General features: G+C 64.8%; 49 protein-coding genes and 2 pseudogenes (1 of these 51 running past the window's edge). 20 read left to right on the top strand and 31 right to left on the bottom strand.

Features of this window, described 5'->3' with window-relative positions:
• A pseudogene (gene urtA, locus QCM77_RS11770) lies at positions 1-328 on the bottom strand (urea ABC transporter substrate-binding protein); it reaches 930 nt to the left of the window's first position.
• Between the two features lie 165 nt (positions 329-493).
• Here urtA and QCM77_RS11765 point away from each other — a divergent pair.
• Together QCM77_RS11765 and QCM77_RS11760 are read left to right on the top strand one after the other, a co-directional pair.
• Positions 494-3,865: a hybrid sensor histidine kinase/response regulator gene (locus QCM77_RS11765; RefSeq protein WP_279683732.1), complete on the top strand. Its 3,372-nt coding sequence runs from the start codon at positions 494-496 to the stop codon at positions 3,863-3,865.
• Entirely contained in the window at positions 3,849-4,778 is a 930-nt protein-coding gene (locus QCM77_RS11760; RefSeq protein ID WP_279683731.1) for a response regulator, read from the top strand. Before QCM77_RS11765 ends, QCM77_RS11760 begins: the two co-directional genes overlap by 17 nt.
• 224 nt (positions 4,779-5,002) lie before the next feature.
• Here the strand turns inward: QCM77_RS11760 and QCM77_RS11755 are convergent, their stop codons facing one another.
• Both QCM77_RS11755 and QCM77_RS11750 read right to left on the bottom strand, forming a co-directional pair.
• On the bottom strand, positions 5,003-6,505 hold the full coding sequence (locus tag QCM77_RS11755) for a flavin-containing monooxygenase (RefSeq protein ID WP_279683730.1): 1,503 nt from the start codon (positions 6,503-6,505) through the stop codon (positions 5,003-5,005).
• A gap of 124 nt (positions 6,506-6,629) precedes the next feature.
• On the bottom strand, positions 6,630-7,388 hold the full coding sequence (locus tag QCM77_RS11750) for a S1 family peptidase (RefSeq protein ID WP_279665253.1): 759 nt from the start codon (positions 7,386-7,388) through the stop codon (positions 6,630-6,632).
• A 111-nt stretch (positions 7,389-7,499) separates the two neighbouring features.
• Between QCM77_RS11750 and QCM77_RS11745 the strand changes: the two genes are divergently transcribed.
• On the top strand, positions 7,500-8,135 hold the full coding sequence (locus tag QCM77_RS11745; protein WP_279683729.1) for an HAD-IA family hydrolase: 636 nt from the start codon (positions 7,500-7,502) through the stop codon (positions 8,133-8,135).
• Positions 8,136-8,264: 129 nt separating this feature from the next.
• Here QCM77_RS11745 and mtnA read toward each other — a convergent pair whose 3' ends face one another.
• The 3 genes from mtnA to QCM77_RS11730 form a co-directional block, all read right to left on the bottom strand.
• Positions 8,265-9,371, bottom strand: a complete 1,107-nt coding sequence (gene mtnA / locus QCM77_RS11740; RefSeq protein WP_279683728.1) for an S-methyl-5-thioribose-1-phosphate isomerase — start codon at positions 9,369-9,371, stop codon at positions 8,265-8,267.
• 18 nt (positions 9,372-9,389) lie between these two features.
• Positions 9,390-10,265 (bottom strand): S-methyl-5'-thioadenosine phosphorylase, encoded by an 876-nt coding sequence (locus QCM77_RS11735; protein ID WP_279683727.1) that lies wholly within the window; start codon positions 10,263-10,265, stop codon positions 9,390-9,392.
• A gap of 123 nt (positions 10,266-10,388) precedes the next feature.
• Positions 10,389-10,661, bottom strand: coding sequence for a phosphopantetheine-binding protein (locus QCM77_RS11730; RefSeq protein ID WP_279683726.1), 273 nt, complete (start codon positions 10,659-10,661; stop codon positions 10,389-10,391).
• 355 nt (positions 10,662-11,016) lie between these two features.
• Here QCM77_RS11730 and QCM77_RS11725 point away from each other — a divergent pair, with 355 nt between their 5' ends.
• From QCM77_RS11725 to QCM77_RS11710, 4 genes are all read left to right on the top strand, one after another.
• Positions 11,017-12,234 (top strand): acyl-CoA dehydrogenase family protein, encoded by a 1,218-nt coding sequence (locus QCM77_RS11725; RefSeq protein ID WP_279665261.1) that lies wholly within the window; start codon positions 11,017-11,019, stop codon positions 12,232-12,234.
• 94 nt (positions 12,235-12,328) lie between these two features.
• Positions 12,329-13,309, top strand: coding sequence for an amino acid--[acyl-carrier-protein] ligase (locus QCM77_RS11720; RefSeq protein ID WP_279683724.1), 981 nt, complete (start codon positions 12,329-12,331; stop codon positions 13,307-13,309).
• A 37-nt stretch (positions 13,310-13,346) separates the two neighbouring features.
• On the top strand, positions 13,347-14,222 hold the full coding sequence (locus QCM77_RS11715) for an acyl-CoA acyltransferase (protein WP_279683723.1): 876 nt from the start codon (positions 13,347-13,349) through the stop codon (positions 14,220-14,222).
• 193 nt (positions 14,223-14,415) lie between these two features.
• The gene (locus QCM77_RS11710; protein ID WP_279683721.1) at positions 14,416-17,283 is read left to right on the top strand and encodes a PAS-domain containing protein; all 2,868 of its coding nucleotides are present in this window, start codon (positions 14,416-14,418) and stop codon (positions 17,281-17,283) included.
• A gap of 7 nt (positions 17,284-17,290) precedes the next feature.
• Here the strand turns inward: QCM77_RS11710 and QCM77_RS11705 are convergent, their stop codons facing one another.
• A complete protein-coding gene (locus QCM77_RS11705; protein ID WP_279683719.1) occupies positions 17,291-18,985 on the bottom strand; it encodes an EAL domain-containing protein in 1,695 nt (564 codons plus the stop codon).
• A gap of 222 nt (positions 18,986-19,207) precedes the next feature.
• Between QCM77_RS11705 and QCM77_RS11700 the strand changes: the two genes are divergently transcribed.
• Entirely contained in the window at positions 19,208-19,468 is a 261-nt protein-coding gene (locus tag QCM77_RS11700; RefSeq protein WP_279665270.1) for a hypothetical protein, read from the top strand.
• A gap of 6 nt (positions 19,469-19,474) precedes the next feature.
• Here the strand turns inward: QCM77_RS11700 and QCM77_RS11695 are convergent, their stop codons facing one another.
• The 3 genes from QCM77_RS11695 to mtgA form a co-directional block, all read right to left on the bottom strand.
• Positions 19,475-20,116 carry a hypothetical protein gene (locus QCM77_RS11695; protein WP_279665271.1) on the bottom strand — a complete coding sequence of 214 codons (642 nt, stop codon included), beginning with the start codon at positions 20,114-20,116 and terminating at the stop codon, positions 19,475-19,477.
• A 142-nt stretch (positions 20,117-20,258) separates the two neighbouring features.
• Positions 20,259-20,441, bottom strand: a complete 183-nt coding sequence (gene rpmF / locus QCM77_RS11690; protein ID WP_007598106.1) for a 50S ribosomal protein L32 — start codon at positions 20,439-20,441, stop codon at positions 20,259-20,261.
• A 169-nt stretch (positions 20,442-20,610) separates the two neighbouring features.
• The gene (mtgA, locus tag QCM77_RS11685) at positions 20,611-21,285 is read right to left on the bottom strand and encodes a monofunctional biosynthetic peptidoglycan transglycosylase (RefSeq protein WP_279665296.1); all 675 of its coding nucleotides are present in this window, start codon (positions 21,283-21,285) and stop codon (positions 20,611-20,613) included.
• 160 nt (positions 21,286-21,445) lie between these two features.
• On the opposite strand from mtgA, the gene QCM77_RS11680 reads away from it, so the two are divergent.
• Positions 21,446-22,369, top strand: a complete 924-nt coding sequence (locus tag QCM77_RS11680) for a polyprenyl synthetase family protein (protein WP_279665297.1) — start codon at positions 21,446-21,448, stop codon at positions 22,367-22,369.
• 9 nt (positions 22,370-22,378) lie between these two features.
• On the top strand, positions 22,379-23,068 hold the full coding sequence (locus QCM77_RS11675; protein WP_279665298.1) for a DUF1345 domain-containing protein: 690 nt from the start codon (positions 22,379-22,381) through the stop codon (positions 23,066-23,068).
• A 61-nt stretch (positions 23,069-23,129) separates the two neighbouring features.
• Here the strand turns inward: QCM77_RS11675 and QCM77_RS11670 are convergent, their stop codons facing one another.
• Together QCM77_RS11670 and QCM77_RS11665 are read right to left on the bottom strand one after the other, a co-directional pair.
• The gene (locus QCM77_RS11670) at positions 23,130-24,950 is read right to left on the bottom strand and encodes a caspase family protein (protein ID WP_279683717.1); all 1,821 of its coding nucleotides are present in this window, start codon (positions 24,948-24,950) and stop codon (positions 23,130-23,132) included.
• Between the two features lie 180 nt (positions 24,951-25,130).
• Positions 25,131-25,559, bottom strand: coding sequence for a GFA family protein (locus QCM77_RS11665; RefSeq protein WP_279683715.1), 429 nt, complete (start codon positions 25,557-25,559; stop codon positions 25,131-25,133).
• A 93-nt stretch (positions 25,560-25,652) separates the two neighbouring features.
• Here QCM77_RS11665 and QCM77_RS11660 point away from each other — a divergent pair, with 93 nt between their 5' ends.
• From QCM77_RS11660 to QCM77_RS11650, 3 genes are all read left to right on the top strand, one after another.
• Entirely contained in the window at positions 25,653-26,027 is a 375-nt protein-coding gene (locus QCM77_RS11660) for a nuclear transport factor 2 family protein (RefSeq protein WP_279683713.1), read from the top strand.
• Between the two features lie 98 nt (positions 26,028-26,125).
• Positions 26,126-26,995 (top strand): class A beta-lactamase, encoded by an 870-nt coding sequence (gene bla, locus QCM77_RS11655; RefSeq protein WP_279665306.1) that lies wholly within the window; start codon positions 26,126-26,128, stop codon positions 26,993-26,995.
• Positions 26,996-27,044: 49 nt separating this feature from the next.
• The gene (locus QCM77_RS11650) at positions 27,045-28,652 is read left to right on the top strand and encodes a Na+/H+ antiporter (RefSeq protein WP_279683825.1); all 1,608 of its coding nucleotides are present in this window, start codon (positions 27,045-27,047) and stop codon (positions 28,650-28,652) included.
• A 158-nt stretch (positions 28,653-28,810) separates the two neighbouring features.
• On the opposite strand, the gene QCM77_RS11645 is transcribed toward QCM77_RS11650, so the two are convergent.
• The 6 genes from QCM77_RS11645 to QCM77_RS11620 all read right to left on the bottom strand — a co-directional run bounded on the left by QCM77_RS11645 (position 28,811) and on the right by QCM77_RS11620 (position 33,822).
• Positions 28,811-29,632, bottom strand: coding sequence for an N-acetylmuramoyl-L-alanine amidase (locus tag QCM77_RS11645; protein ID WP_279683711.1), 822 nt, complete (start codon positions 29,630-29,632; stop codon positions 28,811-28,813).
• Between the two features lie 3 nt (positions 29,633-29,635).
• Positions 29,636-29,773 carry a hypothetical protein gene (locus QCM77_RS11640; RefSeq protein WP_279683710.1) on the bottom strand — a complete coding sequence of 46 codons (138 nt, stop codon included), beginning with the start codon at positions 29,771-29,773 and terminating at the stop codon, positions 29,636-29,638.
• Positions 29,774-29,917: 144 nt separating this feature from the next.
• Entirely contained in the window at positions 29,918-30,814 is an 897-nt protein-coding gene (locus QCM77_RS11635) for a TauD/TfdA dioxygenase family protein (protein ID WP_279683708.1), read from the bottom strand.
• 227 nt (positions 30,815-31,041) lie between these two features.
• On the bottom strand, positions 31,042-32,325 hold the full coding sequence (gene ispG, locus QCM77_RS11630) for a flavodoxin-dependent (E)-4-hydroxy-3-methylbut-2-enyl-diphosphate synthase (RefSeq protein WP_279683706.1): 1,284 nt from the start codon (positions 32,323-32,325) through the stop codon (positions 31,042-31,044).
• 12 nt (positions 32,326-32,337) lie between these two features.
• The gene (locus QCM77_RS11625; protein WP_279683704.1) at positions 32,338-33,291 is read right to left on the bottom strand and encodes a DMT family transporter; all 954 of its coding nucleotides are present in this window, start codon (positions 33,289-33,291) and stop codon (positions 32,338-32,340) included.
• A 36-nt stretch (positions 33,292-33,327) separates the two neighbouring features.
• Entirely contained in the window at positions 33,328-33,822 is a 495-nt protein-coding gene (locus QCM77_RS11620) for a Fur family transcriptional regulator (protein WP_279683703.1), read from the bottom strand.
• Positions 33,823-33,971: 149 nt separating this feature from the next.
• Here QCM77_RS11620 and QCM77_RS11615 point away from each other — a divergent pair, with 149 nt between their 5' ends.
• The 3 genes from QCM77_RS11615 to QCM77_RS11605 are packed head-to-tail and all read left to right on the top strand — an operon-like array spanning position 33,972 to position 37,195.
• The gene (locus QCM77_RS11615; RefSeq protein WP_279683702.1) at positions 33,972-34,454 is read left to right on the top strand and encodes a MarR family winged helix-turn-helix transcriptional regulator; all 483 of its coding nucleotides are present in this window, start codon (positions 33,972-33,974) and stop codon (positions 34,452-34,454) included.
• The gene (locus QCM77_RS11610; protein WP_279683701.1) at positions 34,447-35,610 is read left to right on the top strand and encodes an HlyD family secretion protein; all 1,164 of its coding nucleotides are present in this window, start codon (positions 34,447-34,449) and stop codon (positions 35,608-35,610) included. Before QCM77_RS11615 ends, QCM77_RS11610 begins: the two co-directional genes overlap by 8 nt.
• Positions 35,611-35,638: 28 nt before the next feature.
• A complete protein-coding gene (locus tag QCM77_RS11605; RefSeq protein WP_279683699.1) occupies positions 35,639-37,195 on the top strand; it encodes an MDR family MFS transporter in 1,557 nt (518 codons plus the stop codon).
• 167 nt (positions 37,196-37,362) lie between these two features.
• Here QCM77_RS11605 and QCM77_RS11600 read toward each other — a convergent pair whose 3' ends face one another.
• The 6 genes from QCM77_RS11600 to pcaF all read right to left on the bottom strand — a co-directional run bounded on the left by QCM77_RS11600 (position 37,363) and on the right by pcaF (position 44,096).
• The gene (locus QCM77_RS11600) at positions 37,363-38,454 is read right to left on the bottom strand and encodes a phosphotransferase (RefSeq protein WP_279683823.1); all 1,092 of its coding nucleotides are present in this window, start codon (positions 38,452-38,454) and stop codon (positions 37,363-37,365) included.
• 45 nt (positions 38,455-38,499) lie between these two features.
• Positions 38,500-40,191, bottom strand: a complete 1,692-nt coding sequence (locus QCM77_RS11595) for a methyl-accepting chemotaxis protein (protein ID WP_279683698.1) — start codon at positions 40,189-40,191, stop codon at positions 38,500-38,502.
• A 241-nt stretch (positions 40,192-40,432) separates the two neighbouring features.
• Positions 40,433-41,023 (bottom strand): protocatechuate 3,4-dioxygenase subunit alpha, encoded by a 591-nt coding sequence (gene pcaG / locus QCM77_RS11590; protein ID WP_279683696.1) that lies wholly within the window; start codon positions 41,021-41,023, stop codon positions 40,433-40,435.
• On the bottom strand, positions 41,024-41,725 hold the full coding sequence (gene pcaH, locus QCM77_RS11585) for a protocatechuate 3,4-dioxygenase subunit beta (protein ID WP_279665329.1): 702 nt from the start codon (positions 41,723-41,725) through the stop codon (positions 41,024-41,026).
• 128 nt (positions 41,726-41,853) lie between these two features.
• Complete coding sequence (locus tag QCM77_RS11580) at positions 41,854-42,747, bottom strand: dioxygenase family protein (protein WP_279683695.1); 894 nt, start codon at positions 42,745-42,747, stop codon at positions 41,854-41,856.
• 140 nt (positions 42,748-42,887) lie between these two features.
• Positions 42,888-44,096 (bottom strand): 3-oxoadipyl-CoA thiolase, encoded by a 1,209-nt coding sequence (gene pcaF / locus QCM77_RS11575; protein ID WP_279683694.1) that lies wholly within the window; start codon positions 44,094-44,096, stop codon positions 42,888-42,890.
• Between the two features lie 216 nt (positions 44,097-44,312).
• On the opposite strand from pcaF, the gene mutS reads away from it, so the two are divergent.
• A complete protein-coding gene (gene mutS, locus QCM77_RS11570; RefSeq protein WP_279683692.1) occupies positions 44,313-47,051 on the top strand; it encodes a DNA mismatch repair protein MutS in 2,739 nt (912 codons plus the stop codon).
• A 95-nt stretch (positions 47,052-47,146) separates the two neighbouring features.
• On the opposite strand, the gene QCM77_RS11565 is transcribed toward mutS, so the two are convergent.
• The 5 genes and pseudogenes from QCM77_RS11565 to QCM77_RS11545 all read right to left on the bottom strand — a co-directional run bounded on the left by QCM77_RS11565 (position 47,147) and on the right by QCM77_RS11545 (position 51,282).
• Entirely contained in the window at positions 47,147-47,947 is an 801-nt protein-coding gene (locus QCM77_RS11565; RefSeq protein ID WP_279683691.1) for a hypothetical protein, read from the bottom strand.
• A 55-nt stretch (positions 47,948-48,002) separates the two neighbouring features.
• Positions 48,003-48,512, bottom strand: coding sequence for an OsmC family protein (locus tag QCM77_RS11560; RefSeq protein WP_279666350.1), 510 nt, complete (start codon positions 48,510-48,512; stop codon positions 48,003-48,005).
• Between the two features lie 54 nt (positions 48,513-48,566).
• On the bottom strand, positions 48,567-49,352 hold the full coding sequence (locus QCM77_RS11555; protein WP_279683690.1) for an ABC transporter ATP-binding protein: 786 nt from the start codon (positions 49,350-49,352) through the stop codon (positions 48,567-48,569).
• 3 nt (positions 49,353-49,355) lie between these two features.
• Complete coding sequence (locus tag QCM77_RS11550; protein ID WP_279683688.1) at positions 49,356-50,201, bottom strand: ABC transporter permease; 846 nt, start codon at positions 50,199-50,201, stop codon at positions 49,356-49,358.
• A 110-nt stretch (positions 50,202-50,311) separates the two neighbouring features.
• Positions 50,312-51,282: pseudogene (locus tag QCM77_RS11545) on the bottom strand (aliphatic sulfonate ABC transporter substrate-binding protein).
• 188 nt (positions 51,283-51,470) lie between these two features.
• Here QCM77_RS11545 and QCM77_RS11540 point away from each other — a divergent pair.
• Positions 51,471-54,260 (top strand): [protein-PII] uridylyltransferase, encoded by a 2,790-nt coding sequence (locus tag QCM77_RS11540; RefSeq protein WP_279683676.1) that lies wholly within the window; start codon positions 51,471-51,473, stop codon positions 54,258-54,260.
• Between the two features lie 231 nt (positions 54,261-54,491).
• On the opposite strand, the gene QCM77_RS11535 is transcribed toward QCM77_RS11540, so the two are convergent.
• Positions 54,492-55,022, bottom strand: coding sequence for a methylated-DNA--[protein]-cysteine S-methyltransferase (locus QCM77_RS11535; RefSeq protein WP_279666344.1), 531 nt, complete (start codon positions 55,020-55,022; stop codon positions 54,492-54,494).
• 95 nt (positions 55,023-55,117) lie between these two features.
• Between QCM77_RS11535 and QCM77_RS11530 the strand changes: the two genes are divergently transcribed.
• Both QCM77_RS11530 and QCM77_RS11525 read left to right on the top strand, forming a co-directional pair.
• Positions 55,118-55,474, top strand: coding sequence for a DUF1304 domain-containing protein (locus tag QCM77_RS11530; RefSeq protein ID WP_462804314.1), 357 nt, complete (start codon positions 55,118-55,120; stop codon positions 55,472-55,474).
• Between the two features lie 148 nt (positions 55,475-55,622).
• Positions 55,623-56,864 carry an ABC transporter substrate-binding protein gene (locus QCM77_RS11525; RefSeq protein WP_279683674.1) on the top strand — a complete coding sequence of 414 codons (1,242 nt, stop codon included), beginning with the start codon at positions 55,623-55,625 and terminating at the stop codon, positions 56,862-56,864.
• A gap of 193 nt (positions 56,865-57,057) precedes the next feature.
• On the opposite strand, the gene QCM77_RS11520 is transcribed toward QCM77_RS11525, so the two are convergent.
• A partial coding sequence (locus tag QCM77_RS11520) for a transposase (protein ID WP_279683673.1) occupies positions 57,058-57,671 on the bottom strand: 614 nt, incomplete at its 5' end.

Below are 57,671 nucleotides of genomic sequence, written 5' to 3'. Positions count from 1 at the left end.
GGTCGGCCAGTCGCTGGCGCCGTCTTCCTGGATGAACTTGATCTTGCGCCCGAGCACGCCGCCCATGGCGTTGATCTGCTCGATGGCGAGCTTTTCGGCTTCGATCGAGCCGGTCTCGGAGATGGCCATGGTGCCGGTCGCCGAATGCAGGATGCCGACCGTCACCTCAGTGTCAGTGACCGAGGCCCGTGGTATTGACCGCCGAAGTCGCCGGGGCCTGCGCAAAAGATGCTCGCGGCAGCATCGTGATGGCCGGCACGGCCGCCATTCCCATCAATAATTTGCGCCGTAGCGGCGACAATAGGCCCTTGTTTGCTTCGTCTGACATGAGCACCCCACTTTGGTTCGAGGACACGCGATTGGTCCGTGAGGATGGCTCGAATTTGTGCACTGCAAGCATACGCAAGATCGCGTATACTGCACCGCAAAATGACGACGTAGGCTTTTGGTACGGGTTTCGCGAGAGGTCCGGGAGTTCGGGAGCGGGGGTTAAGTGGCAGGGCGGCAGCGAATAGATCGCGTCAGGCGCCAGTACAACCAATGGGTCGCCAACCAGACGCTGGAAGACTACGCGCTGCGCTTCACGGCCAAGAGCGCGCGCCGCTGGTCCGCTGCCCGCGTCGCCAACACTGCACTCGGCGCCATCTCCTTTCTCGCGCTGGAGGCGATCGGCGGCACCATCACCCTGAACTACGGCGTTACCAACGCCACCGCCGCGATCCTCGTCGTCTCCACCATCATCTTCCTCTGCGGCGTGCCGATTGCCTATTACGCAGCCAAATGCGGCATCGACATTGACCTGCTCACGCGCGGCGCCGGTTTCGGCTATATCGGCTCGACCGTCACCTCGCTGATCTACGCCTCCTTCACCTTCATCTTCTTCGCCATCGAGGCGGTGATCCTGGCGACGGCACTCGAGATGTGCTTCGGCATTCCGCGCCCGATCGGCTACCTCATCAGCGCGGTCGCGATCATCCCGCTCGTCACCTACGGCATCACGCTGATCAGCCGCTTCCAGCTCTGGACGCAGCCGATCTGGATCATCCTGCACATCCTGCCCTTTGCCGCGATCGCCTGGGCCAACCCTTACTCGTTCACGGAGTGGCGCAAATTCGCCGGCGAGCACGGCGACCCCAGCGGGCATTTCGATCTGCTGCTGTTCGGTGTCGCATCCTCCGTGGTGTTTTCGCTGGTGGCCCAGATCGGCGAGCAGGTCGACTTCCTCAGGTTTCTGCCGCGCGACCGCCGCACATCGCGAACGTCGTGGTGGGCCGCCCTGCTGATCGCGGGCCCCGGCTGGATCATCTTCGGCGCGCTGAAACTGCTGCTGGGCTCGTTTCTCGCCTTCTTCGCGCTGAGCCATGGCCTCTCCAGCGAGCTGGCGGCCGAGCCCGCGCACATGTATCTCGAAGCATTTCGCTACGTGCTGTCGCAGCCGGACATGGCCTTGGCGCTCACCGGCGCGTTCGTGATCCTGTCGCAGCTCAAGATCAACGTCACCAATGCCTATGCAGGCTCGATCGCCTGGTCGAACTTCTTCTCGCGTCTGACGCATAGCCATCCCGGCCGGGTCGTCTGGCTGGTGTTCAACGTGATGGTGGCGCTGCTGCTGATGGAAATCGGCGTCTACAAGGCGCTGGAGCAGACGCTCGCGCTCTACTCCAATGTCGCGATCGCCTGGGTCGGCGCGCTGGTGTCCGATCTCGTGGTCAACAAGCCGCTCGGCCTGCGGCCGCCGCAGATGGAGTTCAAGCGCGCCCATCTCTACGACATCAACCCGGTCGGCGTCGGCGCGATGACGATCGCGACCATCGTCTCGATCGCGACATTCTACGGCCTGTTCGGCCCGACCATGAAGGCGCTCGCAGCCTTTGTCGCGCTGACGGTCGCCTTCGTCACCGCGCCTGTCATCGCCTGGCTCACCGACGGAAAATACTACATCGCGCGCAAGCCGAAGAAGAGCTGGGCCAATATCGAATCGATCCAGTGCTGTATCTGCGAGCACCATTTCGAGCCGGAGGACATGACCTCCTGTCCTGCCTATGCCGGCCCGATCTGCTCGCTATGCTGCTCGCTCGATGCGCGCTGCCACGATTTGTGCAAACCGCATGCGCGCGCGCAGGTGCAGTTCGCCGACGTCCTCGCCAGGATCTTGCCGCAGTCGATCTATCAGCGGATCAACTCGCAGTTCGGCCACTACATTGGCGTATTCGTGGTCTCCGCGGGCCTCGTCGCGCTGGTGCTGGGGCTGATCTATCTCCAGACCTCGGTCAGCGTGCCTGGCGAGAACATGCTCGTCTCCAACGTGCTCTGGAAGGTGTTCTTCTCGCTCAGCATCATCATCGGGGTGGTGGCCTGGCTGTTCGTGCTGGCACAGCAGAGCCGACGCGCCGCCGAGGCCGAGACCCGGCGGCAGACCACGCTGCTGATCCAGGAGATCGACGCGCACAAGCGCACCGACGCCGAGCTCCAGCGCGCCAAGGAAATCGCCGAATCTGCCAACCTCGCCAAGAGCCGCTACGTGGTGGGCCTGAGCCACGAGCTGCGCTCGCCGCTGAATGCGATCAGCGGCTATGCCCAACTCCTGGAGCAGGACGCGACGCTCAACACCAAGCCGCGCGACCAGGTCCGCGTCGTCCGCCGCAGCGCCGATCACCTCTCCGGCCTGATCGACGGCATTCTGGACATCTCCAAGATCGAGGCGGGGCGGCTGTATCTGTCGCGCGACGAGGTGCGCTTGAGCGAATTCCTCGACCAGCTCGTCGGCATGTTCCGCCTTCAAGCCGCTGCCAAGGGCATCGACTTCGTGTTCAGGCGGCCGGCGCATTTGCCGGTCGTGGTCTATGCCGACGAGAAACGGCTGCGCCAGGTGCTGATCAATCTGCTGTCCAACGCGATCAAATTCACCCAGACCGGCAGTGTGCAATTCGTGGTGCACTATCGCAGCCCCGTTGCCGAATTTGAAGTGATCGACACCGGCCCCGGCATCCAGGGCGACGATCTCGAACGCATCTTCGCACCCTTCGAACGCGGCGCGCTCGGTGTCTCGCAGCCGCAGACCGGCACCGGGCTCGGCCTTACCATCAGCCGGCTGCTCGCCGGCGTCATGGGCGGCGACATCAAGGTCTTGAGCACGGTCGGCAGCGGCAGCGCGTTCAAGGTCAAGATGCTGCTGTCGGAGGTGACCAATCCGCGGCGCATCGCGCCGGTGGAGGCCCCGATCTCCGGCTACCACGGCGCGCGCAAGACCATCCTGATCACCGACGACGATCCCGTGCATCGCGACCTCCTGCGCGAAGTGCTGACACCGCTCGGCTTCATCCTGCTCAGCGCCCCCGACGGACCGGGCTGCCTTGCGCTGGCCCAGCACTGCCGGCCCGACCTGTTCCTGCTCGACATCTCCATGCCGGGCATGGACGGCTGGACGGTCGCGGAGACGCTGCGCGCGAATGGCCACCATCAGGCGCGCATCCTGATGGTGTCGGCCAGCGCGCTCGAGGCGCACGGCACACCGCTGGCGCAGCCCTTCCACGACGGCTATCTGATGAAGCCGATCGACATTCCCAGGCTTTTGGAAAGCGTTCGCCAGCTTCTCAAGTTCGAATGGCAATACGGCTCGGAGGAGATCGCCGTGCCGCTGTGGCGGCCGGAGAGCGGCTCGCGGCCGCCGGTACAACACATCGAGGCGCTGATCGGGCTCGGTCAGATCGGCTACGTCAAGGCTATCCAGTTGAAGCTGGACGAGATCGGCAGCGAGCACCCTGAACATGCCGATTTCGTCGCGGAAATGCGGTCGCTGGTCGACCGCTTCGATCTCGACCAGTACATGGCCACATTGAAAACATTGCATGCGTATGAGCATTGAGTCGAAAAAGCGTGACGTCGCGCTCATTGTCGACGACTCCCCGGAGACGCTGCGGCTGCTGACCGACGCGCTCGACGGCGCCGGGATGACCGTGATGGTGGCGCTCGACGGCGCCGCCGCGATGCGCATCGTCGATCAGATCACACCCGACATCGTGCTGCTGGATGCCGTGATGCCCGGCATCGATGGATTCGAGACCTGCCGCCGGCTCAAGCGCGATGCAGGTCTCGCCAATGTCCCCGTGATCTTCATGACCGGCTTGGCCGAGACCGAGCACATCGTGCGCGGGCTGGAGGCCGGCGGCGTCGACTACGTGACAAAGCCGATCGTGATCGAAGAAATGCTGGCGCGCATCCGCGTCCATCTCGGCAATGCGCGGCTGACGCAGAGCGCGCGCGCCGCGCTCGACGTCTCCGGCCGTTTCCTGTTCGCGGTCGACCGCCAGGGCAACGTGCTGTGGGCGACCCCGCAGGCGCAGAAGCTGCTGGCGGATCATCACGGCGCACAGGCCGCCGACGACTTCGTCCTGCCACTATCTTTGCTACAATGGCTGGAGCAGGCGAAGGGCAAGGGCAGCTCGAAGTCTCAGACGGCTTCCTTGCCCGACAATCCTCAGCTCCGGTTCTACTACATGGGCGAGACCGCGCCGAACGAGTTCCTGCTGCGGCTCTCCAAGGAGTCCGGCACCGCGCCGCCACCCGAATTCACCAGCGAGCTCGGCCTCACCACCCGCGAAGGCGAGGTGCTGGCCTGGCTCAGCAAGGGCAAAACCAATCGCGACATCGCGCAAATTCTGGGCTTGAGCCCGCGCACGGTCGACAAGCATCTCGAGCAGATCTACGCCAAGCTCGGCGTCGAGAACCGGACGGCTGCCGCGGCGATTGCAACGAATGCGACAAGGCGGAATTCGTAACCTTGCTGCGAGTGAGTTGAGACGCTACTCGCCGAATAAACAGTGTCGTCCCGGCGAAGGCCGGGACCCATAACCACAAGGCAAAGTTTGGCGAAGATTAGTCGTTCGGTACGGCGACCATCCGCGACCGATAGATTCCGCGGTATGGGTCCCGGCCTTCGCCGGGACGACACGAGAGTTTGTGGCGGCCACTGCCTTGATCCAGCGACCCACTCCAGCGCTCCTCACCCATACACAAACGCCGGGTCATCCAGATCCGTCTTCGGGATCTCGTCCTTTTCGGTCCAGTAGTCCTGGCTGTGCTGCCATTCCGGCTTGTCGCCGCGCTTGGGCAGCAGCTCCATGTTGCGCATCATGTAGCCGGGGTTGAAGTTTTCCGGATCGATCCAGGGCAGGATCGGCATGTTGTGGTCCTCGGCACGCAAGCTCACCTCGACCTTCTTCGCGCCCTTGGTCTTCATGTGCCCGAGCAGCCGGCAGACGAAGTCGGCGACGAGATCGACGCGCAGCGTCCAGCTGGCGCGGAAATAACCGAACACCCAGACCATGTTCGGCACGTCCGTGAACATCATGCCACGATAGGTGACAGTGTCGCCGAAGGCGAGCGGCTTGCCGTCGATCTCGAAGGCGATGTCGCCAAGCGCGGCGAGATTGAAGCCGGTCGCAGTGACGGCGATATCGGCTTCGAGCAGCTTGCCGGATTTGAGCTGGATGCCGTTCTCGACGAAACATTCGATCTCGTCGGTGACGACGGACGCCTTGCCGCTGGCAATGCCCTTGAACAGATCGGCATCGGGCACGAAGGCGATGCGCTGCCGCCACGGCCGGTAGCTCGGTGTGAAATGTGTGTCGACATCGTAGTCCGGACCGAGCACCGCGCTGATCTGGCCGATCAGCTCTTTCTTCACCTGCTCGGGTTTTGACACGCAAAGCTTGGTGAACGCATCCTGTTCGAACAGGATTTTGCGCCTGACGATTTCGTGAATCCATTCCTCGTCGACCTGAAGCCTGCGCAGCTCCTCCGCGATCTCGATGGCGTTGCGGCCGAGGCGGAAATAGGTCGGCGAACGCTGCAGCATCGTGACATGCGCGCATTTGTCGGCGATGTTCGGCACCAGCGTCGCCGCCGTCGCGCCCGAGCCGATCACGACGACCTTCTTGTTCGCGAGGTCGATATCATCAGGCCAGGTCTGCGGATGAACGATGCGGCCCTTAAAGCGGTCCGTGCCCTTCCATTCCGGCGTATAGCCTTCCGAATGGCGGTAATAGCCCTGGCACATCCAGAGAAAGTTCGCCGTGAAGGTTTTCGCTTCGCCGGTGTCGGTCGCCACCGCCTCGATGGTCCAGAGGTTTTGCTCGCTCGACCAGCTCGCCGAATTTATCTTGTGCTTGTAGCGGATATGCCGCGCGATATCGTTGTCGTCGATCACCTCGTTCATGTAGGCGAGGATTTCCTCGGCGGTTGCGATCGGCGGCCCGACCCAGGGCTTGAAGCTATAACCGAAGGTGTGGAGGTCGCTGTCGGAGCGAATTCCGGGATACCGATGCGTGGTCCAGGTGCCGCCGAACGTCGCCTGCGTTTCCAGGATGACGAAGCTCGCACCCGGAAGCTGCTTTGTCATGTGATAGGCGCTGCCGATGCCCGAGATGCCGGCGCCGACGATCAGCACGTCGAAATATTCAGAAGCCTGTTTGGCCGAGGCGTGACTGCGAACAGCGACATTCATTGTTGCTTCTTGCCTTGCTTGTTTTTGTGGCCGCCCTTGATTGGGCGACGCGTTTCCTCCGCGACGGGCATGGTCACCCATCGCGCTTCCGCTTCAAAATGACATAGATCAAGTCGCGGTCAAATCACAGTGCCGCACCCCAGCTCCGCGCGGTCTGCAAGATCCAGTCGCGGTAGAGCGTAAGCGGCGTGACGCCGGTCAGCCCGCCACAGCCGGCGGCTCCGTTCGGCCCCGTGGACCAACTGATGACGCCGACGAGCACGGGACCGTTCGGCTTGTCCTCGAACACGGGACCGCCGGAATCGCCGGTACAGGCGCCAATTCCATCGCGAACACCGTTGGTTACGGGATCGACCAGCCGAATTTGAAGCGTGCCGGGCTGGCCCGTCGCAACGAGCGCGGCAACACGCGTCGTGCCGCCGCTCTTGCCGTCACCGCGCGTGGTGACGCCGATGCCGGCGATCACGAAGCGACTGCCGACCTGGATTGGAATATTCGGCGCGCCGACCGACACCGTCGATTTTCCCTTGAGCGGAATTTCCAACTGCAGCAGCGCCACGTCGGCGGTAGCGCGATGCGCTTGCATCGCCTGCATGTTGAAATTCGGATGGATCGCGACGGTGCGGACATTCAGCAGTTGCGGCTGACCGTCGGTGCCGCGATCGACGATCTTGTAGTCCGCGCCGGGCTGCACGCAGTGGGCGACGGTGAGCACCAGCTTTGGCGCGACCAGGGTGCCGGTACAGAAATTGCCGCGCGAGCCGACGATCGTGACGACGGCGCGCGCGACGCCATCGGCCTGCGGCGTGCCGCCACCAACGACGGCATAAGCGGGCGTGGCGAGCAGCAGCGCGGTTGTAATGAGGGTTACAAGCTTTTTCATGGAAACACGCTTTGGTGTCGGCATCGGTGACGGCGGTGGGATGGCTTCGGACTGGCCCTTGCCGATAGCGCATGCTAGCGCTCTTGGAAAGCAATTGACGAGGGCGGGATCTTGACGATCGAGGCTGTGATCTTTGATTTTGGCGGCGTGCTGACGAGTTCGCCGTTCGAGGCGTTCACGCGGTTCGAGACCGAGCGCGGCCTGCCCATCGACATCATCCGGCGCACAAACGCCGCCAATCATCTGGAAAACGCCTGGGCCAAGTTCGAGCGCGCCGAAGTCGATATCGACACGTTCGACAAGCTGTTCGCGACGGAGTCACTCACGCTCGGCGCGGAAGTGCGCGGGCGTGACGTCCTGCCACTGCTTCAGGGCGATCTGCGCCCCGAGATGGTCGAAGCGCTGAAGCACATCAAGGCGCAGTTCAAGACCGGCTGCATTACCAACAATCTGCCGGCCAATGCGATCGGCAGCATGACCGGGCGCTCACTCTATGTCGCCGAGGTGATGGTATTGTTCGACCATGTCATCGAGTCCGCCAAGATCGGCCTGCGCAAGCCCGACCCGCGCATCTACAAGATGATGGTCGAGACGCTCAACGCCAATCCGAAGAATTGCGTCTATCTCGACGATCTCGGCGTCAATCTGAAGCCAGCGCGCGAGATGGGCATGACGACGATCAAGGTCACCAGCGGCGCGCAGGCGATCGCCGAACTGGAAGCCGCGACGGGATTAAAGCTGAGCTAGCGACGCTCACAACCCTCATCCTGAGGAGCGCGCCTTTGCGCGCGTCTCGAAGGATGAAAGCCCCACCGGGCTCCTCGCCCTTCGAGACGCCGCGCAAGCGCGGCTCCTCAGGGTGAGGGATTACACATCCTACTCCGCCGTAGCGATCCGCTCCGGAAACGCCGCGGCGAGCGAGGCGCGGTCGGGTTTCAGTACGCCGCGCTCAGTGATGAGGCCGGTGACGAGCCGCGCCGGGGTCACGTCGAAGGCATAGTTCGCGACCGGCGAGCCCTCCGGCACAATCCGCACCGTCTCAAGCCTTCCGTCTGCGGTGCGGCCGGTCATGTCGGTGACCTCCGTGCCGCTGCGCTGCTCGATCGGGATATCCCGGATGCCGTCATCGACGGCAAAATCGATCGTCGGCGACGGCAGCGCGACGTAGAACGGCACGTTATTGTCGTGCGCGGCAAGCGCCTTCAAATACGTGCCGATCTTGTTGCAGACGTCGCCATTGGCGGCAACGCGATCGGTGCCGACGATGGCGAGATCGACCATGCCATGCTGCATCAGATGTCCGCCGGTATTGTCGGGGATCACGGTATGCGGCACGCCGTGATGGCCGAGCTCCCAGGCCGTGAGCGAAGCGCCCTGATTGCGCGGACGCGTCTCGTCGACCCAGACATGGATCTTGATGCCGCGCTCATGCGCCAGATAAATCGGCGCCGTCGCCGTGCCCCAGTCGACGGTCGCAAGCCAGCCGGCATTGCAATGGGTCAGCACGTTGACGGTCTCGCCCGGCTTCTTCTTTGCGACGATCGCCTCGATGAGTTTCAGGCCATTGCCGGCGATGCCACGGTTGATCTCGACGTCCTGCTCGACGATCTCGTCGGCGCGCGCATAGGCAGCTTCCGCCCGCTCCGGCGAATCGATCGGCGCGAGCGTCGTGCGCATCTCGTCCAGCGCCCATTTCAGATTGATCGCGGTCGGTCGCGCCACCACAAGCGTGTCGTAAGCGCGCTTCAGGCCGGCGTCGGAGGCATCCTCGCGCATCGCGAGCGCCATGCCGTAGGCTGCGGTCGCGCCGATCAGCGGCGCACCGCGCACCAGCATGTCGCGGATGGCCAGGGCAGCGTCCTCGCATGAGGTCAACTTTGCGACGACGAACTCATGCGGCAGCCGGCGCTGGTCGATCGCTCCGACCGACCAGCCGTCGCGCTCACGCCAGATGCTGCGGAAATGCTTGCCGTCGACCTTCATGGCATTCTGCCTTTCGTATCACGCCCGCAGGATGCGCCCGGCCACCGCATCGAGCTTCCTCAAAAGCTCGGGATCGCGCGCCTCGGGCGCAGTGATGAGCGCGGTATCGAGCGCGCGGTCCGAACCGATCGGGCACGGCTCATGCTCGCGCGGGAAGTCTTTCGCCAGCCCTGCCACCAGCGCCTTTGCCTTGTCGGCATTCGAGGTCAGCACGCGGATGATGTCCTGCACGGTGACGGCGTCGTGATCGGGATGCCAGCAATCGAAATCCGTCACCATCGCGACGGTGGCATAGCAAATCTCGGCCTCTCGCGCGAGTTTCGCTTCAGGCATGTTGGTCATGCCGATTACGGAATAGCCCAGCGTCTTGTAGGTCATGCTTTCCGCATAGGTGGAGAATTGCGGTCCCTCCATGCAGACATAAGTGCCGCCGCGCGCAAACGCGATGCCCTCGGCTTCAGCGGCCGCGGCAAGATGAATACGTAAGCGCGGCGAAACCGGGTGCGCCATCGACACATGCGCGACGCATCCCCTGCCGAAGAACGAGCTCTCGCGCTTGTGGGTGCGGTCGACGAACTGGTCGACGAGAACGAAGGTGCCCGGCGACAGTTCCTCCCTGAACGAGCCGCAGGCCGACAGCGAGATCAGGTCGGTGACGCCGGCGCGCTTCAGGATGTCGATATTGGCGCGATAGTTGATGTCGGAGGGCGACAGCCGGTGGCCCTTGTCGTGGCGTGGCAGGAACACGATCGGCAGGCCGGCAATGGAGCCGCGCCGCGGGGGCGCCGATGGCTCGCCCCAGGGGCTCTTGATCACCTCCTCGCGAGCGTTCTCCAGTCCCGGCAGATCGTAGATGCCGGAGCCACCGATGATGCCCAATACCGCCTGCGTCATGCCTGCTCCACCCCGTTCGCGCCAGCGCAATCCCGTGGAGAAGCTATGCCAGTTTTACGTCGGTTTTGGAACGGGGGTGACGGGACGGAAAGTGCGGTCAGGAAGAGGCGGCAGCGCGCCGGACTAGGCCGCCGTCGCCTGCTGCAGCTGGGACGCGACCATACGCTCCAGCGTCTCGACGGACTGGAAGTTTTCCGGTGTGATCTCGGACTGGGGAATCGTGAAGTCGAACTCGGCTTCGACGCCGAGCATCAGATTGACCATGTCCATCGAGGTCAGGCCGGCATCGACGAGCTTGGCCTGCGGCGTGACGTCAGCGGTGAGCGAGTTCTGTGCAAGGATGCCCTTCACCAGCTTGATGATGCGACTGCGCAATTCGGTGTCGAAGGCCTGCATCGGTAAATTCCCATCTGTCGACAAAGGTCGGACCGGTTGCCGGCTACGATGGGCACGGCGGCCCGATCCCGCAATGGGCGTCAGCATTACTTCGCGTTTCTTAGTAAACGATGACTCAGATTGTCTGGATTTTCGGCCTCTTACAGATCCCTAACGCGACCGCGGAGATTCGGGCGATGCAAACAACCGGACCTTAACTGTCTGTTCGGAATTGGGTTTTGTTTACCCTCTATTTCATCGACGAATTTGAATTAAATCCGTAGCCTCGTCTCATAAGCAAAGATGGTCGGAGGATCGCTTACGGCATCGCGAATGATGCCGACGATCTCGAACGGCAAACCGGAGGCGGACGAGTATGAACGTGCGTGAAGCAGTCCTCACTGTCGACGAGACACAGACGAGCTTTCTCGAGCAGGGTCCCTCCCTCATCGAACGCGCCGCCCGAACCGCCGCTGCGGCGGCTGCCGACGCAGACGGGGTCGATCGCGACGCCCGCTTCCCCCACAAGGCTTTCGAGGTCGCGCGTGAGCAAAAGCTGCTCGGCGTCATGATCCCGGTCGAGTTCGGCGGCTTCGGTGCCTCGATCCACGACGTCACCGACATCTGCTATACGCTCGGACGCGCCTGCGCCTCCACGGCGATGATCTACGCGATGCACACGACAAAGGTCGCCTGCGTCGTCAGGCACGGCCACGGCATTCCCTGGATGGAAACCATGATGCGCCGGGTCGCGCGCGACCAGTGGCTACTCGCCTCCTCCACCACCGAAGGCCAGAACGGCGGCAACATCCGCACCAGCGCGGCTGCGGTCGACCACGCCGGCGACACCGTCTCGCTCGTGCGCGACGCCACCGTGATCTCCTACGGCGCCGAGGCCGACGGCCTCGTCACCATCGCCCGCCGCGCCACCGATGCTTCTGCGTCTGACCAGGTGCTGCTGGCGCTCGCCAAGGACGATTATTCGCTGAAGCGGACGCTGGGCTGGGAAACGCTCGGCATGCGCGGCACCTGTTCGACCGGTTTCGAGTTGAAGGTCGACTGCCCCGCCGACCGCGTCTTCCCGGAATCCTACGACAAGATCCACGCCCAGACCATGACGCCGTTCGCGCATCTGTGCTGGTCTTCGGCCTGGGCTGGTATCGCCGCTGCCGCGGTCACGCGTGCGCAAGCCTTCGTCCGCAAGGCGGCCCGCACCTCAGGCGGCCAGATGCCGCCGGCGGCCGCGCATTTCACCGCCGCCAAGATGTCGCTGGCCAAGCTGCGGGCGCTGATATCAGCCAATATCGACGCCTTTGCCCGCGCCGAACACGACGAACGTGCGCTCGGCTCGCTCGACTTCCAGTCTTCGATCACGCTGTTGAAGGTGCAGGCGTCCGAGCTCGCGGTCGAGACCGTGATGCATGCGATGCGTACCGCAGGCCTCTCCGGTTACCGCAACGACGGTGAGTTCACCATGGGCCGCCATCTGCGCGACGTGCTGTCGTCGCCGATCATGATCAACAACGACCGCATTCTCGCCAATGCCGCGACGTCGACGCTGATGAGCGGCGTGCCCTTGAGCCTTCGTGACTGACGTGCCTTTTCGTGACTGACGTGCCTTGGCGTGACTGACGTATCTTGGCGACCAAACCAACAAGAACAATTTTGAGATAGCAGGACATCGAACCATGAACATTGCCGTCCTCCCCAATTCGCCCGAGACCGCCCCGCAAATCGCGGATCCGCTTGATCACCTCGCCGACAAGCTGTTCCACTCCATGGGCTCGGACGGCGTCTACGCCCGCACCGCGCTTTATGAGGGCATCGTCGAGCGGCTCGCCGCACTGATCACGAGCCATCGCGAAGCCGGCACCGAAGTGATGCGCTTCCCGCCGGTGATGAGTCGCGCCCAGCTCGAGAAGTCCGGCTACCTCAAGAGCTTTCCGAACCTGCTCGGCTGCGTCTGCGGCCTGCACGGCACCGAGCGCGAGATCAACGCCGCGGTAAGCCGCTTCGATGCCGGCGGCGACTGGACCAGCTCGCTCTCGCCGGCAGACCTCGTGCTGTCGCCGGCGGCCTGCTATCCCGTCTATCCGATCGCGGCGAGCCGCGGCCAGTTGCCGAAGGGTGGCCTGCGTTTCGACGTCGCCGCCGACTGCTTCCGCCGCGAGCCGTCGAAGCATCTCGACCGGCTGCAATCGTTCCGGATGCGCGAGTATGTCTGCATCGGCAGCCCCGATGACGTCGCCGATTTCCGCGAGCGCTGGATGGTGCGCGCGCAGGCGATCGCGACCGATCTCGGTCTCACCTTTCGCGTCGACTATGCCAGCGATCCGTTCTTCGGCCGCGTCGGTCAGATGAAGGCGGTGAGCCAGAAGCAGCAGCAGCTCAAGTTCGAACTGCTGATCCCGCTGCGCTCGGAAGAGCAGCCGACCGCCTGCATGAGCTTCAACTATCACCGCGAGCATTTCGGCACGACCTGGGACATCCAGGACGCCAATGGCGAGCCGGCCCACACCGGCTGCGTCGCCTTCGGCATGGACCGCCTGGCCGTCGCCATGTTCCACACCCACGGCACCGACCTTTCCGCCTGGCCCGCCAAGGTGCGTGAGATCGTGGGCCTGCAGCCGCAGACCGCGGCCGATGCCCATGGCGAAGGCTGGCGCTAACAGAACGAGGCCGGTCATTTCCACGGGAAAGACGAGCGTGATCCATACCAAGGTCCGATGCCGCGAGATCACCGAATCCGACGTTGAGGCGGTCGCGGATTTGCTGACGCGCGGCTTCGTCGGCCGCTCGCGCAACTACTGGATCCAGGGCCTGCGCCGGCAAGCCTTCCGGCCGGTGCCGGAAGGCTACCCGCGCTTCGGCTACATGCTCGACAATGACGGCACGCCGGTCGGCGTGCTGCTGCTGATCTACACGGCGCGGAAGGACGGCGATGAGACCGCCATCCAGTGCAATTTGTCGAGCTGGTACGTCGATCCGGCCTACCGCAACTACGCGCCGCTGCTGACCAAGATCGCGCAGCGGCACAAGGACGTCACCTATCTCAACATCAGCCCGGCGCCGTGGACCTGGCCCATCATCGAGACGCAGGGCTTTCGCGCCTATTGTCGCGGCATATTCTTTTCGGTACCTGCGCTGGCGCGCGTCCCGCGCTGGAGCAAGATCGAGGTCATCTCGCAGCACGCCAAGACGATCGACGGGCTTTCAGACGCGGAGACCGAGCTCTTGACGCGGCATGCGCGCTACAATTGCCTCAGCCTCGTCTGCCGCACGCCGAATGGAACGTTTCCCTTCATCCTGCAACCGGTGCGCATCCGCCGCGGCTTCATTGCGCCGCCCGCGATGAAGCTGATCTACTGCCGCAGCGCCGCCGAATACGCCGAATGTGCAGGCCGCATCGGCCGGCTGCTGCTGCGGCTCGGCAAGATCGCCGTCGCCATCGATTCCAACGGCCCGGTTCCCGGCCTCGTCGGCATCTACACCGAGCGGCGCGGCCGCAAGTATTTCAAGGGCCCGCACCGGCCGCAGCTCGCCGACCTCACGGATACGGAGCTCGTCCTTTACGGGCCGTAGGTCGCCCGGGCCGAGCATTCACTGTCGTCCCGGCGGATTGTTGCGCGTTCCCGCGTCCGAGGCACACGACTCTGCATCGCCAGTCACCCTCCGTAAACTACGGCGCTTAAGGGAATTTTCCCGCCTCTTCGCTACCCTCGGCGACTGAATTCCGTTGCGTTAAGTCTATTGCCCGCCGAGACCCAGCCGCCCCATGACGTCGATCCGCGACAACGAGCTTGATGCACGCCGCGAAGAGGGCCCGAAGGCCCTCGTCGGGCTGAGCCAGCTTGCGCTCGACCACATGGAGCAAGGCGTCTGCGTCTACGACGTGGCCAACCGGATCGTGCTGGTCAATCAGCGCTACCTCACGCTGTTCAATATGTCGACCGAGATCGTGCGGGTCGGCACGAGCTATCGCGACGTGCTCGCTCATAGCGCAGCGCTCGGCAACTTCCCGGCGGGCGAGCTCGAGGCGCTCTATACCAGGCGGATGAAGCTGATCGCGGACGGCCAGCCGTTCCGGACCGAGCAGCATCTGGCGAGCGGCCTCGTCATGGCACTCGAGCTGAAGCCGCTTCCCGGCGGCGGCTGGATGACGATCTGCGACGACGTCAGCCGCCTCGCCCGACTTGAGGCGGAGCTGCGCGTGCAGACCGAGCGCAGCCAGCACGCACTCGCGAACATGTCGCACGGGCTCATCATGTATGATTCCGACAGCCGCGTCGTCGTCTGCAACGAACGTTTTCTGAACCTCTACAACCTCGACCCGGAAATCGTGAAGCCGGGCGTCACGCACGGCAAGGCCATCGATCACTGGCTTTCGCGCGGCAACCTGCCAGGGATGTCGGCCGAGGAATTCCACGACACCAGGCTGAAGGACGTGCGCACCAGGAAAGCGAAAACCCTGCTGGTGATGCGCTATGACGGACGGATGGTGCAGGCGGTCTCCCGTTTCCTGCCCGACGGCGGCTGGGTGACGGTACACGAAGACGTCACCGAACGGCTGCAATACGAGGAGACGCTGAGGCAACAGAACTTCATCCTCGATGCGGCTCTGGAGAACATGGCGCACGGGCTCGCCTTCTTCGACAGCGACATGCGCCTGCGCGTCTGCAACACCACCTATCGCAAGATCTACGGGCTGTCGCCGGAGGAGACCAAACCCGGCACGCATCTCGCCGAGCTGATCGAGCGCTCGATGGCGAACGGCGCGTTCTCATCCGAATATAGTCCGCAACAGCTCCTGGAAGCCGCCAGCGCGAGGATCGCCGACCGCGACTCCTCGCCGATGCGCCGGCGCATGTCGAACGACACCATGATCTCGGTGCGCTACTGCGCGCTGGCCGAGGGCGGTTTCGTCGCCACCTATGAGGACATCACCGAGCGCGAGCACGCAGTCGAGGAGTTGAGCGAGCAGTATCGGCGCTTCGACGCGGCCCTGAACAACATGAGCCAGGGCCTGTGCATGCTCGATTCGAGCCTGCGCGTGATCGTCTGCAATCGGCGCTATATCGAGATGCACGGGCTGTCGCCCGACGTGGTGAAACCGGGTGTGTCGACGCGCGAGATCATGGAGCACAGCTGCGAGCTCGGCATCCATCCAAATACCAGTGCCGCGCGGCTCTATGCCGACTATGTCGAGAGGCTGCGCGAGGGCGAGCACACGCTGCACCGCCATTTGAGCGACGGCCGCATCATCAAGCTCAATCACAAGCGAATGGAGCACGGCGGCTGGGTCGTCACCTATGAGGACGTCACCGAGCGCCACAAGGCCCAGGCCCGCGTCGCGCACATGGCGCGGCACGATTCGCTCACCGACCTGCCCAATCGCACGCTGTTCCGCGAGAAGATGGGCGAGGGGCTGAACCAGGTCGCGATCGCCGGCGGCGCGATGGCGGTGCTGTGCTTCGACCTCGACAATTTCAAGACCGTCAACGACCGCCTCGGCCACGCGGCCGGCGACCGGCTGTTGCGCTGGGTCGCGGCGCGGCTGAAGGAGTACGTCGGCGAGCACGACACCGTCGCGCGGCTCGGTGGCGACGAATTCGCCGTTCTCCAGCGCGGACCGCAGCCGCAATCGGCGGAAAAGCTCGCACGACGCCTGGTTGAGGTGATCGGTCACCCGCCGCCGCTGGAGAACCAGTCGATCCATGTCGGCGTCTCCGTCGGCATCGCAATCGCGCCCGAGCACGGGCTCGATGCCGACGAGCTGATGAAATGCGCCGACCTCGCGCTGTACCAGGCCAAGGCCAAGGGGCGCGGCGCCTATCAGCTGTTCGAGCCCGAGATGGAGGAAGAGGCCCGGAGCCGGCACGCGCTGGAGCACGACCTGCGCGGCGCGCTGGAGGCACGAGAATTCCACCTGGTGTTCCAGCCGCAGGTGCGGCTCGACTCGACCGAGCTCACCGGCTTCGAGGCGCTGCTGCGCTGGAAACATCCATCGCGCGGCTTCGTCTCACCGGCCGAATTCATCCCGATCGCGGAAGAGAACGGGTTGATCGTTCCGATCGGCGAATGGGTGCTGCGCACGGCGTGCGCGACTGCCGTGTCCTGGCGCGATGTCACCGTCGCGGTGAACCTGTCGCCGGTGCAGTTCCGCTCGCGCGGGCTGGTGGCGATGGTCACAAGCGCACTTGCGGAGGCCGGCCTGCCGCCGCAGCGGCTCGAGCTCGAGGTCACCGAGACGGCGCTGCTCGACGACAGCGAGGCGACGATCGAGATCCTGCACCAACTCCGCGCCTTAGGGGTGCGCGTCAGCCTCGACGATTTCGGCGTCGGCTATTCATCGCTGAGCTATCTGCGCAAATTTCCGTTCGACCGCATCAAGATCGACCGCTCTTTCGTCGGCACGCTCGGCGAAAGCCCGGAAAGCGTCGCCATCGTCCGCACCATCGCCAGCCTCGGCTCGGTGCTCGGCGTCGAGACCACGGCGGAGGGCGTCGAGACGGTGGAGCAACTCGATTTCGTGCGCGAATGCGGCTGCACGGCCGTGCAAGGATATTATTTCGGCAAGCCCTGCCCGGCGGCGGAAGTCGACCGGGTTATCGAGACCTTGAACGCAGTTCGGCGCGTGGCGTGACGATGTCTCAGCTTACCGCCGGCAGCAAATTATCCGGCGACGCGCCCCACGGGCGGTCGGCCGACGCAAGCCCGATCAGGCGGCCCTGGATGTAGTCGCAGCCCCAGTCGCGCAGCATGTTTGCTGCCTCGTCGTCCTGCACCCATTCGGCCACCGTCTTGATGTCGAGGCGGCGGGCGAGGTCGATCAGGGTCTGCACGAAGGCGCGGTCGTCGACGGAATGGGTGATGTTCTGCACGAAGGCGCCGTCGATCTTCACGATATCCACGCCGAGCTTGCGCAAATTGCGGAACGAGGTATAGCCGGCGCCGAAATCGTCGATGGCGATGCGGCTACCGAAATGCTTCAAGCGGCCGACGAAAGCGCGGACGTCATCGATGTCCTGGATCGCGACCGTTTCGGTGATCTCGACGATCAGCCGCTCGGCAACGCCGGGATGCGCCTGCATCAGTGATTCGATACCGGCCCACCAGTCCGGATCCATTGTCGTATCAGGCGAGATGTTGAGGCTGAGGCGGATGTCGGGTGCGGCGGCGAGCTCGGCGACCACGAGCTCGAGCACGCGGTGATCGACCAGGCGGATCAGGCCGAGCCGCTCGGCGACCGGCACGATGTCGGGCGCGAGCAGCACCTGGCCGTCGCCCTGGTCCATCCGCACCAGGCATTCGTGGAACGCGCGTTCGCGCGAGGCGGCCGAGACCACCGGCTCATAGGCGAGCTTGATACGGCGCTCGTTCAGCGCGGTGACGATCTCGTCAGTGACGCGGATGTTGACGCGGCGCTGGGCGTCGCGCGCGGCATCCGGGCGCCAGGTGGCGAACGAGCCGATGCGGCGTTGTTTCGCGGCGTCCAGCGTCTCATGGGCGCGATTGACGGCCTCGTCGGTATTGCGGGCATAGCGCGGCACGCTGACCGCGCCGATCGAGGCGGTGACCGACACCGGGCCGGATTTGGTCGGCACCACCTCGTCGCGGATGCCGGCGAGGAAGCGCTCGGCGGCAACGTTCATGTCGTCGACGGTGCAGTTCTTCAGGATCAGGCCGAACTTGTTGCCGGAGAAGCGGCCGAGCACATCGCCGCCGCGCAGGCGCGCGCGGATGCGCTTGGCGACGTCGAGGATCACGGCATCCGCGACATCGAACCCGAAGGCGTCGTTGACTCGCGCGAGATGATCGATGCCGACCAGCATGAAGGCCGCGGTCGAGCGGAAACGGGTCGTCTCCTCGATCGCCTCGGCCAGCGCCGCGATCAGATGCGAGCGATTGAGCTCGCCGGTCAGCGGATCGAGCCGGGCGAGCTTCGTCAGTTCCTCGTCGCGGGCGTGGCGCTCATTGTTGATGCGGACGGAGCCGATCGCACGCACCGGGCGGCCGTCGGGACCCGAGAACCAGCGGCCGGTCTCCTCGATCCAGACCACGGGATCGGCAGCGCTCATGCGCACGCCGTACTCGACCCGGTAGGGCGTGCCGTCGGCGCCATGCACGGCGGAGGTCTGCGCCAGCGCCGCGGTCCGCAGCGATTGCGCGGGCTCGATCAGCTTGGCGAATTCGGCGCCGGTGGCCAGCCGCTCGGCGGGAATCCCGGGGAAGATGGCGCTGACCTGCTCACCCCAGACGATGGCATCGTTGGCGATGTCCCAGGCGAACACGGCCTGGCCGAGGGCGGCCATGATGTCGGAGGCTTGCGGCAATGCGGGGGTCAAAATCGCCTCGTTTCGGGACAGCGGGGGAGTCCTGAGTCGGCACAAGATAAAGCCAGATTCGCCCCCGACCCTAGGCAAAGTTGATAAACAATTTGGAAACCACGTTTCCTCACGCGCAGGAACCAAACCGGCCCGCCCGGCATAGGCCTTGCGAGTACATGACACGCACCGGCGCCAGCGTCTCGAAACGCGACAATCTTCGCCGGTCCAACGGTGATTGCGATGTTGAGTACTGATCGATTGGACGTGGCGGACAACGGCACAGGCACGGCCCTGGTGCCGCTGATGCCGATTTTGCAGTGGGCCCACAAGGCGCCGCTGCCGCGCCCCGATCCCAGCTTCGTCACCCAGCTCATCGCCAATGCCGAGCACCTGCCCCAGACGGGTCGGCTCCGCCGCGCGTCTTCCGAGGATGCGCAGGTAGCCTACGGCAGCAAGCGCCCGCTTCCGAGCGTCACCGCGCGCACGCGGCAGGTGGCTTGAGGTAGATCAGCGGGGCGCGTCGGGAGACGACGGCGTGCCGTTGCCGGGCTGAAGATGCGGCGAGGGGATTTCCGGCGAGGACGTACTCTGAACCGGCTTCGGCGCGGGCTGATCCATCAGCACGGATTCGGCGACCGACTGCGCGGAAGGCGCGGATGCGGGCGGCACCGCTGGCGCAGAGACCGGCTCGAACTTGGGCTCGACGACCGCTTCATCGACCGCCCCTTCAGCCCGGCGCTTGGCCTTGCGCGGTGTCGGCACAGTCTCGGCGACATAGGCGACGCGGCGGCGCGTGCGCTGGGCGATGCCGCCGAGGAAATCGGCCATGGCGAGCAGCACCAGAAGGAAATAGGTGGAGTTGCCGAATTTGGGCCACATCGCGAATTCGGCCGCTGCCGCGCCGAACACGATCAGCGACAGCAAATGATCCATCAGGAATTTCGAGCCGGGCCGCGCGCCCTTGACCACCTCGAGCAGCAATAGCACGACGCCGAGCGCGAGCATCACGTCGGCAAGCGTGACCGGCCAGGTCTCGCCCGTGATCATCGGCACCTTGAACAGCACGTCCGTAAAGGACACGCTCGGCATCAGGAAGGCGATGATGTTGTAGACCGCGAGCGGGATCAGGAGCAGTGGGAAACCGACCATCGGCGAAATGCCTTCTCGATCAAGATATCCAGACAGGACAATGCGGCGGCGAAGCATTCGCTCCGCCGCCGTCACCGTCATATCTCATGGGTTGGCCGAAATCAGGCAGGCCGATCGTCCTGCCCAAAGAAAGGTCCTTAACTCAGGACTCTTTCTTCTTCAGGACCTGACGGCCCTTGTACATGCCGGTCTTGAGGTCGAGATGGTGCGGACGACGGAGCTCGCCTGAATCCTTGTCTTCCACATAGGTCGGCTTCTTGATGGCGTCAGCCGAGCGGCGCATGCCACGGCGCGACGGCGAGGTTTTTCTTCTCGGAACGGCCATTTCAGTATCCTCTAGGGATTGGTGTCATCAGGGCATCGTCCGCGAGGGGACGGCTCAGCACCCGCAAACCGAGGCGAGCTGAATGCCAGTCAAGGCCGGGCTTATAGAGGAAGGCTGGCCTTAAATCTAGGGCTCTGGGCCGGAAAATACGCCCGGAATGGGCTCAAAATCAGCGATTTTCCCGCCAGCAGGTCGAAAGCGAGCTGGCCTGCGCCCTCGCCACATAGGTCCCGGCCAGCCGCCTGACGCCCGGTCCCGGCGTCCTGGCGCTGCGTTTGACCGGATTCGGCAGGATCGAGGCCAGAAGCGCCGCCTCCCGGGGGGAGAGGTTCGCCGCCGACTTGCCGAAGGCATAGGCGCTGGCCGCCTCCACCCCAAACTGGCCCTGCGGGCCGAGCTCGGCGATGTTGAGGTAAATCTCCAGGATCCGCGCCTTGGGCAGGACGAAATCGATCCACAGCGCCAGCGGAAATTCCAGCGCCTTGCGGACGAAATCCCGCCCCTGCCAGAGGAACAGGTTTTTCGCCACCTGCTGGGTGATGGTGGAGGCGCCCCGGAACGGCGTGCCGTCCTCCTTCGCGTCGTCGATGGCCTCACGCAGTGCGCCCCAGTCGATGCCGTGGTGCTTGCAGAAATGGGCATCCTCGGCCGCCACCACCGAGCGCGGCAGTGAGGGCGACATCGCCGCCAGATCGATCCATTCCCGCTGCATCGGAGCGCCGCGGAGCGAGCGCCAGGCCATCAGCGTCGAAACGGGATGGCCGGTGCGGTAGAACGGCGCGATCACATAGGGTGCGAGAGCCGCGACCGCGAGCACCAGGAGAAGGGTTTTGACGACGCGCAAATCAACCTTTCCGGCGCAGAACGAAACGCGGCCACGGGCCCGGCATTAAGTCTGTGATAATTCGGGCCTTTTCCAGCACTTTTTAGGCCTTCCAAACGATTGACTGAGGCGGGCGCATAAAGGATTGTCCCGCCGAATTTTAGTTCTGGAGCCCTTCTTGATGACCGGCACGTCCCCGTTCGATTTCGCCAAACGTCTGGACAAGACCGCTGATGACACCGAGGCCCTGCTCGGGCGCCTGCTGTCGGACGACATCCTGCCCGATGAGATCGCCCGGCCCAAGCGACTGATGGACGCAATGCGCTATTCGAGCCTCAATGGCGGTAAGCGCCTGCGGCCGTTCCTGGTGGTCGAGAGCGCAGCCGTGTTCGGCGTACCCCGCGAAGCCGCGCTGCTCGCCGGTGCGGCGCTCGAATGCATCCACTGCTATTCGCTGATCCATGACGATCTGCCGGCGATGGACAATTCGGACCTGCGCCGCGGCCGTCCGACCCTGCACAAGAAAACCGACGACGCCACCGCGATCCTCGCCGGCGACGGCCTCCTGACCCTCGCCTTCGACATCATCACCCGCGACGAGATCCATCGCGACGCCAATGTGCGGCTTTTGCTGACCCGCGCTCTGGCGCGCTGCGCCGGCATCGGCGGCATGGTCGGCGGCCAGATCCTCGATCTCGCCGGCGAAGGCCGCTTTGGCGACCGCGAGCCGGTGGACGTCGCCCGTCTTCAGCAGATGAAGACCGGTGCTCTGCTGCGCTACGGCTGCATCGCCGGCGCGATCCTCGGCCAGGCCTCGCAGAAGGAATATCAGGCGCTCGACGATTACGGCCGCGCACTCGGCGAAGCCTTCCAGATCGCCGACGACCTGCTCGACGTCGAAGGCGATGCGGCTGCACTCGGCAAGCCGTCGGGCCAGGACGCCGCGCTCGGCAAGACCACCTTCGTCACCCAGCTCGGCATCGAGGGCGCCAAGCAGCGCGTCCGCGACCTGCTCGCGCGGGCTGACAGCGCCGTGTCGATCTTCGGCGATCGGGCCGCCGTGCTGCGAGCGGCTGCGCGCTTCGTGGCTGAACGCAAGAACTGACGCGCATCGATGGCGACAGGCGGCAAAGAAGATCCCGTCCTCGTCCGCTTCCGGCAGATGTCGCGGCCGATGCGCGTGCTCTACGCGCGGCCGCGGACGTTCATCTCGCTTGGTGTCGGCATCCTCGTCTGCCTGCTTGTGCCGGGCTCACCCCGGCTGACGACGCGGCTTGTGCTTGGCTGGGATGCGCTGGTCGCGGTCTATCTCGTGCTGGTCTATGCAATGATGCTTTGCAACGATCACCAGCACATCCGCCGTAGCGCCGCGATGCAGGATGACGGCCGCTTTGTGATCCTGCTGGTGACGGCGACCGGTGCGTTCGCCAGCATCGCAGCCATTGTCGCCGAACTCGGCGTCCACCGCGGCGCCGCGGCGCTGACCATCGCGATCACCACCATCGCGCTGTCCTGGGCCGCCGTGCACACGACTTTCGCGCTGCATTACGCGCATGATTATTATCGTCACGCCACGCCGGGCGGCCTTCAGTTTCCCAGCGGCGACAGGGAAGACCACGCCGATTATTGGGACTTCGTCTATTTCTCGTTCGTGATCGGCATGACCGCGCAGGTCTCCGACGTCGGCATCACCGACAAGACCATCCGGCGCACCGCCACCGCGCACGGCATCGTGTCATTCATCTACAACACGGCCTTGCTGGCGCTAACTGTCAACATCGCGGCGAGCGCGATCTCGACCTGAACTCACTTGCATGGAATCGTCCTGGCGAAAGCCAGGACGACCATGTGGGGACGCCGCGATCCTAATAACACACCTCGGCATTGGCATCGTTGCCGGGGCCGCCGCCGCCGCGATATTCGAGATGGCAGCCGCGGTTGACCGGACGGCAGCCGCCGCTATTGCAGAACATCTGCCCGCCACTCGAGGGACGGCCGGCGCCAGCGGCAGCAGCAATGCCGGCAGCGCCACCAAAGCCGCCCGCCGATCCGCCGGCCTGACGACGCTGCCGTGCGGGACGCTCGTCACCATCGTCACGCTTGGCGGTCGCAGGCTTGGCCGTCGCAGGCTTTCCGGCACGCTTCTTCTCGCATTCATTGTCGTCGTTAAGCACGGAGCCGGCGCCGCAGACGATCTTGGTGCACTTGTCGCCGTCAGCCTTGAAGCCGTGCTCGCAAACCAGCGGACAGACGCGTGACTGTTTTGACTTGACCGTGTCGAGTGCATCGGTGCTCGCCACCTTCACGTCGAGCTTGGTGCCGGCATAACGGTTGAACTGCGACAACGACCGCTGCGCGGACGTAGTCCAGTTGCCTTCGGCAGCGCCGGAGAAGCAGCCGACGCGGCCAAGCTCGGTCTGCACCGAGCGGCTGAGATCGGCCGGCGCAGTGGCCGGCGTCAGCGACGCGACGTTGGTGCCTGCGGGGCTCGCCGTGCTGGCAGGCACAGCGCTCGGCGCCGCGGCAGCGAGGTTGACGCGCTGCTGCTCGGCGGCGGCTGCCTGCTGCTGCGCCTGCTCCTTGGCCTTCTGCGCGGCAAGCTGCACCTGCTCTGCGGCCTTCGCATCGGCGGCTGCCTTGGCCTGCGCATCCTTCTGGGCGCCAAGCGCGGCAAGACGATCGCGCTCGGCTTCGGCCTGTTTCGCCTTCTCGGTGGCCGCCGCATGAGCCTGCTCGGCGCCGATTTTGTCGAGCTGAAGCTTGGCGAGGCTCGAATAGAAACCGTCGGGATGCTGGGCGAGGAAGGCATCCCACGCCGGCCTGTTGCCGACCTGGAGCGCGAGTTCGTAATCGCGGCGGACGTCGGCTTGCGGGTTCGCCGCGGGCGCTGCCGGAGCCGCAGCGGTCCCCTTGACCGGCACCAGCGGCACGTCCTCGCCGCCGAGCGAGCCATAGACGAACGGCTCTTGCCTGTTGCCGGTCGACTTGAGCACGTCGTCACGCACGAATCCGAAGGCGCGGCGAACGTCGAGGCCCGGCGTCGTCAGATGCTTCGACAGCGCCACGGTAAAGGGGCTGTTGGCGCCGTCGCCGTCCTGCGCCGTGAAGCCGGCCTTGGCCGAATAAGCGATCAGCGTGTTGGGGCTGGTCGGCTCGACCTGGGCGAGGCCGCGGCCGATGCTGCGCGAGGCGACCGTGCGCTTCATGGTCTTGCCGAACGGATTGTCACGGCAGGCATCCAGGATCACCAGGCGAAGCTGCTTGGCCGGTTCGACCGCGACCAGGACGCGGTCGAGGGAGAGCGCCTCGTCAAAGACGTCGGTGTCACGCTCCAGCTTGGCATCGACAGGAATCAGATAGTTCGAGCCTTCGACCTCGATGCCGTGGCCGGCATAATAGACCACGGCGATGTCGGCATCGCGGGTCCCGTCGGCGAATTCGCGCAGTACGCGGCGCGTGTCCAGCGCCGACAGATCGTGCCGGGAATCGACGATATCGAAGCCGGCCTCTTTCAGAGTCCTGGCCATCACCGAACCGTCATTGACAGGGTTCGTAAGCGACGGCGCGTGCTGATAGGCCGAGTTGGCGATCACCAGCGCGACGCGCTTCCCGGCGAAAGCGGGACCCGCGCCGAATAGCAGCGCGACCGCGAGGAGAAGTGGGCAAAGTCTGAGCAAGTTGCGCATGACACGACTTCCGAGTTCAGGGCGGTTCGAGCCCCTTTGGGATGGCCTTAGCAGGGTCCGCCGCGGACGCTTGTGATGGAGGTCACGAAGGTGTCGCCGGCGGCAGGCCGAAAGACCCCTTTTATTTGTCGCGCCAGTCCGGTCGCGGTTCGCCGAGAAACAGGGGCGCCGCAGGTTCCCTCAGGTATCCCCGATGTGGCCCCGATATTGAGGCAGATTGTCCGTAATCTCGTGCCAGGGCGCCTTCGAGCCCACGAAAATGTGGGCGCTCGGTCGGATCGAGGGGGCATCGACCAGGGTTCCCATGGCGACATGGACCCATTTCCCGTCGCGCACCCGGGAATAAAGCAGCGAGCCGCAGCGGGCGCAGTGGGCGTCATGGGTGGTGTCGTCGCCGTAAATGACGCGCTGGTCTTCACCATGGGCGATGCGCAGCTTGTCCTGGGTTATTCCGGCGAACGGCTTGAAGGCGGCGCCGGTGGTGCGGCGGCAATTCGAGCAGTGGCAGTTCATCGCATAGGAGAACGCGTCCGCCACCTCGTAGCGCACGGCGCGGCAGTAGCATTCGCCGATCAGGATACGAGCGTTCGAATTCCCTGATCCGGTCATCACGGTGTCCTCGCGCAAATGGTACGCACTCCCATAGCGCATTTTGATGCGTACGACTAAGTTCGGCCCGCGCCATCATTCAAAGGGATGACCATGAGCCAGAACCGTTCGAGCCTCGAAGCCGTCGTGCAATCCTATTTCGACGGACTTTACGAGGGCGATGTCGAAAAACTCGGCGCCATCTTCCATCCTTCTGCTGATTTGCGCTGGGTCGAGAAGGGCGAGCTGCAGGTGCTGACCGTGCCGGACTGGCTCGACCGCGTGCGCAAGCGTCCCTCCGGCAAGGCCGAAGGCAAGCCGCGCGAGGATTTCATCGTCACCATCGACCGTTCGGACGACAAGACCGCCTTCATCAAGGTCCGGTGCCAGCTGCCGCCGCGTTTTTTCACCGACTATCTGGTGGCGATGAAGCTCGCCGACGGCTGGCAGATCGTGTCGAAGTCGTATCGGTATGACCTGAGGGAGTGAGGGGAGCTTGCCTCTCGCTCGTCGCTGCCTCCTCCGTCATTGCGGATGAAGCGTACGCTGCGTTCCCTCCCCCTCCATCTCCGCCCAAAAGGTCCCCCATGCTTCTCGACCGCCGATCGCTGCTCGCCTCGCTGTGCTGGATTGCCGCCTCCCCCGCGCTCGCCGCAGACGCGCTGCCTGAACTCGAAGCCTATGAGCGCGAGAGCGGCGGGCGGATCGGGGTCTATGCCGAGAACATCGCGACCGGCGCAAAGCTCGCCTGGCGCACCGACGAGCGGTTCGTCATGTGCTCGACATTCAAGGCCTCGCTCGCGGCTTGCGTACTGGCGCGGGTCGATCGTGGCGAGGAGCAGCTTGCGGCCATGATCCCCTACGGCAAGGCCGACCTGCTGGAGTACGCACCGGTCGCCAAGCAAAACATTGCCGGCGGCGCAATGTCGGTCACCGAGATGTGCAAGGCGATCGTCGAGCTCAGCGACAACACCTGCGCCAATTTGTTGCTGGCGCGGATCGGCGGCCCTGCCGCACTCACCGCGTTCTGGCGGTCGCTCGGCGACACCACCTCGCGGCTGGACCACAACGAGCCCGAGCTCAACCGCTCACCGCCCGGCGATCCCCGCGACACCACGACGCCGGCGGCGATGGCAGGCAATCTGCGGCAGATGATGACGGGCGAGGCGCTGTCGCCGACCTCGCGTGCTCAACTCACGGAATGGATGGTGGGTTGCAAGACCGGCGCGAACCGGCTGCGTGGCGGGCTCCCCGCAAGCTGGAAGATCGGCGACAAGACCGGCAACAACGGCAAGGACGCCTCCGGCGATATCGCGGTGGTCTGGCCCAAAATCGACACGAAGCCCGATGCACCGATCCTGATCGCGGCCTACACCCAGGGCGGCACGCCGAATGCGGCACAGTTCGAAGCCGTATTCGCACGCATCGGCCGCATGGTGGCTGAGCGGCTGGCGTGAGCCGCGCCGCATTGACCTTGCGGTTGCTTCCGGGCCAAGACAGGCCATGATCGAAGCGAAATTTCAGACCTTTCTCATCCTGCTCGCCGTGCTGGCCGGCACCGCGCTTGTCGCGCGCCGCTTCAACATCGCGCCTGCCATTCTGCTGATGCTCTCCGGTGTCGGCCTCGCCTTCGTGCCGGGCATGCCGCCGGTCGAACTGCCGCCGGAACTGGTGCTGCTGATGGTGCTGCCGCCGCTGATCTACTCGGCCAGCGTCGCGATGAGCTGGCGCGAGTTCAAAAAGAATCTTCGCCCGATCGTGCTGCTCGCGGTCGGCGCGGTGATCTTCACCGCGGCGTTGGTCGCAACCGCCACCCACTATTTGATCGGCCTGCCCTGGACGATCGGCTTCCTGCTCGGGGCCATCGTAGCGCCGCCCGACGTGGTGGCGCCGCTCGCGATCGCGCGCCGGCTGCACATGCCGCGCAGGCTCATGGTCATCCTCGAAGGCGAAGGGCTCGCGAATGATGCCACCGCGCTGATCCTCTATCGCTTCGCGCTCGCCGCGATCATGGTCGGGCATTTCTCGCTGCCTCTGGCGGGCGGCGAGTTCTTGCTCATCGTCGCTGGCGAGATCGCCTTCGGCATCGGTGTCGGCTGGCTCTCCTTGCGGTTCCGCAAATGGTCGGGGGATCCGCAGGTCGAGCTGACACTTTCGCTGATCACGCCCTACGTCTCCTACTGGCTGCCCGAGCATCTCGGCGGTTCCGGCGTGATCGCCACCGTCGCCTGTGGCCTCTATGTGAGCTGGAACGGCCCGCTGCTGATCTCGGCATCGACGCGCCTGCAGGGAATCTTCTTCTGGGACCTCGTGATCTATCTGATCGAGGGCTTGCTGTTCCTGCTCACCGGATTCCAGATGCGCGCGCTCTACGAAAAGTCGAAGGCGTTTCCGCTCGACGACATCCTGATCGCGACCGCCGTGGTCCTGGCGGTCGTCGTGATCGCGCGCTTCGCCTGGCTCTATCCCGCGACCTATCTGCCGCGGCTGCTCAGCAAGTCGCTGCGCACGCGCGATCCCTCGCCGCCATGGCAATGGCCGTTCGTGCTTGCGTTCACCGGCGTGCGCGGCGCGGTGTCGCTGGCGGCAGCGCTCGCGCTGCCGTTCACCCTGCCGGGCGGTGAAGCCTTTCCGTTTCGCGACCTGATCCTGTTCGTCGCCTTCGGCGTCATTTTCGTCACTCTGATCGGCGTCGGCCTCACGCTGCCACCGGTGGTGCGCTGGCTCGGCGTCGCGGAAGCCGGTCGCAACGAGCATGTCGCCGAGCACGAGGCCGAGATCGCGGCACGCCGCCAGGCCCTCGATGCCGCCCTGAAGTCGCTCGACGTTCTGACCGAGGAGAAGGACGTGTCGGACGAGGTGATGCGGCTGCTGCGCGCCCGCCACGAGATCCGGGTCAACCAGCTTCCCGACTCGCTCGATCCCACCCACCACGACGTTTCCGCCGCCGGCACCGCGCTGACCCGCGACCTAATCGCCGCCGAGCGCAAATTCATCCACGACCTGCTGCGCGACGGCCAGATCACCGACGAGACGCGGCGGCGGATCGAGCGCGATCTGGATCTGGAGGAGGCGAGCTTGGCGAACCGGGAGTATCGGGGAGGGCCGCTATAACCCTCCGTCGTCCCGGACAAGCGCGCCCAAAGCGCGCGCAGATCCGGGACCCATTACCACAGGGAGTAGTTTGGCGAGGACCCGTGGTTACCGGTGTCGCGCCACAACTGCTCTCTGGGGTAACGGGTCCTGGCCTTCGTTAGGACGACTGTGGCAAACTACCGCCTCGCGCAAAATTCCCCGAGCCCCGCTGCCACAGCGCCCGCGATGATCTCCTGCCGCTCCGGCGAGTTCATCGCCATTTCCTCGTCGCGGTTGATGATGGAGCCAGCCTCCAGCAGCACGGCGGCGCTGCGGGTTTGCGAGAGCACGACGAGCCCGTCATAGCGGTAGACGCCGACATCCTTGTCGAGCAATTGGCGACGGTAGCGACCCATCACCGGCAGGGTGTATTGGCCGGCATAGTGCAGGTCCTGCTCTTTCAGCTGTCTGCCGATCATCCGGGCCAGCATCAGGCTGGTGGCGAAGTGCGGATTACGCTCGGACACGAACAGCGAGTGACCGGAAAAGCGGTCGCTGAAATAGCTGTTCGCGCCGTCGAACTCCCAGGTCTCGAGCAACTTGTCCGGCACGGAGTCGTGATGGATCGACAGGAAGAGATCGGCCCGGGCGTCATTCGCGATGCTGACGCGTTTGAGCAGGCTCGGCCGCGCCTTGCCGTCCGTGACGAGCAGGCGGGCTGCGGCAAAGCCCTCGGCCTTGAGCTTCGCCGTGATGAGCCTCGCAAGCCGGAAGTTGAAGCCGAACTCCGGATCATTGCGCGCGCTCAACGCGCCGTAGGAGTCCGGCGTGTGCCCGACATCCACGACGATCCTGAATTTCGACATCTCACATTTGACCGGCGACTGTGGTCGCTTGGATTTTGCAATCTTTCGCGCGACAGCAGCATGACCGGTGTCAGCAGGCGCCAGCGACGATAGCAAGATCGATGCGACGAGCGGCAAGGCAAGCCTTGCAATGATGCTGCGCGGTTGCCCCAAGCCCTACTCCGCTGCCGCAATCCGCGGTCGGCCGACGAATCCCGCGACGTCACCGAAACGCTCCAGCATCACCGCGGAAATGTCCTTGGCCTTGCTGGTGACGGACTCGGTCAGGAAGTTGTTGTCCTCGGCTCGGAGCATGGAAATCCTCCCGATTTGTTTTTGGGAAGGTTGGCGCGGCAGCGCGAAGACGTCAATGCAAGAACGGTTTCGTGGGCAAAGCGACTTGTCCGCCGTAGCTCGCAGAGCGAAGGCGGAAGCGTGCCCACCCTAGAGCGCCGTACGTCACACCGGCCGCTCCCCCTTCACCGTCACCCGCGTGCCCGAGCGCGTATGCGGCCAGTAGTCCCACATCGCGCGGTGTTGGGCGCAGCGGTTGTCCCAGAAGGCGATGGCGTTCTCGGTCCAGCGGAAGCGGCACTGGAACAGCGGGTTCTCGGCGTGCTGGTAGAGATAGGCGAGCATCGCGTCGCTCTCATCACGCGGGATGCCGTTGATGTGGCGGGTGAAGCCGCGGTTGACGTAGAGCGCTTTCTTGCCGGTGACCGGGTGCGTGCGCACCACGGGGTGCTCGGCATTTGGGTAGGCGGGGCGGTCGGCGACGCCGTAGTTTGCATAGAGGCCGCGATAGATCGGCTCGCCGTCATGCAGCGCGGTCACGCCGTCGAGATAGGCCTTCATGCGGTCGGACAGCGCCTCATAGGCCGCATACATGTTGGCGAACAGCGTATCGCCGCCGCGCGGCGGGCACTGCTTGATATAGAGGATCGAACCCATCGGCGGCTCGAGATCGCAGGACACGTCGGAATGCCAGCCCTCGCCGTTGGCGCGCGGCGAATTCTTGTCGGCGTAGATCTTCATCAGCGCCGGGTCTTCGTCCTCATGGGGTGCCGCAGGATGAAAATGCAGCTCGCCGAACTTGCGGCCGAAGGCGAGATGCTGTTGTGGCGTGATGTGCTGGTCGCGGAAGAAGATCACGAGGTTTTCGGCAAGCGCGCGATGGACCTCGTCCATCTGCCGGTTGGAGCGCGCATCGTCCGAGACGAGCTTGCCGATGTCGACGCCGGAGATTTCCGCGCCGATGATGGGCGTGAGCTTTTCGACCGCGATGGTTTCGTAAGGCGCGCCGTCTTCCGCCGTGTGGCGATAGCGCGGGCCCTGCTTGCCGGCGAGTGAGCTCATGACGTGTCTCCCGATCGTTTGATTGGGAGCATCGTAGCGCGCGGTTAGGGATGTGCAATCTGCACCGCAACTCGGTGTCGTCCCGACGAAGGTCGGGACCCATAGCCACAGGATCGAGTTTGACGAAGATCCGTAACCACCATCCCGCGCCATAACCGCCCCCTGGGGTTATGGATCCCGGCCTTCGCCGGGATGACAGCGGTGGGTGGAGCGCGCGCGGAGTAAAACTACTCCGCCGCGGTCACCGGCACCTTGGCGCCCTGGCCGTAGCGCTGGTCGATATAGTCGATCACGAGCGCCTTGAAGTCGGCGGAGATGGTCGGACCGCGCAGGGTCCGGAACTTCTTGCCGTCGACGAACACCGGCGCAGCCGGCGCTTCGCCCGTGCCCGGCAGCGAGATGCCGATATTGGCGTGCTTGGATTCGCCGGGGCCGTTGACGATGCAGCCCATCACGGCGACGTTGAGCTCTTCCACGCCGGGATATTTCGTTTTCCAGGTCGGCATCTCGTCGCGGATGAAACCCTGGATCGAGCTGGCCAACTCCTGGAATGTGGTCGAGGTGGTGCGGCCGCAGCCGGGGCATGCCGCAACCAGCGGCACGAAGGTGCGGAAGCCCATGGTCTGCAAGAGCTCCTGGCCGACCTGCACCTCACGGGTGCGGTCGCCGCCGGGCTCCGGCGTCAGCGAGATGCGGATGGTATCGCCGATGCCCTGTTGAAGCAGGATGCCGAGCGCGGCCGAGGAGGCAACGATGCCCTTGGTGCCCATGCCGGCCTCGGTCAGGCCGAGATGGATCGCGTAATCGGAACGGCTGGCGAGAACCTCGTAGACCGCGATCAGATCCTGCACCGCCGAGACCTTGGCCGACAGGATGATGCGGTCCTTGGGCATGCCGAGCTCTTCGGCGCGCGCCGCCGAGAGCAGTGCCGACTGCACCATGGCTTCGCGCATCACCGCGCGCGCATCACGCGGATTGGCCGAGGCGGTGTTCTCATCCATCAGCCTGGTCAGAAGTTCCTGATCGAGCGAACCCCAATTGGCGCCGATGCGGACCGGCTTGTTGTTCTTGTTGGCGATCTCGATGATGTCGGCGAACTGGGTGTCGCGCTTGTCCTTGAAGCCGACATTGCCGGGATTGATGCGATATTTGGCGAGCGCCTCGGCGCAGGCCGGATAGGCCGCGAGCAGCTTGTGGCCGATATAGTGGAAGTCGCCGATCAGCGGCGTGGTGATGCCGCGCTTGAGCAGGCCGTCGCGGATGTGCGGAACAGCGGCTGCGGCCTCCTCGCGGTCGACGGTGATGCGGACCATTTCGGAGCCGGCGCGCGCGAGCGCTGCGACCTGGGCAATGGTGCCGTCGATATCGGCGGTATCGGTGTTGGTCATCGACTGCACGACGATCGGCGCACCGCCGCCGACGGCAACGTCGCCGACCTTGACCTGGGTGGTGTGATGACGCGGCGCAGGCCCCGCGATGTCGGAATCGATGGTGTTTTCGAGCTTGTTCATGGCGTCCAAATATCAGGTTTTGGTGACGTTCAGCAATGCATCACGCGGCGCCGCAGCGGATTGGCTGGGACGGTTAACCAGGAAAAGCCCAGCAATTACAAGGACCGCAGCGGCTCCGAATGTCAGGCTCAGGGTGTCGTGCATGATGAAATAGCTACCCACCACGCCAAACAAAGGGGTGATGAAGGTAAAAGCCGACAATTTGCTGGCCGAATAGGTCTTCACCAGCGCGAACCAAAGCGTGAACGTGGTTCCCACCACCCAGATCGCCTGGAAGGCCATCAGGACCAGCGACAGCGGCGATGGCATGTGGGGGATGGTCTCCCCGAACAGCCAGGCGGCCGCGCCGAGGATCGGGATCGAGGTCGCGACCTGGTAGCCCAGCGCCTTCTCCGGCGCCGCGAAGCGCAGCCGCGTACCCTTGGCGATCAGCGTGGTCGCCGCCCACAGCGCGGCGCCGCCGACGATCATGAGGTCGCCGAGCAGAACATGCGAATCGACGTTGGGCTGCGGCACCCCAATCGCGAGTGCGACACCGGCAAAGCTTATGGCGAGCCCCAGCCATTGCGTGCCGCCAAGCCGCTCGCCGAGCACCTGGTAGGAGCCGAGCGCGACGAAGAACGGCGCGGTGTAGAGGAACACGACCGCCCGCGACGCCGGGGTGAAGCGCAGGCCCTGGAAGATCAGCACGAACTCGATGCCGAACATCAGTCCGGCAATGATTCCGGGCTTCCAGGTGCCGTCGCGTTCGAAGAATTTAACGCCGCGCAAGGTGCCGATGATGAACAGCACCGGCAGCGCGCCCATCGAGCGGATCGTGGCCTGAAGCATCGGCGGAATGTCCGGCAGCACCAGCTTCACCGCGATCTGGTTGAACCCCCAGGTCAGGCACAGCATGAGCATCAGGGCGATGGCGCCGGCGCTGAGGGGACGACCGGCGGACGGTATGGCTCGAGGTGAGGACATTTCTTCCTGAAAAACCGGCTTTGCGCCGTTGTTGCTTTATGCAGCTTTCTGACAATGCGCGCAGACGCCCGTGATTTCCACCACGGACAATTTGGGCGCGAAGCCTGAGCTGCGCGCGGCGGCGTTGAGTTCCTTGGCGAACGACGCCGACGGAATCTCACCGACCAGGCCACAGCGCTCGCAGATCAGGAACGTTACCGCCGAGGTCGCGTCATGGTCGTGGGCGGCGCAGGCGAGATAGGCGTTGCGGCTTTCTATGCGGTGCACGAGGCCGTTGGCCATCAAGAAATCGAGAGCACGATAGACCGTGATCGGCGCCGGCCGCGGCATCGATTTCGCCAGCTCGTCGATCACCTCATAGGCGCCGAGCGGGCGGTGGCTCGAGAGCAGCGCCCCCAGCACATGGCGGCGTATGGGCGTGAATTTCTGCGCGCGCTGCTCGCAGACAGCCTCGGCATGCGCCAGCGCATCCGCAGTGCAGCGGCCGTGATCGTGGTCGGGCGCGGGAAATGCCGGCTTTGCGAGGGTCATGGGACCGGCGTTCTAGCATTTCTGATGGGGAACCCAAAGCAGGACCGGCGATCAGCCATGCTCGTCCTGCGGGACAGCGTCCCGCTAACCCGCCATGAAATAATCATAAGCTTGCTTATTATATCCCAAGCTTATTGGAGACCATGCTCATGAGCCGCGGGCCCGTGGACCAGAACTTCCTGTTTACGCTCGCCGAGCTCTATCGCCTGTTGCGGGTCTACGCCGACAAGGAGGCCTCGCGCTTCGGCATCACCCGCGCGCAATGGGCGGTGCTGGCCAAGGTCGAGCGCAGCGAAGGCATGAAGCAGTCGGAGCTCGCCGAGCTTCTCGAGGTGCAGCCGATCACGCTGACGCGCCTGATCGACAAGCTCTGCGGCAGTAACTGGATCGAGCGCCGCAGCGATCCTTCGGACCGCCGCGTCAAGCGGCTGTACCTGAAGAAGGCCGGGCGGCAGTTGCTCGGACGGATGAGCGGGCTGAAATCCGAACTCACGGCCAACGCGCTCGACGGCATTACCCCGGCGGACGCCCATCGCCTCCTCACCCAGCTCGAAACAATCAAGGAAAACGTGCGTACCGCGATCCAGACCAGCGGAGCGGAACAAGCGCGTAAGGAGCAGCGCTATGGCTGATCAAGTCCTCAAGTTCCAGCCCGAGCAGAAGATCGACGGCGGCAAGCCCACCAAGAAAGCCGGTACCAATCCGCGCCGCCGCCTGGTGGCGGGCCTGCGCCGCTATCGCCGCGTCCTGCTCCTGGTCGTGCTGCCGATCGTCGTCGCAGTTGCCGGTTTCACCTTCTATCTCAATGGCGGCCGTTACGTCGGCACCGACGACGCCTATGTCGGCGCCCAGAAGGTGCTGGTGACTCCCGACATCTCCGGCAAGATCGAGAAGGTCGTCGTCAGGGAGGGTCAACTCGTCAAGCAGGGCGACGAGCTGTTCGAGATCGACCCCGTGCCGTTCCGCCTCGCGGTGGACGATGCCAAAGCGCAGCTCATGCAGGCGCAGTCGACCTATGACAATCTCCGCGCCAACATCAAGATCTACGGCGACATGCTCGATCTCGCCCAGCGGGGCGTCGACCTGAAGCAGCGCGACGTCGAGCGCAAGCAGGCGCTGGTGAAGAACAGCTACGGCTCGCAACTCGACCTCGACAACGCGGCGAACGCGCTGGTGACGTCCGGCTCCATCGCGCAATACGTCAAGCAGCAGATCTCGACGGCCAAGACGCAACTACTCGGCGACACCGACCTGCCGCTGGAGAAATTCCCGGCTTACGCACAGGCCAAGTCGAAGCTCGACAATGCCGAGCGCAATCTCGACCATGCCGTCGTGCGGGCACCCATGGGCGGCGTTGCGACGCAGGTCGAGCAGATTCAGCTCGGCCGCTACGTCACCGCCGGCACGCCGGTGTTCTCCATCATCGATGTCGCCCACCCCTGGGTCGACGCCAATCCGAAGGAAAGCGACCTCACCTACGTCACCGAAGGGCAGCCGGTCACGCTCGAGGTCGACGCATTCCCGAACCACGTCTTCAAGGGCAAGATCGGCTCGCTCTCGCCCGGCACCGGCGCGCAATTCGCGATCCTGCCGCCGCAGAATGCCACCGGCAATTTCGTCAAGGTGGTGCAACGCGTGCCGATCCGCATCTATTTCGACGAGACCGACAAATACGTGCGGAAGCTGAAGGCCGGCATGAGCGTCTACGCCACCATCGACACCGGCCATCGGCGCTCGCTCGCCGGCCTGCTCGGCCTGTCGGCGACCGCGGGCCAGGAAAAAGACTAAGACAAAGACTGAGACAAGGACCGATCCGATGTCCGGCCCCAATGCCAGCCTGATGGTCCCCGGCCTGCGCCGGAACATGGTGACGATCTGCGCCATGACGGCGACCATCATGCAGGCGCTGGACACCACCATCGCCAATGTCGCCCTGCCCTACATGCAGGGCACGCTGTCGGCCTCGCAGGACCAGATCAACTGGGTGCTGACCTCTTACATCGTCGCTGCCGCGATCATGACGGCGCCGGTGGGCTGGATCGCCAACCGCTTCGGCCGCAAGCGCATCTTCATCATCTGCTCGGCCGGGTTCACCTTTGCGTCGGTGCTGTGCGGGCTTGCGCAGGACATCAACCAGATGGTGCTGTTCCGCCTGCTGCAAGGCGTGTTCGGCGCCGCCCTGGTGCCGCTGTCGCAATCGGTGATGCTCGACTATTACACGCTGCAGGAGCGCGCCAAGGCGATGTCGATCTGGGGCATGGGCGTGATGATGGGACCGATCATGGGTCCATCGCTCGGCGCCTGGCTGACCGAAACCTATTCCTGGCACTGGGTGTTCTTCGTCAATCTGCCGTTCGGCGCCATCACCGTGATCGGGCTGATCATCTTCATGGACGAGACCCGGAAGGATCTCAGTCTCAAGTTCGACTGGTTCGGCTTCGCGGCGCTGGCGGTCGCGATCGGCTCGCTTCAGCTCGCGCTCGACCGCGGCGAGCAATTGGGCTGGCTCGAATCGAGTGAAATCATCGCGGAATTCATCGTCTCGGCCGTCGCCTTCTATTTCTTCATCGCGCATTCCTTCACGACCTCGACGCCGTTCATCCGCTTCGCGCTCTTCAGGGACCGCAACTTCGTCACCGGCTGCATGTTCATGGTCGTGATGGGGCTCGTGCTGTTCTCGACCATGGCGCTGGCCTCGCCCTACATGCAGAACGTGATCGGCTACCCCATCATCACCGCCGGCCTGCTGCTGGCGAGCCGCGGCTTCGGCACCTTCTTCGCCATGATGCTGGTCGGCCGCATGATGCGCTATTTCGAGGCCCGCACGCTGATCATCACGGGCCTGGCGCTGACCGCGGGCTCACTGTTCCAGATGACGGGATGGACCGACCTGACCCAGGTGCCGGAGATCGTGACCGTCAGCATCATCCAGGGCTTTGGCTTCGGCCTCGTCTTCGTGCCGCTCTCGACTGTGGCGTTCCTGACGCTGTCGAACCAGCTGCGCACCGACGGTACCGCGATGCTGACCCTGATGCGCAACGTTGCGAGCTCGGTCGGCATTTCCATCGTCATCGCCCAGCTGACGCAGGGCACGCGCAAGACCTACGCGATCCTGTCCGAGCACATCAACCCGTTCAACCACGCGCTCCAGATGCCGAGCGTCAGTGGCATGATCAATCTCTCCACCGACGCCGGCCGCGCCATGGCCGATCGCATGGTCAGCGTGCAGTCGCAGATCATCGCGTTTGCGCACGACTACCAGCTCGTGATGTTCTTCATCCTCTGCACCATCCCGCTCGCTCTGTTGATCGGCTCGACCAAGGCCACGCTGCGCAAGCAGGCGGCCGGGCCGGAACATGCGGTGATGGAGTAGTTGTGCCGGAGCGTCAATCTCCGCCGTCGTCCCGGCGAAGGCCGGGACCCATAGCCACAGGATTGGGTTTGGCGAATACTCGGAGTTAGCAGCTCGCGCTACAACTTCTCTCTGGGGTTATGGGTCCCGGCCTTCGCCGGGACGACACCATTTTTTGGCGCGAGCAGTTACAAAAACTCCTCGCAACCCAAATCCTCGACCGCCATCATCACGCGCTCCAGATTATTCCACCAGATCACCGGCGGGATGTTGATGCTCCATTGCCAGACCGGCTTGGTAATGTGCCAGAGCACCGACCGGCGATAGTCCTGGTCGAGCGCGCCGCGGGTGTAGCCGCTGACACCGTGCGCGATCAGCGTCTCGTGATAGCGGTTGAGCAGCGCCCGCTCGAGCGCCTGCCGGCGCTCCGGATACCATTGTGTCGCTATCATATAGGCGAGGTCGCCGGTCGGCACGTTGGTGCGCCACTGGTCGAAATCGAAAATGCGCACGGTATCCGTGACACCCGCGCGCGGCAGCAGAAAATTCCAGATGTGGGCATCGCCGTGAGCAATGGTGAGATGCCGGCGTGAATGGTAGCGCTGAGACAACCGGCCCGACTGCTCGATGAAGCGGCGGTAGAGGGTGCGCCGCTCCTCGCTGAGACGGTCGCCAAGGAGATCGGCGAAACGATCATAGTGACCGGCGAACGTCTCCATCAGTCTCACGTTGTCGTCGGTGCTCATCCAGCTACCGACGGTTTCGCCGAGACTTTCATGATCCCACCACGCCGCATGCATGCGGGCCAGCGTCGTGACGATCGCCATCGCCTGCTCGCGCGCGGGCGGCAGCGGCCATTGCGTCGCGATCTCATGGCTGTCGGTGAGGTCCTCGAGCAGGAGATGCCAGGTCTGACCCTCCTCGTCGAAATGCCCGTCGAAGCCGCGCGGCACGAGCCCCGGCGGCATTTTCGGCGCGAGCTGCGTATAGAACGCGACCTCGTGCCGCCCGCCATGTGCCAGCGTCTTGGCGAAGGCGGCGTGCGCCGTCTTCAGGATCAGCGATTGCGGGGCGCCGTCGGACTCCCCGACATAACGCAGGCCGAGCCGGACGATGTGCGACACGAGGGTGTCACGCTGGTGCAGCACCTTCACTTCGCGGACGACGCCGCGATCGAGTGCGCCGGCCTTGCGCAGTGCGGTCGTGAGATAAGCGGGCTCGGCGACCGCCGGCAGTTGCGGATCTGTCATGAAAGCCACGATGCCCCCGTGCCGCGCTATATTGCACGATCGCAGGTTCGGGCACCAGCGGCAGATGGCGCCTGCTTAAGCCGCAGCGGTCGACTCGCGCACGGTCCTGACGACAACCGACCGGAGCTGTTCGAGATTCGCCGCCATGCCGGCGATCGCCTGCCTGACCTCCGCGGCGCGCTCGTTCACGGAGGCGGCGTCGCGGCTGACATCGCCGATCTTGGCCGAAACCTCCTTCGCAGCGGAAGCCGATTCGGAGATCGAGCGCGTGATCTCCCGCGTCGCGGCGTCCTGTTCTTCCATCGCGGCGGCAACCGAGGTGGCAACGCCGTCGATCTCGACGATATGGCCTCCCATGGTTTCGACGGCATCGACCGCGGCCTGCGTCGAAGCCTGGATCTCGGCAATCAGCCGCGTGATCTCCTCGGTGGATTTGGCGGTCTGGTCGGACAGGGATTTCACTTCGGCGGCGACCACCGCAAAGCCGCGGCCGGCCTCGCCGGCGCGCGCCGCCTCGATCGTGGCGTTGAGTGCCAGCAGATTGGTCTGGCCGGCGATGCCGCCGATGAGGTCGGAGACCTCGGCGATCTTCTTGACCGATCCGGCCAGCGCCTGGATGGTCGAGCGCGCCTGTTCACGACCGGCGACCGCCGATTTTGTGACCGTGCTGGTCCGCGCGACCTGGGTTGCGATCTCGCGGATCGAGGCGCTGAGTTCTTCGGCCGCCGCCGAGACGGTCTGCGAGCTGCCGAGAGCCTGGGTGGAGGCCGCGGCAACCGCCTGCGACTGCGCGGAGAGGGATCGGGCGATGTCGGACAGGCCGGAGGCGGCCCGCTCGACGCCTTGCGTCGCCGCACTCGCGGTGTCGACCGAGCGGCCGGTCTCGCGCTCGACGGTCTCGGCCATCTGGTGCAGGGCACCGCGCTTGGCGAGCGCCGCCTCCTGCTCCTTGCGCAACTGCTCCTCGCGCAGCCGGGCATTGTCGACCGCGGCCTGCTTGAACACCAGCAGCGCGCCCGCCATCGAGCCGACCTCGTCCTGGCGGTGCGCGAAAGGAATGTCGGCGGCGAGATCGCCGGTCGCAAGCGTTTGCATCGTACCCGTCATGCGCACGATCGGGCGCACCACGCCAAGTGCGACGCCGAGCAAACCTGCGGCAATGAAGGCCAGGACGGCAGCGGAAACGCCGAGGAGGATATAGAGCATGGAGCTGTCGCGGTCCGCGGCCAGCTTCTCCATGTCGGCATTCTGCTTGGTGGCGCTCTCGACGATGCTGTCGATGACGGCGCGATGCGCGGTGTAGGCATCCTTGAGCTGCGCGTAGGCGCGCTCGGAGGCGGCCGTGTCCTTGGCCTTGAGGGCGGGGAGGAGCTGGTCGGACAACAGCTTCCAGAACTTCTGCACCTCGGCGTCGGATTTCGACACCAGGGCCGTCTTCAGGTCGGCCGAGAGGCTGGAGGTGACCCAGAATGCCTTGCGCTCGTCGTAATCCTTGCGGAGCTGGATCAGGCGTTCGCCATGGGCCGCCAGCTGGTCCGGCTCGCGCATGGCCAGCGTCGCCTCGAGATAGGCCTCGATCACATATTCCGGCGGCGGCAGGATGTCCGCGATGAGGTCGTTGCCGAGCTTGATATCGGAATAGAGCGGGCCGCCGACCTTGAGCTCTTTCAAGGCGTAGAGGCTGGTCGAAACCACGGCGGTAAAGCCGATGGCCAGAACGACGCCGAAAGCAATGATCGCGGAGGAAAGCGAAAGGCGAATTTTCATGGAACAATCCGATGGGCCGCGCCGAATCCAACGGACCCTAAAGGATTACGGTAAACACGGGATTGCTTCGCGCGGAAATTGCATCACGCGAACTCCGGAAAACTACGGGAAACGGCGTCAGGGGAGCGGTTTCGGGCAGCGAAAGTTGGGCCCTCCTCCGCCATCGTCCCGGATCGGCGGGCCGCCCTGGACAACGCTACGCGTTGCCAAGAGTTGCGCTTGTCCGGGACGACGCTGGAGGTCACACGTCGAAGAACACCGTCTCGTCGTCGCCCTGCAAACGCAGGTCGAGCCGGTAAACCGGCTTGCCGGCCTCGCGCGTCGCGACCAGCGTGGCGCGGCGGTCGGCCGGCACCAGCGCCAGCACGGGATCGGCGGCATTGCCGGCCTCGTCGCTGAAATAGATGCGGGTATAGAGATGCCGCAGCATGCCGCGACCGAACACCGCAAGCAGGATGTGCGGTGCCTGCGGCTTGCCGTCGGGATCGGGCACCGCGCCCGGCTTGATGGTCTCGAAGGAATAATTGCCGTCCTTGTCGGTGCCGCAGCGGGCAAAGCCGCGAAAGCTTGCGTTCGGCAGCGCGCGCTTGTCCTGCGGGTCGGCAAAGCGCCCTTGCGCATCGGCCTGCCAGATCTCCAGCATGACATCCGGCACGGCGACGCCATCACCGTCGAACACCCGGCCTTCGACGCGGAGGCGGTTGCCGGAGACATCGGACGTGAGCGTCGAGTTCGTGAACGCGTCGTTCCATGCGTAGTCGCCGGTCGGCGTCAGGCCGTATTTGAAGAACGGGCCGACCGTCTGCGATGGCGTGATCCCATTGTCCTGCACTTAATGGTTCTCCATAGGCGTGGCGTTCTTGCCGCGCAGCACGATGTCAAAGCGGTAGCACAGCGCCCATTCGGGCTGGGTGTTCTCGAGATCGAACGACGACACCATCCGCGCCCGCGCCTTCTCGTCCGGCACCGAATTGAAGATCGGATCGAACGGGAATAGCGGATCGGCCGGGAAGTACATCTGCGTCACGAGGCGCGTGACGAAGGAATGGCCGAACACCGAGAGATGGATGTGGGCGGGACGCCAGGCGTTGTGATGGTTGCCCCAGGGATACGCACCAGGCTTGATCGTGACAAAGCGATAGTAACCGGAGGCGTCGCTCACGGTGCGGCCGGCGCCCGTAAAGTTCGGATCGAGCGGGGCCGGATGCTGGTCGCGGACGTGAACGTAGCGGCCGCAGGAATTGGCCTGCCAGATCTCGACCAGCGAGTTCGGCACGCCGCGGCCGTCCTCGTCGCGCACATGGCCGTGCACGATGATGCGTTCGCCGAGCGGCTCTCCGGTGTGCTGAGTGGTGAGGTCGTTGTCGCCCGCGCGCACGGTCTCGTGGCCGTAGACTGGACCGGTCAGCTCCGACAGCGTGTGGCGCATCGGGATCAAGGATTGGTTCGGCGCGCGCTTGATAGAGCTCTTGTACTCGGGCGACAGCGGCAGCGGATGCGCCTTGTTGCTGTCGACGGGATAGATGAATGTCATTGGCGAACTCCTCCCCGGCCATTTTGGTCCAGCCGGTCAACGCTTCCGCCGATCATTATAGAATATAACTAATCTAGGGAAGCGAGTTTAGCGGGCCTCCTACGTGCCCGGCATCCCGCATAGGTACCTTATTTGATCGGCGGCCGCGGCAACACGGCCTCTCCGGTCTCGAGCCGGTAGGTGTGGTCGAGCGAATACCAGGGCGTCGCGACGTCGGACGCGGTCGGATGCGGCGAATCGTGACGCAGGAACTTACCGAGCAGCGCCTTCGTCACGCCGAACTGTACGTCGCTATCGATATGCGGATCGGCGGGGTCGTAGACCTGCGAGATCAGCACCTTGAATCCGGGCTTGAAGACCAGGGCGTGCAGATGCGCGGGACGATAGGGGTGACGGCTCTGCGCCTTCAGGAGGCGGCCGACCACGCCGTCGGTCGGAATGGGATAGCCGACCATCATCACGGAACGGAAAGAGAAGCCTCCGTCCTGATCGGTCGTAAACTTGCCGCGCAGGTTCATGTCGGCCTGCTCGGGGTCCTGGTTTTCATAGAGACCAACGGGCGACGCGTGCCAGACGTCGACCTCTGCGCCGGCGACGGGACGGCCGTCCTTGTCCACGACGTGGCCGTTGACGAACAGCGTCGCGCCCGGCGTCTCGGAGCGGACGATCGATCCGCCATTCTCGACCCTCGGCGAGTTCAACCGCCAGAACGGTCCGAGCAGCGACTGGTCAGTCTCCGTATTGCCCTGATCGCCATTGTTCAGCAGGCATACCAGCGGCGAGACGCCAAGCGAGCCCGCCATCAGCACGACCTCGTTATGGGTGTCGCTCGAGAGCTTGCCGAGCTCGGCGATAACAGCCGTGGCGTCGCGGAATTCCTTCTCGGTCAGGCGAACGTCGCGAACAAAACCGTGCAGATGCTTGACCAGGGAGACCATGATCTGGCGCAGCCGGGGATCGGATGTCTGCTCCATCACGGCCAATGCCGCGGCCGTGACGTCCTGCTCGCGCGCGATGATCATGGGTCGATCCCTCTACCCTGTCAGTCCGGGAAGGTCCCAAGGACCAGACCTCAGGTGCGCAATTGCGCACCGGGGAATCTCGAGATCCCGGATTCCGCCCTTGCGGGCGGCTCCGGGATGACGGAACGCCACGCGTCCCGTCAATTCAGCTTCTCGATCGCGACAGCCACGCCCTGACCGACGCCGACGCACATGGTGGCGAGCGCGAGCTTGCCGCCGCGCTTTTCCATGCCGTGCACGGCGGTGAGCACGAGGCGCGCGCCGCTCATGCCGAGGGGATGGCCGAGCGCAATCGCGCCGCCATGCGGATTGACGAAATCGGCATCGTCGGCGACGCCGAGCTGGCGCATGCAGGCGATACCCTGCGAGGCGAAGGCTTCGTTGAGCTCGATCAGGTCGAAATCGCCGATCTTCTTAGCCAACCGCTCCATCAGCTTGCGGGTGGCCGGCACCGGGCCGATGCCCATGATGCGCGGCGGCACGCCGGCCGAGGCGAGGCCGAGGATGCGGGCGCGCGGCGTCAGGCCGTGCTTCTTCACGGCAGCCTCGGACGCCAGGATCATCGCGGCGGCGCCGTCATTGACGCCGGAGGCGTTGCCGGCGGTCACCGTGCCGGGATTGCGCACGATCGGCTTGAGCTTCGTCAGAGCTTCGAGCGTGGTCTCGGGGCGCGGATGCTCGTCCTTGTCCACCGTAACAGGACCTGCCTTGCCGCCGGCAATGGTGATCGGCGTGATCTCTTCAGCAAAGTAACCAGCGGCGATCGCGGCGCCCGCGCGCTGCTGCGAGCGGATGGCGAAGGCGTCCTGGTCCGCGCGCGAGACCTGGAATTCCTCGGCGACGTTCTCGCCGGTCTCCGGCATCGCGTCGACGCCATACTGCGCCTTCAGCAGCGGATTGATGAAGCGCCAGCCGATGGTGGTGTCGAAGATTTCGGCCGAGCGAGAGAACGCTTCCTGCGCCTTGCCCATCACGAACGGCGCGCGGGTCATGGATTCGACGCCGCCGGCAATGGCAAGCTCGATCTCGCCGGAACGGATGGCCCGGCCAGCGGCGCCGACCGCATCGAGGCCGGAGGCACAGAGCCGGTTCAGGGTCTGGCCGGGAACCGAATCCGGCAGGCCCGCCAGCAGCAGCGCCATGCGCGCGACGTTGCGGTTGTCCTCGCCGGCCTGGTTGGCGCAACCGAAGAAGACCTCGTCAACCTGTGCCCAGTCGAGATTGGGATGCTTGGCCATCAGCGCCTTGATCGGGACAGCGGCCAGGTCGTCGGCACGCACCTTGGCGAGCGAGCCGCCGAAACGGCCAATCGGGGTCCGCACGGCATCGCAGATAAAGACGTCACGCATCGTTGTTCTCCCTGAATGCCGCGATCCGGCCTAAATTCTTCAATGTCGACGGAGTTTTAGGAGGGCGCCCGCGGCAGGTCAATTGACCGATACGCGCGTGTTCCGAGGGGTGCGCACGCCACTGGCGCATGCCGCGGTGCGGACAACGTGGAAAACCTCCCCTCCCCGGCCAAAGCGATAGGAGCGCGGGGCGAAATTTTGTAGGTTGCGCCGCCCATGACAATGCAACAACCGATCCCTGTACCGCCCCCCGACGATACGCCCGCGCCGCAGGCGGAAGCTGCCGCGCGCATCACGCCGATGATGGAACAGTACCTTGAAATCAAGGCGGCGCATCAGGGCCTCCTGCTGTTCTACCGGATGGGCGACTTTTACGAGCTGTTCTTCGAGGACGCCGAGATCGCCTCCAGGACACTCGGCATCGTCCTGACCAAGCGCGGCAAGCATCAGGGCGCCGATATCCCGATGTGCGGCGTGCCGGTCGAGCGTTCCGAGGATTATTTGCACCGGCTGATCATCGCCGGGCACCGGGTCGCGGTGTGCGAGCAGACCGAGGATCCCGCCGCCGCCAAGGCGCGCGGCAACAAGAGCGTCGTGCGCCGCGGCGTGGTGCGGCTGGTCACGCCGGGCACGCTGACCGAGGACACGCTGCTCGATGCGCGCGCCAACAACTACCTGATGGCGCTCGCGCGCGCTCGCTCGTCGGCGGGCGGTGACCGCTTTGGCCTCGCCTGGATCGACATCTCGACTGCCGAATTCATGGTAACGGAATGTTCGGGCGGAGAGCTCGCCGCGACGCTGGCGCGCATCAATCCGAACGAGGTGATCGTCACGGACGCGCTCTACAACGACAGCGAGCTCGGACAGACCCTGCGCGAGCTGCCGGCGGTGACGCCGCTGACCCGCGACGTTTTCGACGGCGCCACCGCCGAGAAGCGGCTGTGCGACTATTTTGCCGTCGCGACCATGGACGGATTGGCGCAGCTTTCGCGCCTCGAAGCCACCGCCGCGGCCGCGGCCGTCACCTATGTCGACCGCACCCAGGTCGGCAAACATCCACCGCTATCGCCGCCCGCGCGCGAGGCATCGGGTGCGACCATGGCAATCGATCCGGCGACGCGCGCCAATCTCGAACTGACGCGGACGCTGGCGGGCGAACGCCGCGGCTCGCTGCTCGATGCGATCGACTGCACGGTGACCTCGGCCGGCTCGCGCCTGCTGGCGCAGCGGCTTGCCGCGCCGCTGACCGATGCGGCGGCAATTGCACGGCGGCTCGATGCCGTCGGCAGCTTCGTTGCCGACTCGGCCGCGCGCGAGGACATCCGCAGCATCCTGCGCGGCGCGCCCGACATGTCGCGGGCGCTGGCGCGTCTCTCGGTCGGCCGCGGCGGCCCGCGCGACCTCGCCGGCCTGCGCGACGGCATCATCGCCGCCGACCAGGTGCTGACGCGGCTTGGCGAGCTCGACCAGCCGCCGCAGGAGATCGCCGCGGTGATGGCGGCGCTGCAAAGGCCATCGCGCGAGCTCGCGACGGAATTCGCCAGAGCGCTCGACGATCAATTGCCGCTGATCAAGCGCGACGGCGGCTTCGTTCGTCAGGGCTATGAGCCTGCGCTGGACGAAACGCGAAACCTGCGCGACGCCTCGCGCCTGGTGGTGGCTTCGATGCAGGCCCGTTACGCCGACAACACGGGTGTGAAGGGTCTCAAAATCCGCCACAACAACGTGCTCGGCTATTTCGTCGAGGTCACCGCGCAGCACGGCGACAAGCTGATGTCGGCGCCGCTGAACGCGACCTTCATCCACCGCCAGACGCTGGCCGGCCAGGTGCGCTTCACTACGTCAGAGCTGGGGGAGATCGAAGCCAAGATCGCCAATGCGGGCGATCGCGCACTCGGGCTCGAGCTCGAGATTTTTGAACGGCTCTGCGCCAAGGCGCTCGATATCAGCGAGGATCTGCGTGCAGCCGCCCACGGCTTTGCGCTGCTCGACGTCGCGACGTCGCTGGCAAAGCTCGCGATCGACGAGAATTACGTGCGGCCAGAGGTGGACTCCTCCCTCGGCTTCGCCATCGAGGCCGGCCGCCATCCCGTGGTCGAGCAGGCCCTGAAGCGCAACGGCGAGCCGTTCATCGCCAATGCCTGCGACCTCTCGCCTGCGCCGGCGCAAAAATCGGGGCAGCTCTGGCTGCTGACCGGCCCCAACATGGCCGGCAAATCGACCTTCCTGCGCCAGAACGCGCTGATTGCGCTGCTCGCCCAGATCGGCAGCTTCGTGCCGGCGACACGCGCGCGGATCGGCATCATCGACCGCCTGTTCTCGCGCGTCGGCGCCGCCGACGATCTCGCCCGCGGCCGTTCCACCTTCATGGTGGAGATGGTCGAGACCGCGGCGATCCTGAATCAGGCCGGCGAGCGCGCGCTCGTGATCCTTGACGAAATCGGCCGCGGCACCGCGACCTTCGACGGCCTCTCGATCGCCTGGGCCGCGATCGAGCACCTGCACGAGAGCAACCGCTGCCGCACGCTGTTCGCGACGCATTATCACGAGTTGACCGCGCTCTCGGCAAAACTGCCGCGGATGTTCAACGCGACGGTGCGCGTCAAGGAGTGGCAGGGCAACGTCGTGTTCCTGCACGAGGTGCTGCCGGGCTCGGCCGACCGCTCCTACGGCATCCAGGTCGCAAAACTCGCCGGCCTGCCGCCGGCCGTGATCACGCGCGCGAAATCCGTGCTGGCAAAGCTGGAAGCCCAGGACCGCGGCCAGACCGCGCGCGCACTCGCCGACGATCTGCCGCTGTTCGCCGTGCCCTCGCGCGCAGCAGCCGAGGCCGCGCCGCCGAGCGAGGCCGAGCTGCTGATGGACGCGGTGAAGGCCCTGCACCCGGACGAGATGTCGCCGCGCGAGGCGCTCGATGCGCTGTATGCGTTGAAGGCCAAGCTGCCGAAGCAGTGACGGTGCCGTAGAGTGGGTTAGCGGAGCGTAACCCACCACTTCTGTCACCGCAGGAGCTAAAGAGGTGGGTTACGCTTCGCTACCCCCCTGCGCACCTATGCCGCCGCCATCCGCTTCCTTCGCCCGTTCCACCACAGCGTCAGATTCCAGACGATGCAGGTGGTGAGCGCGAGGCTGAGGCCGATCGCGGAGCCGTAATTGGCGGCGCCGGCGTGCAGCACCGCGATCGCCATCCCGAAGCCAAGCAAGCCCCAGGCGGAGTTGGCGAGCACGGCGGCGGTCGGCGGACCACCGATGCGCGGATGCAGGATCACCATGATGCTGGAGAACACGACCGGGTACAGCGCGATGATGCCGCTGATGCGCGGGCCGACCCAGCCCGAGGTCGAGACCACGATCGCGACGAGCGTTGCCACCAGCGAGGCGCGGAACGGGATATCGTACCAGCGGCGCGTCACCAGCGGCATCTTCGCATGACGGTAACCCGCCAGCAGCGGAATGCAGATGCCGAACGCGATGAAGTTCACGGCGAGCCCGGCAGTGAGTGTCCAGTCGAACATGCGGATGATGGAGGCAAGCGCGATCCAGACCGCGAAGGCGCTGCCGCAACTCACTGCCATGCTGTGCCGCTGCGCCAGCACGACATAGGTGAGCGCCATGAAGATCGTCGCCGCGTTGACCGGGAGGCTCGACAGCGCGCCTTGCGCGACGAAGGGGGCGTCATGGTCGAGCGCGAGGAAGACATAGGAAGGGCCGGCCGAGATCGGCAAGGTCGCCACCAGTCCGCCAATCACCGGACCGGTGCGCTCGGCAATGAACGACGCTGACACGACGAATGCCGCGGCAATCGCCATGCGCAGAACGAGGAGGAGGATGAAGTGGAGCTCGGGGGGCATTTTTGGCTTCTTACCGTCCCTGGAGGGGCGGTCCCCTCCAGGGACGGTAAGAGAACTACATCCGCTGCATCGACACCGAAACCTTCGGGCCGTTCTTGATGGTCTGATAGACCACGCAATAGCGCTCGGTGAGCTTGAGTAGCAGATCGAGCTTGTCTTGCGGCGCATCAGTGTCGACCTCGAAGCGCAGGCGTATCTCCGCGAAGCCGACCGGGGTCTCCTTGTCGACGCCAAGCGTGCCGCGAAAATCGAGATCGCCCTCGGCGTAAACATTGCCGGTCTTCAAGGGCACCTCGATCGCGGTCGCGACCGACTTCAGCGTGACGCCGGCGCAGGCGACCAGCGCCTCGAGCAGCATGTCGCCGGAGCAGAGCTCGAGGCCGGAGCCGCCGGTCGCGGGATGAAGCCCGGCCATTGCGATGGCGCGGCCGGTCTCGACCTTGCAGGCGATGCCATCGCTATCCGTCGAGCCCTTGGCCTTCAGCGTGATCATCGCGGTCTTGGGATCGGTCTTGTAGCGTTCCTTGATCGGGGCCTGCATCTGGCGCAGTTCTGCGGCGTCCATCTTGTTCTCTCCCGGAAAATACGCCTGCCGATGTACCGGCTCGGAGGCGAGTTGTCACCACCACATGGCCTGACCGGGACCCTGGGTTGCGTCACGGTCGGGCACGCTGCGGTCGAGCGAGCGGTCGAGTGACGTCAGCACACTTCGCTTGAAATTCTCGAACAGCGGCGAATTGCGGTCGCGTGGCCGGCCCAAATTGATCTCGATCTGGTCGAACAGCCGGCCCGGCCGCGGCCGCATCACCAGCACGCGGTCAGCCAGCACCACGGCCTCGTCGACGTCATGCGTGACGAGGATGAGCGTCGGCCGCGTGTCGGCCCAGAGGTCGAGCAGGTGATCCTGGAGATCCCGGCGGGTGAAGGCATCGAGCGCCGAGAACGGCTCGTCGAGCAGCAACACCTCGGGCTGCGGCACCAGCGCGCGTGCGATCGCGACGCGCTGTGCCTGCCCGCCCGAGAGCTCGCGCGGCCAGGACTGCGCCTTCTCGGCGAGCCCGACACGCTCGAGCGCGCGCGCCACCTTCTCGCGCCGCTCAGTCGCGGGCGCATCGGCAAGACCAAAGCCGATATTGTCGGCGACGCTGAGCCAGGGCAGCAGCCGCGGCTCCTGGAAGATGATGCCGATCTTGGCGTGCGGCGAGGCGATCGCCTCGCTGTCGAGCGTCACCGTGCCCGAGCTGGCGCGGTCGAGGCCGGCGATGGCGCGCAGCAGCGTGGACTTGCCGCAGCCGGAGCCACCGATGATGGCGACGATCTCGCCCTGCCTGATCTCGGCGGAAAAGCGCGCCAGCGCCTGCACGCCGTTGCGATAGGTCTTGCTGACCCGGTCGACCGCCAGCATGACTTAAGCTCCCTTCGTGCGCCCGAAAGCGTCCTGCCAGCGCAGGAACGGCGCCGCCCCGACCTCGATCAGCCAGTCGGTGAGCTTGCCGAGAATGGCGAAGATCACGATCGCAGCGAGGATCTGCGCGGGCTTGCCGAGCTGCTGACCGTCGAGCAGGAGATAGCCGAGGCCTTCGGAGGCGCCGATCAATTCGGCCGCCACCACGAACATCCAGCCAAGCCCGAGGCCGACGCGCAAGGAGACGACATAGGCCGGCAGCACCGCGGGCAAGAGGATGCGGCGGATCATGGCAGGCCCGGAGAGACGGAAGATGCGACCGACCTCGACGATCTTGCGATCGACGATGAGGATCGCGCCCATCACGCCGAGATAGACCGGAAAGAACACGCCGACCGCGATCAACGCGATCTTGGAGGTCTCGAAGATGCCGAGCCAGAGGATGAACAGCGGCACCCAGGCCAGAGAAGGGATCGCACGCAGCGCCTGCACGGTCGGATCGAGCAGCCGCCGCGCCAGCGACCAATAGCCGGAAATGGCGCCGAGCAAGGTGCCGGCGGCGACGCCGAACGCAAAGCCGAGGCCGACGCGCCACAGCGTCGCGGCGATATGACGGACCAACTCGCCGGAGCGGGCAAGATCAGTGATGGTGGCGAACACGCGCGAGGGCGGCGGCACCAGCCGGCCGTTGGACCAGCCGAGCCAGACCAGGAACTCCCAACCGAGCGCGAGGGTGAGCGGCAGCAACACACCCAGCATCGGCCATGCATAGCGGGCGATGCGCGAAGGCGCGGCGACACTTTCGGCCGGTTCCGAAGATTGTTGCAAGACTGGCGCGTCGGAGATCATGGCCGGTAGGAAGCGCCTCTCGTCAGGGATTGCAACAGTATTACCAAGCTCTCAGCAGTCGCCCCGGCGAAGGTGATGATGTTGCGTCGCTTTCGCTCTTACAACCGACCTCAATTCGTCGGCAGCGGGACCTGGTCGTCGATCAACGCATCCAGCGTCGCTTTCACGTCGACCTTGGCGTCGACGACGCCGGCCTGTTGCAGGGCGAGGCCGGCGGCGAGGATCGACTCGCGCTGGGGCGCGCCGATGCGGCTGTGGGTGAGCTCAGTGCGCTCCTTGAGCTGCTTGTCGACGACCGCGTCCGGCAGCTTGGTCACCGCGATGAAGGTCTTCTTCAGCTCGTCGTAGTTCGCCAGCGAATATTTGCGCGCCTCTTCGTACACCACGAGCACGCGGCGGGCGGCGTCGGGATAATCCTTCAAAAACTGCTCGCGCACATTGAGGATGCCCCAGGTGTTGGCACCGGCCTTGCCGTAGAATAGTTTTGCGCCGTCCTCGACCTCGGCCTGCGCCATCATCGGATCGAGCCCGGCCCACGCATCGACGTCGCCGCGGATCAGCGCGGTCTTGCCGTCGGCATGCTGGAGCAACACCGGCGTGATGTCCTTTTCGGTGAGGCCTGCGCCAAGCAGCGCGCGCACCAGGAAGATGTGCGGATCGGTGCCGCGCGTCACCGCGACGCGCTTGCCCTTCAGGTCGGCCACGCCTGCGATCTTGGAATCCTTGGCCGTCACCAGCGCCGTCCATTCGGGACGCGAATAGACGTAGATCGACTTGATCGGGTTGCCGTTGATGCGGGCGACCAGTGCCGCCGAGCCCGCGGTCGAGCCGAAATCGATCGAGCCGGCATTGAGGAATTCGAGCGCCTTGTTGGAGCCGGCCGACTGCACCCAGGTGACGGTGATACCGTCCTTGGCGACTCCTTTTCCAGGAGCCCCTTCTGCTTCAGGACCATCGACACCGGATTATAGGTCGCCCAGTCGATACGGATTTCCTTGAGCGGATCCGTCGCCCGCGCGGCAGGGGTCAAAGCAAGAGCCACAGCTCCCGTAAGCAGTATGCGTCGTGCAATCCTGGTCATGCCCAGCCTCTTCAAAAATTTCATTGTTTTTCAATGAGTTATATCTAGAGGTCAACGAGAAAATCCGCCCCTCGAAAGCGCGCCGGCCGAGAACAGCTTTGCCCAAAGCCGCAGGTTTCCAGCATGGAACGACTATTGCCGGAGAATGGCGGGTGACAGCGCCTGCCGCCTCTTATATCCGGTGAGACATGGACAGCGTCGCGACTGAGCACAAGGCCGAGGTGGACGATCGCTTCGACACCGCGCGGATCACCGCCGCGGTCGATGCGCTTGCCGAGAAGCACCAGGGACGCGAGGACGCGTTCCGCACGGCCATGGCGCAACTGCTCAAGGCCGAACTGATTGCGGCGCGCGCCGCGGCACAGACGATCCTGCTGAAGGACCGTCACGGCCGGCGTTGCGCCGAGCGGCTGTGCCACGTGCAGGACGAGATCATCCGCATCCTGTATTCGGCCGCGACCCGCCATCTCTACCGCTCGCCGATCCCGAGCGGCGCCGAGCGCATGGCAGTGGTGGCGACCGGCGGCTATGGCCGCGGCCTGATGGCTCCCGAGTCCGACATCGATCTCCTGTTCATCCTGCCCTACAAGCAGACCGCCTGGGGCGAGCAGGTCGCCGAAGCCATCCTCTACTGCCTGTGGGACATGGGGCTGAAGGTCGGTCACGCCACGCGCTCGGTCGATGAATCGATCCGCCAGGCCCGCGGCGACATGACCATCCGCACCGCGATCCTGGAGACGCGTTTCCTCACCGGCGACAAGCCGCTCTATGAGGAGCTGGTTGCGCGCTTCGACAAGGAAGTCGTGCAAGGCACCGCGTCGGAATTCGTCACCGCAAAACTCGCCGAGCGCGAGGAGCGCCACCGTCGCGGTGGCCAGTCGCGCTATCTGGTCGAGCCCAACGTCAAGGACGGCAAGGGCGCCCTGCGCGACCTGCACACGCTGTTCTGGATCGCCAAATACGTCTATCGCGTCCGCGACACCGACGAGCTGGTCGAGCGCGGCGTGTTCGACGTGCAGGAATACCGCACCTTCCGCCGCTGCGCCGACTTCCTCTGGTCGGTACGCTGCAATCTGCACTTCTACTCCGGCCGCGCTGAAGAGCGCCTCTCCTTCGACCTCCAGCGCGAGATCGCGGTCCGGCTCGGCTACACCTCGCATCCCGGCATGCAGGACGTCGAACGCTTCATGAAGCACTACTTCCTGGTCGCCAAGGAAGTCGGCAACCTCACCGCCATCCTCTGCGCCAAGCTCGAGGACCAGCAGGCCAAGCCCGCGCCGGTCCTAAGCCGGATGATGGCGCGGCTGCGCCCCACTCCGGTGAAGCGGCGCGTGCCTGACAGCGACGACTTCATCGTCGACCACAACCGCATCAACGTCGCCGCGCCCGACATCTTCAAGCACGATCCGGTCAATCTGATCCGCATCTTCCGCCTGGCGCAGAAGAACAACCTCGCCTTCCATCCGGACGCGATGCGCGACGTGACGCGCTCGCTCGGCCTGATCAACGCGAGCTTGCGCGAAAATCCCGAAGCCAACCGGCTGTTCATGGAGATCCTGACCTCCGACAACGCCGAGATCGTGCTGCGGCGGATGAACGAGACCGGCGTGCTCGGCCATTTCATCCGCGCCTTCGGCAAGATCGTCTCGATGATGCAGTTCAATATGTATCATCACTACACTGTCGACGAGCATTTGATCCGCTGCATCGGCTTCCTCCAGGACATCGAGCGCGGCGGCAGCGATGAGTTTACGCTCGCCAGCGACCTCATGCGCAAGAGCCGGCCCGAGCATCGGTCGGTGATCTACATCGCGACGCTGCTGCACGACGTCGCCAAGGGCCGGCCCGAGGATCACTCGATCGCCGGCGCCAAGGTGGCGCGACGGCTCTGCCCGCGGCTCGGCTTCAGTCCGGCCGACACCGAGCTCGTGGCCTGGCTGATCGAGGAGCATCTGACGATGTCCACGGTCGCACAGTCGCGCGATCTCTCCGACCGCAAGACCATCGAGAATTTCGCCGCCGTGGTGCAGTCGGTCGAGCAGATGAAGCTCTTGACGATCCTGACCACCGCCGACATCCGCGGCGTCGGTCCCGGCGTGTGGAACGGCTGGAAGGCGCAGCTTTTGCGCTCTCTTTATTACGAGACCGAGCCGGTGCTGACCGGCGGCTTCTCGGAAGTCGACCGGGGAAAGCGCCTCGCAGCCGCACACGCCGAATTCCGCATCGCCTTCGCCGAATGGCCGACGGAGGAGCTCGATGCCTATATCGGCCGGCACTATCCGGCCTATTGGCTCAAGGTCGAGCTGCCGCGCAAGATCCGCCACGCGCGCTTCGTCCGCTCCAGCGAGCAGGCCGGCCACAAGCTCGCGATCAATGTCGGCTTCGACGAGGTGCGCGGCGTCACCGAGCTCACGATCTTCGCCGCCGACCATCCCTGGCTGCTCTCGATCATCGCAGGCGCCTGCGCGTCGGCCGGCGCCAACATCGTCGACGCCCAGATCTACACCACGACCGACGGCCGCGCGCTCGACACGATCTCGATCTCCAGGGAATACGACCGCGACGAGGACGAGGGACGGCGTGCCACGCGCATCGGCGAGATGATCGAGGACGTGCTGGAAGGCAAGCTGCGCCTGCCCGAAGTGGTGGCGCGGCGCACCGTGCGCGGCAAGGCGCGGCCGTTCGTCATCGAGCCGGAAGTGACCATCAACAACCAATGGTCCGACCGCTACACCGTGATCGAGGTCTCCGGCCTCGACCGCCCCGGCCTGCTCTACGAGCTCACCACTGCGATCTCGAAGCTCAACCTCAACATTGCGTCCGCCCATGTCGCGACCTTCGGCGAACGCGCCCGCGACGTGTTCTACGTCACCGACCTCTTGGGCGCACAGATCAGCGCGCCGACACGCCAGGCCGCGATCAAGAGCGCGCTGACCCACGTGATGGCCGGCGACAAGGCGGTTCAGCCTGCGGCGTGAGACCAATCTCTCGACCCCAAAAGGCTTGTTGACCTATGGCTGATTTTCTTCCGGTCGAGTCTTTTCATCATCCAACGACTCGAACAGGGCGGATGGCGCCTAATCGAGCGCCGCGCCGACCTTGCCGACATTCCGATCTCTGATTTCGTCTCACTTCGAGATGCGGAGGAATGGGCTGCCTGGAAACAAGGGACTCCGAGGATCAACCCCAATAGTACCTGATGCTTCGGCTCAGACTTCCACCCCCTCATGCCGCAGCAGCCAGCGCTTGCGCTCCAGCCCGCCACCGTACTTGACCAGCGAGCCATTTGCGCCGATCAGGCGGTGACAGGGCAGTACCACGCTGATCGGGTTGGAGCCGTTGGCGTGGCCGACGGCGCGCACGGCCTTGGGCATGTCGATCTTTGCGGCGAGCGTGCCATAGCTGAGCGTCGTGCCGACAGGAATTTGCGCAAGCGCGGTCCAGACCTTTTGCTGGAACGGCGTGCCCGCGATTCGCCATGCGACCGACGAGAGCTGCGCAAGGTCGCCCGCGAAGTAACCCGACAGCGCGGCCTTCACCGCAGCCGGCGCGGAACGCTCGCGCAGATCCACCGCGCCGTAATGCAGCCGCAGTAGCTCGCGCATGCGATCCTCGTAGTCGTCCCAGTCGAGCGCGCGCAGCGCACCTTCGGTGTCGGTGACGAGCAACGCCGTCCCGATCGGCGTTGCCAGGCGATCGAGACCAAAACTCTCGGGCGGATGTGCTGATCGAGCGGCCATTGCGACACCTTTGCATCGAAACACACGTCGCACTTGCCATGCCGGCCATGCTAACGTCCACCCGAAAGCTGACGCTTTGGGGGCTCAACTTGATTCTGATCGCGAATATCCTGGTGGCGCTGGTCGCCGCACTGCACGCTTACTTCCTGATCCTGGAGATGTTTCTCTGGGACAAGCCGCAGGGCCTGAAGGTTTTCCGCAACACGCCGGAGAAGGCAGCGACCACGAAGGTGCTGGCCGCCAACCAGGGGCTCTATAACGGCTTCCTGGCCGCCGGCCTGGTCTGGGGTCTGGTGCACGGCAATCCGGCCTTCGCGTTCCAGATCAAGGCGTTCTTCCTGCTCTGCGTGATCGTGGCCGGCGCTTATGGCGCGGCGACCGTCAGCACGCGCATCCTGATGGTGCAGGCGCTGCCGGCGGCGATCGCGCTGGTGGCATTGTTCCTCGCCTAGAACTCGTTGGCCTGAGACGCTTCGGCGCAGCGCCGCGATCCTTGCGCGGCGGCGAACGTTCCTCCACAATCTTCGGCAGCGATGGCGACCGTTGCAATCAACGGAAAAGACCATCGGCCGAAAATTCCGTCAGGAGGAACGACCCGATATGACCAATCGCAGAGCCTTCATAACAGCCACGGCCGCGCTCGCCTTCGCGCTCTCCGCCAGCCAGGCCTTCGTAAGTCAGGCCCTCGCCCAGAAGAAATACGACACCGGCGCTAGCGACACCGAAATCAAGATCGGCCAGACCGTGCCGTTCTCCGGCGCCTACTCCGTCTACGCCAATATCGGCAAGACCCAGGCCGCCTACTTCAAGATGATCAACGATCAGGGCGGCATCAACGGCCGCAAGATCAACTTGATCCAGTATGACGACGCCTATTCGCCGCCGAAGACGGTCGAGCAGGTGCGCAAGCTCGTCGAAGGCGACGAGGTCCTCTTCACCTTCCAGATCATCGGCACCGCGGCAAACGCCGCCGTGCAAAAATATCTCAACGGCAAGAAGATCCCGCAGCTCCTGGCCTCGACCGGCGCCGCGCGCTTCAACGATCCCCAGAACTATCCCTGGACCATCGCCTACAATCCCAACTACGTGTCCGAGGGACGCATCTACGCCAAGTACATTCTCAAGGAGCATCCGAATGCCAAGATCGGCGTGCTCTACCAGAACGACGACATGGGCCGCGACTATCTCGCGGGCCTCAAGAGCGGGCTCGGCGACAAGGCCGCCGGTATGATCGTCGGCGAGCTGTCCTACGAAGTCACGGATCCGACCGTCGACTCGCAGGTCGTCAAGCTGAAGTCGATGGGCGTCGACGTGTTCTTTGATGCTTCGACGCCGAAATTCGCGGCCCAGGCGATCAAGAAGCTCGCCGACCTCGGCTGGGCGCCGGTACACATCCTCGACATCAATGCGAGCCCGATCTCGGCGACGCTGAAGCCGGCCGGCCTCGACATCTCCAAGGGCATCATCTCGACCCAATACGGCAAGGAGCCGGGCGATCCGCAGTGGAAGGACGATCCGGGTGTGAAAGCGTTCTTCGCCTTCATGGACAAGTATTTCCCCGAAGGCGACAAGCTCAACACCGTCAACACCTATGCTTATTCAGTCGCCGAATTGCTGACGCAAGTGCTGAAACAGTGCGGCGACGACCTGTCGCGCGAAAATGTCATGAAGCAAGTCGCCAACATCAAGGACTTCACGCCCAGCTTCGCGCTGCCCGGCATCAAGATCAACACCGGGCCGAACGACTACCGCGTCAATAAGCAGATGCAGATGATGAAGTTCAACGGCGAACGCTGGGAGCTGTTCGGACCGATCATGGAGGATGCGGGGCCGGCGGGTTAGTGGTTGCTTGAATTCCGCGACACGATCGGCGGCCTCCAGGCCGCCGATTTTTTTTGGGGGGTGGCCCAATCGATCACCGTCACCCTGAGAGCTTGTGACGCATTTGGCGTTCTGCGGAGTTTTGGAGCGATGTGGCAAGTGCTCGTCGTGGCAAACGGCAGTTTGAGGCTCGAGTTTGTCGATGAACTCCCGCTTATGCGCTGGCGAGGCGGTTGGCTTGCGTGATGTTGTTGGTGAGCGCGTACCAGAGCACGACGGCACGGACCTTTTCGATGCCGCGCACGGTCAATTGCCGCAGGTTCCAGTTGCGCCAGCGGGCATGGATGCACTCGCATATCGAACGGGGCTTGTACTGGGCCTTGCCCTCGTCGCTCGCCATCCGCGCGCGCCAAGCCAGTACCCCGGGGCCGTCGCCGCGTCGCGGCAGGTAGGGATCGGTACCGTGCTTGGATTGAGTGGGCGGACAAAAGATGTCGATGCCCTCGGCGTGCGCCCATTCGATATCCTCGGCACTGCCAAAGCCGCCATCGACGAGGTGGTCTTTGGGCAGACCGCCAGGGCGCGTGCGCTGCCGCTCCAGCATGGGCCGCATCAGCCCGCGGTCGGACCCGGTGTTGCATACCTTGATGTCAGTGACGAACTGCTCGCCGGCCGCACTCGCCACCTGCACATTATAACCAGGGCGGAAGCCGCCGTCGGCCATCTTCATGACGCGTGCATCGGCGTCCGTCGTCGACGCACGTGCCTCCTTCGGCTTCTTGCCATTGCTGCGCTTTTCTTCGCGCTCCTTGCGCTGCTGCTTGATCT

Source organism: Bradyrhizobium nivariense (genome assembly GCF_029846695.2).
Classification (GTDB): Bacteria; Pseudomonadota; Alphaproteobacteria; order Rhizobiales; family Xanthobacteraceae; genus Bradyrhizobium.
This window is presented reverse-complemented; position numbering and strand designations above follow the sequence as displayed.

Coding starts and splice junctions, on each gene's coding strand:
- QCM77_RS11760 (WP_279683731.1), top strand. CDS start 3,849: ATGCGTATGAGCATTGAGTCGAAAAAGCGTGACGTCGCGCTCATTGTC.
- QCM77_RS11755 (WP_279683730.1), bottom strand. CDS start 6,505: ATGAATGTCGCTGTTCGCAGTCACGCCTCGGCCAAACAGGCTTCTGAA.
- QCM77_RS11750 (WP_279665253.1), bottom strand. CDS start 7,388: ATGAAAAAGCTTGTAACCCTCATTACAACCGCGCTGCTGCTCGCCACG.
- mtnA (WP_279683728.1), bottom strand. CDS start 9,371: ATGAAGGTCGACGGCAAGCATTTCCGCAGCATCTGGCGTGAGCGCGAC.
- QCM77_RS11735 (WP_279683727.1), bottom strand. CDS start 10,265: ATGACGCAGGCGGTATTGGGCATCATCGGTGGCTCCGGCATCTACGAT.
- QCM77_RS11730 (WP_279683726.1), bottom strand. CDS start 10,661: ATGCAGGCCTTCGACACCGAATTGCGCAGTCGCATCATCAAGCTGGTG.
- QCM77_RS11725 (WP_279665261.1), top strand. CDS start 11,017: ATGAACGTGCGTGAAGCAGTCCTCACTGTCGACGAGACACAGACGAGC.
- QCM77_RS11720 (WP_279683724.1), top strand. CDS start 12,329: ATGAACATTGCCGTCCTCCCCAATTCGCCCGAGACCGCCCCGCAAATC.
- QCM77_RS11710 (WP_279683721.1), top strand. CDS start 14,416: ATGACGTCGATCCGCGACAACGAGCTTGATGCACGCCGCGAAGAGGGC.
- QCM77_RS11700 (WP_279665270.1), top strand. CDS start 19,208: ATGTTGAGTACTGATCGATTGGACGTGGCGGACAACGGCACAGGCACG.
- QCM77_RS11695 (WP_279665271.1), bottom strand. CDS start 20,116: ATGGTCGGTTTCCCACTGCTCCTGATCCCGCTCGCGGTCTACAACATC.
- rpmF (WP_007598106.1), bottom strand. CDS start 20,441: ATGGCCGTTCCGAGAAGAAAAACCTCGCCGTCGCGCCGTGGCATGCGC.
- QCM77_RS11680 (WP_279665297.1), top strand. CDS start 21,446: ATGACCGGCACGTCCCCGTTCGATTTCGCCAAACGTCTGGACAAGACC.
- QCM77_RS11675 (WP_279665298.1), top strand. CDS start 22,379: ATGGCGACAGGCGGCAAAGAAGATCCCGTCCTCGTCCGCTTCCGGCAG.
- QCM77_RS11670 (WP_279683717.1), bottom strand. CDS start 24,950: ATGCGCAACTTGCTCAGACTTTGCCCACTTCTCCTCGCGGTCGCGCTG.
- QCM77_RS11665 (WP_279683715.1), bottom strand. CDS start 25,559: ATGACCGGATCAGGGAATTCGAACGCTCGTATCCTGATCGGCGAATGC.
- QCM77_RS11660 (WP_279683713.1), top strand. CDS start 25,653: ATGAGCCAGAACCGTTCGAGCCTCGAAGCCGTCGTGCAATCCTATTTC.
- bla (WP_279665306.1), top strand. CDS start 26,126: ATGCTTCTCGACCGCCGATCGCTGCTCGCCTCGCTGTGCTGGATTGCC.
- QCM77_RS11640 (WP_279683710.1), bottom strand. CDS start 29,773: ATGCTCCGAGCCGAGGACAACAACTTCCTGACCGAGTCCGTCACCAGC.
- QCM77_RS11635 (WP_279683708.1), bottom strand. CDS start 30,814: ATGAGCTCACTCGCCGGCAAGCAGGGCCCGCGCTATCGCCACACGGCG.
- ispG (WP_279683706.1), bottom strand. CDS start 32,325: ATGAACAAGCTCGAAAACACCATCGATTCCGACATCGCGGGGCCTGCG.
- QCM77_RS11625 (WP_279683704.1), bottom strand. CDS start 33,291: ATGTCCTCACCTCGAGCCATACCGTCCGCCGGTCGTCCCCTCAGCGCC.
- QCM77_RS11620 (WP_279683703.1), bottom strand. CDS start 33,822: ATGACCCTCGCAAAGCCGGCATTTCCCGCGCCCGACCACGATCACGGC.
- QCM77_RS11615 (WP_279683702.1), top strand. CDS start 33,972: ATGAGCCGCGGGCCCGTGGACCAGAACTTCCTGTTTACGCTCGCCGAG.
- QCM77_RS11610 (WP_279683701.1), top strand. CDS start 34,447: ATGGCTGATCAAGTCCTCAAGTTCCAGCCCGAGCAGAAGATCGACGGC.
- QCM77_RS11605 (WP_279683699.1), top strand. CDS start 35,639: ATGTCCGGCCCCAATGCCAGCCTGATGGTCCCCGGCCTGCGCCGGAAC.
- QCM77_RS11595 (WP_279683698.1), bottom strand. CDS start 40,191: ATGAAAATTCGCCTTTCGCTTTCCTCCGCGATCATTGCTTTCGGCGTC.
- pcaH (WP_279665329.1), bottom strand. CDS start 41,725: ATGACATTCATCTATCCCGTCGACAGCAACAAGGCGCATCCGCTGCCG.
- QCM77_RS11580 (WP_279683695.1), bottom strand. CDS start 42,747: ATGATCATCGCGCGCGAGCAGGACGTCACGGCCGCGGCATTGGCCGTG.
- pcaF (WP_279683694.1), bottom strand. CDS start 44,096: ATGCGTGACGTCTTTATCTGCGATGCCGTGCGGACCCCGATTGGCCGT.
- mutS (WP_279683692.1), top strand. CDS start 44,313: ATGACAATGCAACAACCGATCCCTGTACCGCCCCCCGACGATACGCCC.
- QCM77_RS11565 (WP_279683691.1), bottom strand. CDS start 47,947: ATGCCCCCCGAGCTCCACTTCATCCTCCTCCTCGTTCTGCGCATGGCG.
- QCM77_RS11560 (WP_279666350.1), bottom strand. CDS start 48,512: ATGGACGCCGCAGAACTGCGCCAGATGCAGGCCCCGATCAAGGAACGC.
- QCM77_RS11555 (WP_279683690.1), bottom strand. CDS start 49,352: ATGCTGGCGGTCGACCGGGTCAGCAAGACCTATCGCAACGGCGTGCAG.
- QCM77_RS11550 (WP_279683688.1), bottom strand. CDS start 50,201: ATGATCTCCGACGCGCCAGTCTTGCAACAATCTTCGGAACCGGCCGAA.
- QCM77_RS11540 (WP_279683676.1), top strand. CDS start 51,471: ATGGACAGCGTCGCGACTGAGCACAAGGCCGAGGTGGACGATCGCTTC.
- QCM77_RS11535 (WP_279666344.1), bottom strand. CDS start 55,022: ATGGCCGCTCGATCAGCACATCCGCCCGAGAGTTTTGGTCTCGATCGC.
- QCM77_RS11525 (WP_279683674.1), top strand. CDS start 55,623: ATGACCAATCGCAGAGCCTTCATAACAGCCACGGCCGCGCTCGCCTTC.